The sequence below is a fragment of the Stutzerimonas stutzeri genome, from assembly GCF_024448895.1.
Taxonomy (GTDB): Bacteria; Pseudomonadota; Gammaproteobacteria; order Pseudomonadales; family Pseudomonadaceae; genus Stutzerimonas; species Stutzerimonas stutzeri_Q.
The window spans coordinates 1-42,120 of sequence record NZ_JAMOIC010000029.1 but is presented as its reverse complement, the minus strand read 5'-3'; the positions used below and the strand labels follow the sequence as shown (position 1 = coordinate 42,120).

Sequence of the window (42,120 nt, the reverse complement as noted above, 5' to 3'; positions counted from 1 at the left end):
TCTATCGGGGAACTGACTCGTCAGCCGCCGCCAATGGCGTGAACGACTTCGACATGATCGCCCTCAACGAGAACCGTAGCGACATGCTGGCTGCGCGGTACGATGTCGCGGTTGAGCTCGACAGCCAGCCGACGCCCAGTCAGTTCCAGGCGTTGCAGCAAGTCGGCCACCGACTGACCGTCAGGGAGTTCGTAGCGCTCGCCGTTCAACTGAATGTGCATAGTGATCGCCACCATCGCCAAGGGGCCAGCATTCTAGCCCGATCGAACCCGACCACCAAGGCGCTGAGCGCTGCCATTCATCTCCATTCGATGCGGCTCTAGCGGGTCATCCGCGCAGGTTCCAGGCCGCCAGCAGCAGACAGAGCCAGCCTGCCAGAAACGCAGTGCCGCCGACGGGCGTGATGATGCCGAGCTTACTGATGCCCGTAAGCGTGAGCAGGTACAGACTGCCGGAAAACAGCAGGACGCCAAGCGCGAAAAGGATGCCGGCCGCCGTCAGCAGGCGGCTCGGCGCATGCAGCGCCAGCAGAGCAACACCGATCAACGCCAGCGCATGGATAAGCTGGTAATGCACACCGGTTTGAAATACCGCCAGGTAGTCGGCACCGAGGCGCTGCTTCAGAGCGTGGGCGGCAAAGGCGCCGAGCGCTACGCCCGTAAATCCGAAGAAGGCGGCAAGCATTAGAAAGGGACGAATCATCGGGCGCTTCCGGTCAGGTGGTATGGACGCCGTTATAATGCACGTTCCCCCTGGTTGCGACCACGCCCATGCTCAGAGCTCTGCTGCGCCGATTCATTAAACTGCTGTTATGGCTGACCGCATTGTCCGTGCTGGTGGTGCTGGTATTTCGCTGGGTGCCGCCGCCATTCACCGGGCTGATGGTCGAGCGCAAGATCGAATCCTGGACCAGTGGAGACAGCATCGACCTGCAACGCAGCTGGCGGCCCTGGAAAGAGCTGCCAGATGACCTGAAGATGGCGGTGATTGCGGCGGAGGATCAGAAGTTCGCTGACCATTGGGGCTTCGATGTGGCCGCGATACGCGCAGCTTTCGCACACAACGAGCGCGGTGGGTCGCTGCGCGGTGCAAGCACGCTGAGTCAGCAGGTCGCCAAGAACCTGTTCCTCTGGTCGGGGCGAAGCTGGGTGCGCAAGGGCCTGGAGGTCTGGTTCACCGGCTGGATAGAGCTGCTCTGGCCGAAACAGCGAATCCTCGAGGTCTATCTCAACAGCGTCGAATGGGGTAACGGCATTTTCGGAGCTGAAGCCGCCGCCAGGCACCATTTCGGCATCGGCGCCTCCTATCTTTCAGCGACCCAGGCAAGCCAGCTGGCAGCCGTACTGCCCAATCCACGCGAGTGGAATGCTGGCAGACCCGGTCCACATGTCCGCCAGCGCGCCAGTTGGATTCGCCAGCAGATGCGCCAACTGGGGGGAAGCCATTACCTGAATCGACTGCAGCAAACCGATACGCGCTGATGGCCCATCAGCTCGCTCTTGGCTCGTTGTCCTGACCGGGCCAGCCGACTGAACCGGAGCCTAGGCGCCACAGCAATTCGACCTTTGGAAGGTTCAGGCATCGATCACGGAACAGCGGAACGGCCTGACGGAGCGTTATGGCAGTGCGCCACTGCAGCGAGTAAGCTCAACGCACATCTTGCGAGTGCAGACGGGCAAGGTCTGCAATAAGGGCTGTCCTTCAAGGCGCGTATCAACCTCTTCGTTATTTGCCACCGAACGCACGGCCGACAGTTATGAGCGCAACTGCATCCAACGCATCGTCCGACAAGATGCGGCAAGTCTTTCACTGGCGTAACGGTGCTGCATGGCTGGTGCTGGCGTTCGCGCTGCTGGTACAGCTGGCCCTCCTTGACCATCTCGAACGAAAAGAAGAGCGCGCCGCGCTCAAACAATTCGATTTGCTAGTGCAAACCACGACCGAAGCCATCCACAAGCGCATGACTGACCATGAGCAGATTCTGCTGGGTGCGGCCGGCTTGTTCGAAGCCAGTGAAAGTGTCTCGCGCGCGCAATGGCGTGATTACAACGAACGCCTGCAACTCAGCGAGCGCTATCCGGGAATCCAGGGTGTGGGCTTTGCCAAGGCGGTGTTGCAGACAGAACTCGCAACTCACATTCAATCGGTCCGGGCCGAAGGATTTGCTGACTACGACCTCTATCCGCCAGGCAATCGCGAGCTGTATACGCCCGTCCTCTATCTCGAACCCTTCACTGGACGCAATCTCGCCGCTTTCGGCTATGACATGTTTGCCGAACCCGTCAGGCGTCAGGCCATGCTCACGGCAGCCGAGACCGGAAAGACCCGCATCACGGGAAGAGTGACGCTTCGCCAGGAAACCTTCGGTGAGGTACAGGCGGGCATCCTCATGTACGTGCCCCTGTATCGAGCCGGTGAGCCGCATGCCACGCCAACACAGCGCATACAGGCGCTCGATGGCTTCGTTTACAGCCCTTATCGGGTGGACGATCTGATGCGCGGTATTCTCGGTTCAAGCGAAAACCTCAATCTGCACATCTATGCAGGCGAGGGCGAAACCCCCGAACAGCTGATCTATGGCAGTCGCGATGGCGGAACCCCACAAGAGCCCAAATACAGCCAGGTGGCCAAACTGCAGCTTTATGGACAGACCTGGACGCTGCGCCTCGAAAGCCGGCCGGCCTTCGATCAGTTCTTCCACAGCAATAAAGGCTTGATTGTCGGCTTGGGTACCGGGCTGAGCGCGCTGCTGTTTTTCCTGACCTTGTCTCTTTCGCTCCGGCGCAGTCGCGCAGAGTCGTTAGCGCAGCAGATGACCGAGGATATCCTGGAGAACAAGCGCGCACTTCAGCTCAGCGAGGAACGCTTGAGCCTTGCGCTCAAAGGCAGCAACGACGGGCTGTGGGATCTGAACCTGGACATTGGCAGCTTCTACGCCTCACCGCGTGCATGGCACATGCTCGGCTATCGGCCTGGCGAACTCAGCTCGGATCTGAAGCTCTGGGAGCGGGTCATGGTCGCAGAAGATCTGCCCAAGGCCCGGGCCCAGCTGGCGCGCACCATGTTGTCCGCGGTCGATCACTTCACCACTGAATTACGCCTGCAGCACAAGTGCGGCAAGGTTACGCCGGTACTTGTGCGCGGTTATATCCAGCGTGACCGGAGTGGTCAGCCACTGCGCATCAGCGGGACCAGCATGGACCTGACCGAGCACAAGCGCATCGAACAGATGAAGGACGAATTCGTCTCGACGGTGAGCCATGAATTGCGCACACCGCTGACGTCCATCACCGGCGCCCTGGGCCTCATTACCGCGGGCGCCCTTGGCGAAGCGCCTCCGGCCATCCAGCAAATGCTGGAAATCGCCCACCGCAACAGCTTGCGCCTGGGCTATCTGATCAACGATCTGCTGGATATGGAAAAGATCACGGCAGGCAAGATGACCTTCGACATGCGCGAGCACTCGCTTCGCCGTCTGCTCGAGGAAGCACTGACCAGCAATCAGGCCTTCGCCTCCCATTACGGCGTGAACTGCGTGCTGCGCGAACCGGCCAATGTGAACGTTTGGGTGGACGGGTTGCGGTTGCAGCAGGTGTTGACGAACTTCCTGTCCAACGCCATCAAGTACACGCCCGAAGGCGGTGAAGTGACCCTGCACTGCAGCCGGCCCGACGCAAACCACGTGCGCATCAGCGTCACCGATCAGGGGCCAGGCATACCTGCGACCTTCCAGACCCGAGTGTTCGAGAAATTCGCTCAGGCAGATGCGTCTGACAGCCGCCAGAAAGGCGGCACCGGTTTGGGGCTGGCGATCACCAAGGAGTTCATCGAGCGCATGGGGGGCCGGGTCGGCTTCGATACGGCCGAAGGACAGGGCACCACATTCTGGTGCGAGTTGCCGGTTGTCGAATCAGCGACCTTGACGCCCGATCAAGGCCAGCCCCGTCTGCTTGTAATCGAGGACGAGCCGGATACCGGCCGACTGCTGCACCTGATGCTGCGCGATGCCGGTTATGCCGTTGACCGCGTGCAAAGCCTGCATGCCGCACGAGGCAAGCTTGCCAACACCCGTTACGAAGCCATGACATTGGACATGCACCTGCCCGACGGCAGCGGGCGCGATCTCATCGACGAGGTGCGAAGTGATCCCGCGACCCGAGACTTGCCGATCATTGTCATCTCCGCCGCCAGCCAGTTTGAGCAACATGTTGATGACAGCAACATCACCTGGTTGCATAAACCCATCAGTGCTGCACAGCTGCTAATTGCCCTTACCGATGGCCTGGAAAGTGTCCGGCGCCCGTCCTGAACTCAGTCGGTTGCTCCTAATGCCCCGCCGCAACTCAACACCAACAAAAAAGGCGCTGCAATCGCAGCGCCTTTTCGATACTCCTTAGGACCAGGCTCTCAAGCCAGAATCGATCCCTTGAGCTTGTTCATCGCATTCTTTTCCAGCTGACGTATACGCTCTGCCGATACGCCGTACTTGGCGGCAAGGTCATGCAGAGTGGCTTTGTTGTCGCTTAACCAGCGCTGCTGAAGGATGTCCCGACTACGCTCGTCCAGCGTGCCCAGCGCCTCGTGCAGACTGGTATTGGAGCTATCGCTCCAGTCGGCGTCTTCGAGTTGCCGTGCAGGATCGTAACGATGATCCTCAAGGTAGTGAGCCGGCGACTGGTAGGCACTGTCATCGTCGGCATCTGCCGATGGATCGAATGCCATGTCGTGCCCGGTCAGGCGGCTTTCCATCTCGCGAACTTCGCGGGCTTCAACGCCGAGGCTGTCGGCAACCCGCTCGACTTCGTCATTGTTCAACCAGGCCAGACGCTTCTTCTGGCTGCGCAGATTGAAGAACAGCTTACGCTGCGCCTTGGTAGTAGCCACCTTGACGATGCGCCAGTTGCGCAGAATGAACTCGTGAATCTCAGCCTTGATCCAGTGCACCGCGAAGGACACCAGACGAACACCCATTTCCGGGTTGAACCGCTTGACCGCTTTCATCAGGCCAACGTTGCCTTCCTGAATCAGGTCAGCCTGGGCCAGACCGTAACCGGAGTAGCTGCGAGCGATGTGCACGACGAAGCGCAGATGGGCAAGCACCATCTGGCGAGCAGCCTCAAGGTCTTGCTGATAAAACAGACGCCCGGCCAGATCGCGTTCCTGCTCGACCGTAAGCAGCGGAATGCTGTTGACCGTCTGCACGTAGGCCTCGAGATTGCCTCCCGGGACCAGGGCTTGAACAGGTTGCAGATTTGTAGTCATGCAGATCCTCCAAAATTGAAGCTGCAGAAGTTTAGCACTGCCGCATGAGACTGCAAGCCTGTGGAAAAGTTTCCTTGCAGCCAATAAAGCTCTTTATAAACAGTACCTTAGCGAGGAGCCAGTTCACTTAGATGCCTTGCCACTGCAAGCCATGCACCGATGTAACCCAGCAACACCGCACCAAGCACTAGCGATAGCCCATCATCTGTCGGCACTCCGCCCAAGCCGAAATCGCTGCCATAGAGACCTGCAAGCCCGGTGACCGCCTCGTTCAACCAGCCAATGCCGTAAGCCAGTAGCAACCAGGCGATCAGGCCGGCGCCCAGCCCGTACAACGCCCCCATGTAGAGAAAGGGTCGACGCACATAGCCGTCCGTTCCACCGACCAGCTTCACCACTTCGATTTCGGTGCGCCGGTTCTCGATGTGCAAACGAATGGTATTGCCGATCACCAGCAGCAGCGTCGCGATAAGCAGCAGGCTGAGGCCAAAGACAAAACGATCACCCAGCTTGAGGATGGCTGTGAGTCGCTCGACCCACAGCAGATCAAGCTGAGCTTGCTCTACACCCGGGAGATCGGCCAGGCGCTGGCGCAGGGCTTCCAGATTGTCGCGATCGACTTCGCTGGGCGTCACCAGAATCACGCCGGGCAAGGGGTTTTCCGGCAGTTCGCGGAGCGCTTCACCAAGGCCGGACAGCTGCTGGAACTCTTCCAGCGCCTGTTCACGGCTGATCCAGCTCGCCTCGGATACATCGGGCATTGCCAGGATCTGTTCCTGCAACGCCTGCCCCCGCTGTGCATTGACATCGAGCTGCATGAAAAGGGAAATCTGCGCGGCGCGCTGCCAGGACCCGCCCAGACGCTCGACGTTGTCGAGCAGCAGCGCAAGCCCCATGGGCAGGCTGAGGGCGACCGCCATGACCAAGCAGGTGAAAAAACTGCCAATCGGCTGTTTGATCAGCCTGCCAACGCTATCGACCACGCTGGCACGGTGGCTTTCCAGCCACGCATGAAACAGCGTCTTGAAGTCGGGCTCGTCGCTTCGCGGCTGCTCTGGCTTGTTCCGCACGCCGCCGGCGCGCTCTGCTGGATTCGGGTTCTGCTCGGGCTTACTCATCGGGCGGACTCCCCGTCACCGATCAATCGGCCGCGCTGCAGGGTTAGCATGCGATGGCGCATGCGGGCGATCAGCGCCAAGTCATGGCTGGCAATGAGCACCGTGGTGCCCAGACGATTGATGTCTTCGAATACACCCATGATTTCTGCCGCCAGACGCGGGTCGAGGTTGCCGGTTGGTTCATCGGCGAGCAACAGCGCGGGACGGTGCACCACGGCGCGGGCGATGCCGACGCGCTGCTGCTGCCCGGTGGAAAGGTCGGAAGGATATTGCAGCGCCTTGTCCTTGAGGCTGACTCGCTCCAGGGCGGTCATCACTCGCTGACCGATTTCGCGCTTGTTCAAGCCAAGAATCTGTAGCGGCAACGCCGCGTTGTCGAACACGGTGCGATCGAACAATAGCTGATGGTTCTGGAACACCACGCCGATCTGCCGGCGCAGAAAAGGAATCTGCGCATTACTGATTCGCGAAAGGTCCTGCCCGGCCAGCAGCAATTTGCCGCTGGTAGGTCGCTCCATGGCCAGGAGCAGCCGCAGCAAGGTGCTTTTGCCTGCACCGGAGTGACCGGTGACGAAGAGAAACTCGCCGCGCTGCACGTGGAAGGAAAGCTCGTGCAGCCCGGTGTGACCGTTGGGATAGCGCTTGCCGACCTGCTCGAATCGGATCATGACGAGGCTCCGCCCGCCCCTTTCTCGGCGAACAGCGCATCGACGAACGCATTCGCCTCGAACGCGCGCAGGTCGTCGATGCCCTCACCTACGCCGATATAGCGGATCGGTGTGCCGAACTGCTTGGCCAGCGCGAAGATCACCCCGCCTTTGGCAGTGCCGTCGAGCTTGGTCAGCACCAACCCGGTGAGTTCGACCGACTGGTTGAACTGTTTAGTCTGGTTGATCGCGTTCTGCCCGGTTCCGGCATCAAGTACCAGCAACACCTCATGCGGCGCACTATCGTCTAGCTTGCCCATGACCCGCCGGACCTTCTTCAGCTCTTCCATCAGGTTGTCTTTGGTGTGGAGTCGGCCTGCCGTGTCGGCGATCAGCACGTCGATGCCACGGGCTTTGGCTGCCTGCACCGCATCGAAGATCACCGAGGCGGAATCGGCGCCAGTATGCTGCGCGATCACTGCGATGTTGTTGCGCTCGCCCCAAACCTGCAGCTGCTCGACGGCAGCCGCGCGGAAGGTATCGCCGGCGGCCAGCATCACTTTCTTGCCTTCGAGCTGCAGTTTCTTCGCCAGCTTGCCGATGGTAGTGGTCTTGCCAACGCCGTTGACGCCAACCACAAGAATCACGAATGGGCGCTTGCTGCTGTCTATCACCAGCGGCTGCTCGACCGGCTTGAGCAGGCTGGCCAGCTCTTCCTGCAGCGCCTTGTAAAGAGCGCCGCTGTCGGCCAGCTCCTTGCGAGACACGCGGCGAGCGAGGTTCTGCATGATCGCCGTGGTGGCCTCGACGCCGACATCCGCCGTCAACAGACGCGTCTCCAGCTCATCGAGCAGTTCATCGTCGATGGCCTTCTTGCCCAGGAACAGGCTGGCCATGCCTTCGCCGATGCTGGCACTGGTCTTCGACAGGCCCTGCTTGAGTCGGGCGAAAAAGCCGAGTTTTGCCGGAGCCTCTGGCGCACTGGGCGCAGGCTCCACGGCGATCTCAGCCAAAGCCGGCGCTTCAGGTTCTTCGGTGGGCTGAACGAGTTCCGGTGCGGGCTCCGGTTCAGGCTCGGCATAGAGGGCCGGTGCTAGCTCGGGTTCGGGTTCGGGTTCGGGTTCGGTTGCAGGCTCAGCTGAAACAGACTCGGCGCGCGGAGCCTCTTCGGTTGGCTGAGTGTCGGGAATCAGGGCATCAGGCTCGTCAGCGAACGGCTGGCTGTCTTCCAGCGGCTCGGCAGGCGGTGGCTCGGCTGCCGGGGCCTGCGGCTTTTTGCGCAACCAACCGAACAAGCCTTTCTTTTCGCCAGCCTCGGCCGGCGTCTTCTTATCGTCGTTGGAACCAAACATGGAGAAGATTTTCTCAAGAGGGCGAAACGCCAGCGGCCACGCCGCCAGCCAGACGGGGGCTATCCTAGCACTGCGCAACCGCCTTCGCTAAGCGCGCTCATCCCCGCGTCATGAGCCGGCCGTAAATGGCGCTGCGCCGCTTTGCCCTCACACCGACACCCCAGTACCATGCCCTGCGTGTTCCCGCCTGCCGACGTCGCCGTGGCGGAATTCATCCTTGAACGAGCCCTGAATATGCCCCTGATGCTACGCCGCGCCGCGGCCCTCTTAATCGGCGCTCTGTATTTACCGTTTGTCATTGCGGCCGAGCCACAGCCAACTCACGAATTCGTCCTGGACAACGGCCTCAAGGTCATCGTCCGCGAAGATCACCGCGCCCCGGTCGTGGTGTCGCAGCTCTGGTACAAGGTTGGCTCCAGCTATGAGTCGCCCGGCCAAACCGGGTTATCTCATGCCCTCGAGCACATGATGTTCAAGGGCAGCCGCAAGCTCGACGCGGGTGAAGCCTCCCGCATCCTTCGCGAACTCGGCGCGGAAGAGAATGCCTTTACCAGCGACGATTACACGGCCTATTACCAGGTCTTGGCGCGTGATCGCCTGGCAGTTGCTTTCGAGCTGGAAGCCGATCGTCTCGCCAGCCTCAAGCTCCCGGGCGACGAGTTCGCTCGCGAAATCGAGGTCATCAAGGAGGAGCGCAGGCTTCGTACCGATGACAAGCCGAGCGCCCTCGCCTATGAGCGCTTCAAGGCCATGGCCTACCCGGCCAGCGGTTACCACACCCCGACCATTGGCTGGATGGCCGACCTCGACCGAATGACCATCGAGGAGCTGCGCAGCTGGTATCAGTCCTGGTACACGCCCAACAACGCCACTCTGGTAGTTGTTGGCGATGTCACGCTCGACGAGGTACGCAAACTGGCTGAACGTTATTTCGGCCCGATCAAAAGCCGCGCGGTACCCAGCGCCAAACGGCCGATGGAGCTTGAAGAGCCCGGCGAGCGGCGCCTGAAGCTGCATGTGAAGACCCAGGTTCCGAGCCTGATCATGGCGTTCAACACGCCCAGCCTGGCCACATCGGACAGCCCGCGGCAGATCCACGCCCTGCGCCTGATCAGCGCCCTGCTCGATGGCGGCTACAGCGCCCGTCTGCCGCAGCAACTCGAGCGCGGCGAAGAGCTGGTGACCAGCGCCTCGGCCTGGTACAACGCCTACGCCCGAGGCGACACCCTGTTCGCTCTCAGCGCCGCGCCCAACATGCAGAAAGGCCGGACCCTGGAAGAGGTTGAAACAGGCCTCTGGCAAGAACTGGACAAGCTCAAGCAGACTGCGCCGTCCGAGGAAGAGCTGGAGCGCGTCCGCGCCCAGGTCATTGCAGGCCTGGTGTACGAGCGCGATTCCATCACCCAGCAGGCCACGACCATCGGTCAGCTAGAGACCGTCGGCCTGTCCTGGCGCCTGATGGATGAAGAACTCAGCGCCCTCGAAGCAGTAACCCCGGACGATATTCAGCAAGCCGCTCGAACCTATTTCACGCGCTCGCGAATGAGCGTTGCCCATGTCCTGCCCGAGGAGTCCAGCGATGAGTGATCGCAATCTGTTGCGTTGCGGCCTGCTCGGCCTGGTCATGGCGTCCTGCCTGGGCATCGCCGCCTGTGACGCCGACACCGGCGAGACGGCTACCGCCCTCCCCACGCCCGCCGCTGGCACCGTCGCAACACCCGGCGAGTCCGGACAAGCCATTGCCAATGCAAAGAATGCCGAAGCGGCTCGCCTGGAATCCTTGGCCGAGCTTGGCGATCAGCCGCTGGCCCGACGCGAGCTGGACATCCAGAGTTGGCAGACCGAAGGCGGTGCTCGAGTGCTGTTCGTCGAGGCACGCCAGTTGCCGATGTTCGATCTGCGCCTGACGTTCGCCGCCGGCAGCAGCCAGGACGGTGACGTTCCCGGCGTAGCCATGTTGACCAACGCGATGCTCAACGAAGGTATTGAAGGCAAGGATGTAACGGCCATCGCCCAGGGCTTCGAAGGGCTTGGCGCCGAATTCGGCAACGGCTCCTATCGCGATATGGCGGTCGCCAGCCTGCGCAGCCTGAGCGAGCAGGACAAGCGCGACCAAGCCCTGGAGCTGTTCAGCCAGGTGGTTGGCCAGCCGACCTTCCCGGAAGATGCACTGCAGCGCATCAAGAATCAGGTGCTCGCGGGCTTCGAATTCCAGAAGCAGAATCCGGGAAAGCTGGCCAGTCTTGAACTGTTCGAGCACCTTTACCAGGATCACCCTTACGCGCACCCCAGCGAAGGCACCGCCGACACCATCCCTGGCATCGGCGTCGCCCAGCTACGCGACTTTCATGGCAAGGCATATACCGCTGGCAATGCGGTGATCGCCCTGGTTGGTGATCTCGACCGCGCGCAGGCCGAGGCGATTGCAGAACGGGTCTCCAGCGCATTGCCGCAGGGTGCCGCGCTGTCCGCGCCGCCTGCACCGGGTGCGCCCACGGCGGGCCAGCAACATATCGAATTCCCGTCCAACCAGACCCACCTGATGCTGGCGCAACTGGGCATCCCGCGGGGTGACCCGGATTATGCCGCGCTCTACCTGGGCAACCAGATTCTGGGGGGCGGTGGCTTCGGCACACGCTTGATGGAAGAAGTACGGGAAAAGCGTGGGCTCACCTACGGCATTTATTCCGGCTTCAGCCCGATGCAGACCAATGGTCCGTTCATGATCAACCTGCAGACCCGCGCCGACCTCTCCGAAGCGACGCTGGCGCTGGTTCAACAATTGGTCAGCGAGTTCTTGGAAAAAGGCCCGACCCAGGCCGAGCTGGATCGCAGCAAGCGCGAGATCGCCGGCAGCTTCCCGCTCTCGACCGCCAGCAATTCCGACATTGTCGGGCAGCTAGGCAGCATTGGCTTCTACAACCTGCCGCTGACCTACCTCGAAGATTTCATGCAACAGGTCCAGGCGCAGTCGGTCGAACAGGTCAAGGAGGCGATGAACAAGCACCTCAGCGCTGACGGATTCGTGATCGTCACTGCCGGTCCGAAAGTCGAGCAGAAACTCTTGCCGCCGCCGAGCGAGAAGCCTCTAGAGCAACCCAGCAGCGTTCCGGAGCATTGATGGCCAACCCTCCTATCAGACCTTCCTCCAACAATCACGGTGGCCAGGGCCAGCTACGCATCATTGGTGGTGAATGGCGCAGCCGGCGATTCGATTTCCCGGATGCCGAAGGTCTGCGGCCGACGCCTGATCGGGTGCGGGAAACGCTGTTCAACTGGCTCGCACCCTATATGTCCGGCGCCAGAGTGTTCGACCCCTATACCGGCAGCGGTGCGCTGTATCTCGAAGCCCTTTCACGGGGCGCGAGCATGGCCTTGGCGCTGGATGTGAATGCCAATGCCATCGCCAGCCTGCGTAAGCATCTCGACACGCTCAAGTGCGGGCAGGGCCAACTGCTGCAGAGCGATGCGCTGCGCTATCTGGAAACCCAATCGCCAACAGCATTCGACTTGGTCTTTCTCGATCCCCCGTTCAACAAGAACCTGCTGCAACCGACTTGCGAGCTTCTTGAGACAAAGGGCTGGCTGGCCAAGCACGCCTGGATCTACACCGAGAGCGAAACGGTGCCCTCGGGCCTTGGCCTGCCGGGCAACTGGCGCCTGCATCGCGAGAAGCAGGCTGGAAAAGTGCACTATGCCTTGTGGGAGCGCAGCGCTGAGGCGTAGGCCCCGGCGGCGTGCGGATTGAAAACGCCCGCCGGGCCACAGACCGCCGAAGCAAGTAATCAATGGGGCCGTCCAGTGTCCGTCACCCTTCCCGACCCGCTTGTTGAAGCCTCCAGCCGAGATCCATTCGTGCCGGCCCGGTGGCTGCCAGGCGGCCATCTGCAAACGCTCTGGAATCCGTTTCTCAGAAGAGCACTCAAGCTCGACCGTCGTCGGGAGCGCCTATGGCTGGCCGATGGCGACTTCATCGACCTCGACTGGCACGGCCCGCACGAACCCCGGACGCCGTTGGTTCTGGTCCTGCATGGTCTTACCGGCTCGTCCAGCTCGCATTATGTGCTGGGCCTGCAGAATCAGTTGGCAGCACGCAACTGGGCGAGCGTCGCGATCAATTGGCGTGGCTGCTCCGGCGAGCCGAATCTACTCCCCCGCGCCTATCACTCAGGCGCCAGCGACGACCTGACGGAAGTGATCGCCCATCTGCAGAGCGCCCGGCCGTTGGCTCCGCTCTATGCGGTGGGCTACTCGCTGGGTGGCAATGTATTGCTCAAATATCTCGGCGAAACCGGCGAGGCGGCTCCGTTGCAGCGAGCGGTGGCGGTGTCGGTGCCGTACCGGCTAGACCAATGCGCGGACCGCATTGGCCTCGGGTTTTCACGGGTTTATCAAGCGCACTTCATGCGTGAGATGGTGGCCTACGTTAAGGACAAACAACGCCTGTTTACCCAGCAGGGCGCCGGCGAACATCTGTCGGCGCTCCAGCGCCTCGGCTCGCTGGAGGGCATGCGCACCTTTTGGGATTTCGATGGCCGCTTCACCGCTCCACTGCATGGCTACGCCGACGCTAGTGACTATTACCGTCGCGCATCGAGCTGCTACTTCCTGCCTGATATCCGCATTCCGACCCTGCTCATCCAGGCCGAAGACGACCCCTTCGTGTTCCGCCACAGCGTCCCCGAGCTCGACGAGCTGTCGGCAACCACGACGCTGGAACTGCACCGCACCGGCGGCCATGTTGGCTTCGTCGAAGGCTCGCCCGTACGACCGCGCTACTACCTGGAGCGGCGGATACCAGGGTGGTTGGTGGAGCCGGCAATCTGAGGGTCGAGTCGGCTCAACGCCCCAGCATGAACGTCTCGTACTCAAGATCTTCCAGCGAGTTGGCGAGTCGAACCAACCCAAGCAGTACGCAGGCCAATACCGACAGCGTGAAACCATAGCCAAAGAAACTTGGCCCCATCTGCTGGCTGACGACGGTCAGTACAGCGTTCAGCAATACGAAGATCAGGCAAAGCTCCAGGACGATCCGGCGCTTGTCCAAGTAGAAGAACACGTTGAGCAACGCCATGAACACCACCTGAATGCTGACGCCGATCAGATCGACGTAGAACAGCGGCAGGTAGTAAGCGGATATGCCCAGCCACGACAGCAGCTGCGGCGCGATGAGAAAAAGCAACACAACGGTCAGCCCCTGAACCTTGCATATTTCCAGCAGCCCCTGGCGTACCGCCAGGATCATCTGCTGCTTGAGCTGACCGATATGCTGCAGGGTCTCGCCGCCGCGTATGGCCGAGTAAACACGGTCATACCACTCGGCGAAGTCCGTTTCGATTCGCACCAGAAACACCGCCATTCCGGGAATGATGGCCAGGTAAGCGAGAAAGATGGGCAGGTCGTAAAGCATCGAAGCCCGCAGAGGACCGATAACCTGGCTGGACGTGCTTGGGTTGAACCAGAACACGATCTTGTCGATCCAGATTCCCAGGTTGTAGCAGAGCCCGGTCACCAGCAGGCTGAGGAACACCTGTTTACGCTTGAAGAAGTCGAACGCCACCAGTTGCCTGGCCGGGTACTCGCGCAAGATGTCGAACAAAAACATGAAGAACAGGCTGGCATGCCCGATCAGCAGGCTCAGCAGCAGCCCTTCAAGTTTCAGAAAGCGCAGCAGGAATGAACACAGGACCATGAGCGAATAGCCTGCCGCCATGACCAGCAGGATGCGGTTGTAGGCTTTCATGCCGGACAGAAAAATGATGGTGAGCCACAGGTTACAGAGCACCACGAAGTTCGCCAGCATCAGCAGACGGTAGAGAAATGGCTGGTCGAACAGCAGCCAGAGCAGGACAAAGCCCAGCACACCAGACGAAACGGTGGTGACCAGGAGTATCCCGATCAGGTTCGGCAGGATCACCTCCTGCTTTTTTTCGAACAAACGATCCGAAATGAAGCGGGTGAAGAACAACTGCGCCCCGCCGGTGACGATCAGTGAGGAGGCCATCAGATAGGTCACGCTTACCAGGAACTGTCGTATCAAAAACTCAGGTACGACGACGCCCAGGCTCATCACCCCGATCAACATCACACTGATGATCGACAGGACCCACGGGCCGGAGCTGATCAGACCGGCATATACATAGGCTCTCAGCGTGGCCGTGTAGGAATCACGCGAGAGGATCTTGCGCAGCTCGAAGCCAATCCCGGCCATGTCAGATTTCTCCCTTGGCGTTGCGATAGAGCGTGCGATAGCGGTCGAGCATGATCGCTTCGGTGTAGTAACGGTTGACTCGCTGCAGACCTACCGCCTGAGCCGCTCGCCAGCGCTCCGGGCTACTCAACAAGCTGACGATCGCGCGTGAAGTGGCCTGCGGATCGGCAATCGCGACGACCTCGCCCGCGCAGCCCAATGGCGGCTCTTCGTCGGGCGCACCTTCGATCAACTCACGACATGAGCCTACGTCGCTGGTCACCACGGGCGTGCCGGCTGCCCATGCCTCGAGAATCACCAGGGGCTGCGCCTCGCTGATCGAGGTAAGTACCATCAGGCCGAGATTGGGCAGCAGCTCATGAATTTGACGGAAGCCCAGAAACTTCACCTTGCCCTCGAGCCCCAGACTGATCACCAGGCTGCGACACTCAGCGGCATAGGCACGATCCTCTTCCTCGGGTCCCACTATCCATCCTTCCGCATCAGGAATTGCGCTGACCACACCCCGCATGGCGCGGATGAAGGTCTTCACGTCCTTGATCGGTACAACGCGACCAACCAGACCGACTACCGGCGCAATGCCCGCCGGCCGGCGCTGTAGAGCGTCGCCCCAGGCAGCCATCGCGATCCCATTGGGTATCACTTGAGTCTTCTCCGGGTCGGCGCCATCGGCTATCTGCCGTTGGCGGTTGCCGTCGTACAGAGAAATAATCGTATTGGCTGCGCGATAGGTGAGCAGCCCGATACGCTCGAAGAAGCGGATCCAGAGCTTGCGGATGTAGCTGAACTCGGTATCCAGGCCGGTGCGCAAAGCCTCGTCCGACCCCTCGGATATCCAGCTCGCCTGCGCCAGGTCTATCTTGCGCTCCTTGGTATAGATGCCGTGCTCGCTGAGCATATAGGGGCATTGCCAGCGCTTCTGCAGGATTGCGCCGAGCAAGCCGGCATAGCCGGTCGAGATTGAATGCAGCGCTCTGGCCCGTGGTAGTCGCGCTGCCGCCTGGGCGAGCATGACCAACGGCGCATGCATGGTGCGCAGCGTCCAGAAGTAATTGATGAACGAAGGATCGCTGCAATGTTGGGTATAGCCATCGGTAATCGCTTCCCAGCTGGACCGGCTATGCAGTACGTCTTCGAGACTGAGCCGCCCCGATGCAAGAAGCTCGAGGATTGCCTCGCCCTGCGCGACGCTGGGGTCGTCGGGATGATGCAGGAATTGATGCATCTGCCGCATGCTGTCGCGCGAACCGCGGCTCCGGGCAACCTCCACAGCATCACCGGGGCGCCACGCACACTCCAGAAAATGCTCTTCGATGTGCACCACGTTTGGGGGAATCTTGTACTGGCGCTCGCCGTAAGCCTCTCGCTGGCCGCCGATGAAGAACACCGAAAAGGTGAACTCTGGTAGCCCGAGGATCAGCTGATTGACCCAGCTGGAGACGCCTCCGCGCACATAGGGCCATGTGCCCTCGAGCAACAGGCAGACATCAGCAACGGGGATTTCTGAATTGGGCTCGGTCACAACCAATACTTCGCGAGGGCAGCAAATGGGGGGCGTTGAAGGACAGGCTCGGGCAGCTCGGACAGCTGCCGGGCGACCTCCTCATAACGACCTTCGTTAAAGGCCGTTTCGGCACGGTATGGAGCCAGGGTCGGCCTGCTGACACCAGCCGCCTCGGCATGGTCAAAATGGATCTTCGCGGCATCCAGTCGCCCTTGCTCCAGGGCGATCCGGCCGGCCAGAACATGCGCGTAGGGATTAGTGACGTCATCGAGTGTTCGTTCCGCATGCTCCCGCGCCTGGTCAAGCACATGCTCGAGCACACTGCCCTGTGCCAGCCCGAGATAAGCGAGCTCCCAGTACCAACGCGCCAGCGCATCATGCAGTGCGGCCTTGTGTGCCCCGTCTGCGGTGGCAAGCTGTTGCAGCGACGTCTCGATGCGAAGGTTGATCTCGCTTTCCTGCTTGTCGAGCATCGAATACGCGAGCAACCGTACATCATCAGCCGGATCGCGCAGCGCCACCTTGAGGATGGGGATTGCCTCCCGTGCGGGCATACGGCGAGTGGCGAACAGAGCGGTCAACCGCTTTTCGGTATCAGGGGCGTGGCGCAGCACATCCTGCAGGCCACCGTCGTTAAACATCAGCTCCTTGCCGCGCACCTGAGGGCGGAATGGCAGCTCGGGAAGCGCCATGGAGTCCCAGCTCAGCTCCTTGTGTCGACGAGGCAGATAGAGCGCCGGAAATAGCGCGGCAGCGACGCCGACGGCCCCCAGTCCGGGTACGAAAAAAGCCAGACTGAAAATAAACAGAGGGCTCCACGGCAGGGGAAACTTGTAACGTCGCGGCAACAGCAGCCAGATACCGCCGGCGAGCAGGGCGCTGCTCAGAGCATGTGCCCCCAGGTAAAGCGAAGTCGCCTGGGCGACGCTTAACTGCTCTTGAAAGGCTGCCCAGCTGCCAACCTCGAACAGCAGAGCGCCGCTAAACAGCCACTTGCTGATCATTCAGGGCGCACTCGCTGTAGAGGAAATGGTGTATCGATTCGTGGCCCCTTGCGGTGCCGATGTCATGCGCAAGCACCCTTACCTGCAAGCTTTCCAGCGTTTCATCGGCGCCGAAGCGCTCGGCGAGCAATATGTTGAGGCGGAACAGATAGCCCTGCGCGCCCTCGGCCGAAGTCAGCGGCAGAAGTACCAGAACACAGGTATTGCCGCGTTGATTCACTGCTCTGAGCTGCAGGTCCAGTCCGCGCCGGCTGTCTTCTATCAGGCGCAGCAGTTTTTCGCTGTAGGGCGATGCGTTGACTTCCAGCATGAACAGGCTGGCGTCGAGGCCATGAAACTGGGCATCGCTCAACGAGCGCTTCAGGTTCTGGCTGAATACCTGGCTGTCCATGTCCTGCAGCTGCAGTGTCTGGGGATCACTCAGAATGAGGTCGGCTATATGTCCGGCAAGGATCGAAAGCAATCCGAACACCCGATCATTGAACGAGAAGAAAGGCATCTGCTCGACTGCAAGTATGGCCAGAATGCGCCCGTCGGTATCAATAAGCGGGACGCAGAGCTGGTAACGAGAGTGCTCTCTGTGCTCCCCGCGCTCGAGCAACTCCTCGCGAATACTGACCAATTCCCCGCGCTTCAGGCACATACGCAGCAGCAGGTCGTTCTGATCCATCGGTGCTGTGTCACCCACCACGCTCAAGGGGGCAGTTACGGCGACACCTTCCTTCACGCGATAGAGCCCTGCCGACCTGAACGAGCCGTACTGCGTAAGCAGGCTTAGCACCGGATCGGCCAGTTTGGCGAGCGGGTCGTCTCCCCGAGGCAAGCTGCGCAACTGGTTACGCAGACCAACGAGCGAGCTGCGCAGGCTCTGATCATTACCCGCAATCCGCTGCTCCAGCCGGTCATGGGAAATACGCAGGATGTAATGCGCCCGAGTGAACTCGTCGAGCCTCAGCTGCCGATAGTCGTTAGCCAGATCCAGGCGCTCGAGCCGCCGCTCCCATATATCGCGAAACTCACCTACCAGCATGCCGCTGACCAGCACACCGACGATGAAGGAGGCTGGCATTTCCGCGTATAGCCCGTCGCCGAACCTGTGGTAGGCAATCAGCGCGAGGATCAGCAACACTGCGCTGACGAGTCCGCGCATGAAGCCGTAGCGCATGCCGAGCAGCAAGGGCGCGAGTACCGGCCAGGGAAACGAGTTTTCAACCATCAGCGGATCGCCAGGCATCAACCAATAGCCAATGCCGATGGCCAAGCCGGTGATGAGCCAGGTTTCTAACCACGAAACGGCGGTGCTGGCGCGAGGGGCCAGCGTGAAGTCCTTATGTGCCGAGCCGAGTGCCATTATTCGAGACGCAACGCGCCGGCCAGCTCACGCAGAACCTTCTGCCCGGTGCCAGCAAGACTTTCCCGGGACCAGCCGGCACGCGCGCCACTCTTGCTCCAGACGACGCGGCCACTGGCAAGCTCGATCACTTGCAGACTCACGCCAACCGCGGGCTCGCCATCCAGGCCACTCTTGTACTGCCACTCCTCGACGCTGCCACTGATGACGTAATCGAGACGCTCGGCTTTTGCCCAAGCAAGCGCCTTGGCCAGCCGCTCCCGATCATCAAGCATGGGCAGATCCGATTGCGCCACCACCGGATAGTGACGTGGCTGGAGGCCGCGCTCGGCCAGCACGCTAAGGAGAATCTGCTCGGCACGCTCACCCGCCTGTGGCGCCTGAGAATAATTGACTACCGGTACCAATCCCCACGCGGCTGCGCGCGGTAACACGGGTGCGTTTTGCTCGGTAAAGGTGGTGCAGCCGCCAATTAAAAAGACCATGGCCAGCACTACCAGGCTACGAATGGATGACATCTTTGCTTCTCCCTGTGATTGCCGCATCAGCGCCCGAATCGAGCGCTGTAAGTCATGCCCAAAGTCCCACCTGGTTCGCCATCACCATTCTTCGGTGCGGACTGATAGCCAAAGGTGAATGCCAGTTCATCGTCGCCGAGCACCTGCATGCCGACGCCGGTGTTGATGGCGTAGTTGGTTTGCTGTTCGGTCCACTGCCAACCGGCCAGCACATCGAAGATCCAGCTGAACTGCGCGGTGCTGCGATTCATTGCGCCCGGAAAACCGCGGCGCCAGGTGCTACCGATATAGGCCTGACCGAAGCGGTCCTGTAGTAAGTCGGCCGCAGGCGCGCTGACTGAACGCAGCTCGTCGTTCGACGTGCCATATTTTGCATAGCTGAGTCCGCTGCGAAGCGTCCATGTCGGGCCCTCGAAGAAAACGGCATGGCTCAGCTCAAGGCTGACTTGCTGGCCGCTGCCAACCGATTCACCACTCAAAGTGCTGAAACGTTGCTGAGCGAGCGACCAGCTGATCTGGTCGCGAGCGCTGATGGAATGAATGCCGCTGACGCCCAGCGAATCGCGTCGTCCCATGGCTCGCAGCAGGCCGCTCTCTTCGGCCTGACGATGCCATCCCATCTGAAATTCCAGGGTATCGCCACTGTTGAGCTGAAGAGTGCGGGTGATACCCAACCCGGTACGATCACCCTCGTCGTGGCGGCTGGTGTCCACCTCCAAGCCAAGTGACCCATCGTCCAAGGCCCGGGTCAGTCGCAATTCTGCTGAGCGCTCGATACCTGGCCGTAAATCCTCCGCATCGCGGGTCAATTCTCCAGGCTGGGCAGTAAGCGCGCTGCCGGAATAACGGTTGCGGCCAAGCGACAGCTGCGCGTGCCAATCATGGTCAAGTTGCCCCGCGATCTCCGCGGTTTGCCCCTGCAGCTTGAGGGACCCGAAGTCCTGTTGGCGCATGCCTATCCGAACGCCCTGAGGATTGCGCTCCTGCAGTGCCAGCGTCTGCCGGCGCAATTGCTGCTGCACTGCAACCGGCTGCTCGGCCGAGAGCGCCTGCAGACCTTCCGCCAAGGCAAGGCCTGTAGCGCCCAGGCGCTGCAAAGCCTCGACACGCTGCGCAGGATCCAACCCGCCCTCAGCAAGCAGACGCTCCAGAGTCTGGCGGTTTTGCTCTTGCAACGCCTGTTGCAGTTCGGCATAGCGACTGATTCGCAGGCCTTTGCTACGAGCCCAAGCCAACCATTGCTCCTTGAGCGCACCCTGGTTGGTCGCGTCGAGTTGCTCGCTGAACTGGTCGAACCAAAACTGCAACAAGGGCTGTGAGCCATCGCTCCAGCGCAGCGCCAGCTCACCGGCGGCCATGCGTGCGCCCCCTGAAGTCAGTAGCCGCAGGTAGGTTTGATACAACGCCAGGTCGGCTCCGGCCACAGGCATTTCGAAATTACGCAGCACATGACGTCGCAGACGCAGTGCACGATCCGCATAGCCGGCGCTGTCCAGCGCATCGGCATATGCCGCCTGCACCAGCAAGTCGTCTGAGTCCTTTCGCAAGTAAAGGTCGAACCATCGCAACACCTGATCGTTGCGATTGAGCATCAGGTTTGCGCTTGCAAAGGGTAGCCACAGCCCGCTCTGCTTGCGAGCCAATGGCTCCCATTGCCGCAGAAGCGGCGCCAGCGCGTCACGCTGAGCATGATCGATGTAGTGCCAGAGCAACTGCTCGCGGAACGTCCCTGTATGGGGGAAAAGTGACACGGCCTGAAGGTAGATCTGCTCGGTTTCGGCACGGTCGCCATTACGAGCGGCTATGAATGCGCGAGCACTCCAGATAGCTGCAATTTTTTCAGCGTCAGGCAGTTCGAGGCCTTCGTTGACCAACGCTTCAAGCCGGTTCGCATCCTCCAGCTCCATGGCCAACTGCAGGGCGCGAGTGAGATTCGACGGCGTGCGGTTGCGTTCCCAACTGGCGATCATCACATCAAGTGCCAGAGTCGGTTCATTACGCTCATAGAGTGCAATGAGTCGCTCTTCGGATGTGTTGTTCGGAACCACTCCCAGATCGGCCAGCCTGCGATAGGCGTCGAGCGTGTCTGAGTCTCGCTCCAGCTCCCACGCTAGCTCGGCTCGCAGAAGCCAGTACGCTTGGTCGGACACCGAGTCGAGCTCCACGCCCTCGAGCACGCGCCATGCAGCTTGGGGGTCGAACAGCTCCCAATGGTCCAGGGCCCACTCGACCCGCTGATCGATCGTAAGACCGAAGCGACGATCGATCTGTGCCCACAGCTCGACCAATGCAACCTGCTGATGGGTTTGCTCGAGGATCTGCTGCAGGCGCAGCCAGCCGAGCTGATGCCCGGGCCAGACTCGCAGATAGTCACGCAGCCAGCGCTCGGCCTGCTCGGGCGTGCCGCGCGCGTTATGGCTGTAGACGAGCGCATCCAACTCGGTGTCGGACAACTGCCGAAGCTTTCCTGCGCCGGATAGCAAACCAATGGTGTTATCGAAATCGAACAGCTGCGACGCGAGGCGCCAGGCATGTTCACGAACCGCAGGCTCATCGCGTAACTGAACCAGGCGCAACCAGAAGCCAAGCGCTTCATTCGTCCGGCCTGTCCACTCGCCCAGTTTGCCCATGAGTTCCAGATTACCGGCATCCAACGGGCCAAGCGCTGACAGGTCCTGTCCCGCCGCCCACGCCTGTTCCAGCTGCCCCGCAGCGAGCCGCAGTTGCAAGTCTGCATTTACGGCGGACGCATCGTCCGGCTTCAACCTGCGCCAACGGGCGACCGTCTCCATCGCCAGATCGTAGCGATGACTGCCGATCCCGGCGCGCGCGGCCATGCCAAACAGATCTCCGTCAGCAGCGCTCATCAGATCGAGATTGCGCTGAATCAGCTCCGCTGCCTGCTCGCTCTGATCCGCCGCAAGCATCGCGGAGAAGGCCTTGGCCAAATATTCGCGACGTTCGACGGGAGACTCGGTACTGGCCAGTAGATCGGTAAAGATGCGTGCAGCAGCCAGCGTTTCCCCTGCTCCCAGGTGGGCCTGCGCCGACTCGATCAGCCAGTGCTCGCGCTGAGCTTCATCTCGAATCGCCAGATCGCCATAGGCGTGTGCCGCCAAAGCAGGATCACCAAGCGCCAGGGCATAACGAGCGAGACGCGAAAGCTGCTCGATAGAGATACTTGCGCGTTCTACGGCGTTTAGCTGATCGCGGAGGGCATTGAGCGCAGGAGGGGGTATGCCTTCAGGCGCAGCCTGAGCCTCGAGCACCGCCAGCTCGGCTAGAAAGAAGCGCACGCTGTCAGATTCAGGTTCGCCCAGTTTGAATACATGCGAGCGTGCCCGCGCGAGGTCACCCAGCTCGACGAGCTGCTCGATGAGTTTGAAGCGCAGACTCGTGTCATCAGGGTGCGCTTCGAGCAAAAGCTCGGCGTAACTGATGGAAACGGCATCGGGCTGTTTCTCACTCGGCATGAATACGTCTTCGCCGGTATAGGTCAACACCAGCAGAGCGCCGATGAGCGCCACCACCAGTAGCAGGGCCCAGGGGCTGAGCAGGCGAGTAGGCTCAGTGACAGAGGAGTTGCGCATCTATCACTCGATTCCCTGGCAGATCGAACCGCCACAATCCATCCGCTTTCACGGCCTGATGACGCTTGCCGGCAACGTCTAGTGAACAACGGCCTGCCGCACGTACCGCGAAACGCAGGGGCATTTCGCCGGCGAACGACACCTTCACCCTGTGCTCATCGACATAATCCCAGCGCAGCAACGGCAGGTTTGCCTGCTCCAGCGCTGGACGTGGATCACGCTCGGTCCGTAGCGCCAGTACCGCGACCGGTGAGCTCAGATGCACGTAACGACCCTGGGGCAGATCCCGAACGCCCGCGACCCCTACTGATTGTCCAAGATCCGGCCAGCCGAGCGCCGGGTCCAGTCGCAGCGTACGCAGGCCGTCCAGACCGCGAACCTGCCAGCGTCCATCGGCCAGCCGAGCCAGACTTGCTTGGTGCAAGCCATGCATACGGGTGATGTATTGGCTCATCCATAGGGAGATCGGCTGTTCAGCCAGCATCGACTCGTAGATCTCCGTTATGACCCTAATCGAGGCCTGCTTGGTCGCCGAATAGAAGTGGTAATACAGGTGCAGACCACGCAACCGGCGGGGCGCATCCGTGAGCGCGAAGGTGTCCAGCACCTCCCGAAAGCCGTAGTACGGTCCCTGCCACAGGTTGGTGTAGAGGTTCTCGTTGATAATCGGCGCGTAGTACTGAATGCCGCCCGCAGTGGGCCTGATGAGCGGCGATAAACCGGTGAGCGACGGACGCGCATGGGTCAATATCGTTGTGCCGCCGTTTACGTTCGCCAGCCCGGCGTCATAGGCCAGCTTGATGGTCGCGGCATCTGGCAGGGCGTCGCCCGTCCAGAAGATCATCTTGACCGGCTTCGATGGACTGGTGAGGCGCTCGTTTATATACGCGGTGGATCCAATGACCTCCCGCTCGAAGTCGAGCCTGTCGTAGCCTGGAATGACCATCGACAGCCCGTAATCGGCATTAAAACCTTCGCGCTGCTGAGCCCGCTCAGGCTGCCAGAAAAAAGGATGACTGAAACTGTGAGTCGCCACCTCGACCCTGGCGTCCGCGAATATCTCCCGTGCGATCGGCTCAAGCTCACGGGCGAGATGCGGATAGCGTCCCTTGGGGCCTATCTCACCCTCGATGACCGATACGGAAGTGAGCAACGGATAAGGCTTGATGAACGTTTTATGCACCTCACTCCCTGCATAAGGAGACCCGGTCACTTCCGCTCTTGAAAGGAAGCCATCGCCGTCGATATGCACCGTCGCGACACGCCGGCCGTTCTCTGTGGTGGCATCCGGCCGCGGAATGGCCGGCAACCTCAGGGCACGCTGGAGGAAGGCGAACGGGTCGAGAATCCAGCGCTGACTGTCCGGCCCTTCTTCGATGATGTAAGGGTTGAGCGCAATGCCGCCCGTCGCACCTGTGGCAATAGGGACATAGCGACGTTCTTCGCTGTCGATAAGGGCAAGGGCGGGGGTCGCGCTGCCATTGATGACATTGAGCGGGACCAGATCACGCAAGCGAATCACCACCGGCGCCTCGAAATCGCCTACCAGATCCTTGTCCTGACTGGCGATCCCGACCTCCCGCTTGGCTTGCTGGCGAACCCGCTGCAGCCCCATTCGAGTCAGCAGACTCTGATCTGAGACCGGCAGGCCCGCCATAATTGCCAACGGAACGGACTCATCGATACGTGCCGAAAGCCATTGATCGAATTTGACTGAGTCAACCGGCGGCCCGCTGGTCATCCAGGTCACTACACCCGCGTACAGCCCACCAAGCGGACCATCCGGAAGCTGGTCTGCCGCAAGATAGTCGGTGCGATACCCCAGGTACTCGAGCAGTCCGCCCAGAAACATGTGACCGCGATTGGTGGACAGGGGCCCCTCGCGCGGGTCATAGACGACAGCAATACGGCGCGGTTGAACCTCAACGTTACTCACGCCCAGGTAATTCAGATCGGGCATCGTCACGAAGGGCAGAAAGCCTTCCGACTGCAGCCGACGAGCCAATTCACGCGCCTCGGCGCGGCGATCAGCTGGCAGGTAGTCGATGGCTATCAGCGGTACGCCTTTGGCCCGCAACGGGTCGAGGTGCAGGTTCAGCCAGTCGCGATCCTCCTGCGGCACCTTCCGATAACGCGCCCCGCTGGCATCCCACCCTGAGTGGATTGATTCGACAGCCACGGCGGATGCCACTCCCGGCAGCTCTGGCAGTACCTCAAAACCACGGTTGAATATCAGCTTCATAGCGGGCTGCTGCCGCTTCAGCTCGGCGAGAAAATCACGCAGAGCGATACGTTGCGCTTCTCGCTCTGCCTCTGGAAGCAACTGAAAACTGTCCAGGGTGTCGAGAAACAGACCGGCATATCCCTGCTCCGCAAGCGCCTCGGCACGTCGTAGCAGATGCGTTCTCCAGGCACTGGAAGAGAGCAGCATTACCTGGCTGTTCCAGGCGTGGTTGCGTACGTCGCTGGCACCCGAGGCTACGTCGGCGTCAGACGCCTCGAGGTTGCCGTCATATTCGCCGACAGAAAGATAAGCGAAGGGCTCGCTGCCCTGTTCGCGAAGGAAAGCCACATCCTTGGGCTCCAGGTGTGCGGATTCCAGAACGGTCCATTCGAATTGTGCGAGTTCGGCGAGCGGGGGGTTGGCGGCATACCAAAACGCTACGCTGCCGGGGTTTGTGGTGTCAGCCTGGACGACTGGAACAGGTGCGAGCACGCCGCAGAGTGCTAAAAGCGCCGCGCAAATCAGTCGCCCACAAAACGTCGTGTATCCGTAAAAAACAGCCGCCAGGGTTGTTCGGTAATCTCGCGCTTGAGCAACCCACATGAATTCCACCAGACAGAACGGCTGTTACAGGTGGTATTAATCCATATGCCATTACTCGATACAAGCATAATGCCATCATTGGCGATGGGTGGTTGACCCTCAGCAAAGCAGGCGTCAATAAAACGTCTTTTCACTCGTTTTCGAACACTGATAACTGCCACTCAAGCCAGTCGCTCGCGTAGCTCGATAAACCCTGATCGCGCAGATTCGCTGACGAACCCCTCTTCAAGTGCAAGCAACTGGAAAATACCGCGGCGCAGCATCTCTCGATCGAGCTCGTTGTCGGGTTTGGTCAGGACAGTGCAGAGAAACTGCACCCACGACGTCATGATGATCCAGGCGTTGACTGCGAGCGCTTCCACCTGAGGCGGCGTCATCACGAGAATGCCGGCGTCGACGAAGCCCTGGTAAATGCGCTGCGCACTGTGCAGATGTCTTCTGGCAAAGAGGCGATAACGGTCTGCCAGCTCACGGTCGTTGCTCAGCAGATGCTCCAAATCGCGGTACAGAAAGCGGTATTCCCACATCGCCGAAAACAGCGATTCAAAATAGCGCGTCTTGTCTTCGATGGTTACGGGCCGGCCTTCGGGAAGCTGCAGAAACCCATCGACTTGCGCTTCATAACGACCAAAAAGCTCAGCGATGATCATCTGCTTGTTACGGAAGTGGTAATAAAGGTTGCCCGGCGAAATTTCCAGGTACGCAGCGATGTGGTTAGTGGTCACGCTGCGCTCGCCCTTGTCGTTAAACAGTTCGAGGCTAGCCTGAAGGATGCGTTGGCGGGTTTTTGATTTGGAAGACATTGCAGGGAAGGCTTTTCCATCGAGCTGGACCTGAAAGCAAAGGTAACCCGACACCACCGGCAGTGCACTCGATTGACAGATTAGAGTAGTTGCTCTAATAAGCATGCAACGTCCGTTCTACCGGAGCCGCGCCCCATGCTTAGCGATGTTGCGTATCTGAATCAGCTCAGCACAGAGGCTGATCGTTTGTTGTCGCTGTTCGAGCGACAGCGCATGGCGTTTCATGCCAATCCCAGCCCCAACGGCGAGGATCGCCAGCAATGGCTGGAGGCGCTGCACGATGTCCTGGCCAGCAATCAACAATCCTTGATCGACGCCATCAGCGCCGATTTCGGCAACCGCTCAGCGGACGAAACACGGTTGGCGGAAATCATGCCCAGCCTGCACGGCATTCACTATGCAAAGCGTCGCCTTCAGCGCTGGATGAAACCCTCTCGGCGCCGGGTGGGTCTGGCATTTCAGCCGGCCAGCGCGAAGGTCGAGTATCAGCCGCTTGGGGTGGTCGGCATCATCGTGCCGTGGAACTACCCCCTGTATCTGGCGGTAGGCCCCATGATAGGTGCGCTGGCAGCTGGCAATCGGGTGATGCTGAAAATGAGCGAATCCACACCCGCAACAGGGCGGCTGCTCAAGGATCTGCTGGCGGAGATCTTCCCGGAGGATCAGGTCGCCGTGGTTCTGGGCGACGTCGATACCGGTATCGCCTTCTCGCAGCTGCCTTTCGATCACCTTCTGTTTACGGGCAGCACCAGTGTCGGACGGCAGGTTATGCGAGCGGCGGCGGAGCATCTGACGCCGGTCACCCTGGAGCTGGGCGGCAAATCACCGGCTATCGTCTCGGCCACCGTACCGCTTGCCGATGCCGTTGAACGCATCGCCTTCGGCAAGACGCTGAATGCCGGGCAAACCTGTGTCGCACCGGATTATGTATTGGTGCCGAGGCCGCGCCTCGACGACTTCGTGACGGCTTACCGTGCCGCCGTGCAGCGCTTTTTCCCGCAGCTGGTGGACAACCCGGATTACACCTCCATCGTCAACGCGCGCCAGCATGCACGCCTCCAAGGCTATCTGGACGATGCCGAGGCCAAGGGCGCGCGCCTCGTCCCCCTGTTCGAGACTGGTCAGGACCGGCGCATGCCGCACTACCTGCTGCTCGACACCACCGACGACATGCTGGTCATGCAGGACGAGATATTTGGCCCCCTTCTGCCCATCGTGCCCTACGACGAACTCGACGAGGCGCTCGCCTACGTCAATGCACGCCCTCGTCCGCTGGCGCTTTATTACTTCGGCTACAACAAGGCCGAGCAACGACAGGTGCTGCGACACACCCATTCCGGCGGCGTCTGCCTTAACGACACCCTACTTCACGTCGCCCAGGACGACCTGCCCTTCGGCGGCGTCGGTCCCTCTGGGATGGGGCACTACCACGGCCACGAAGGCTTCCTGACCTTCAGCAAAGCCAAGGGCGTGTTCATCAAGCAGCGGTTCAATGCAGCCCGGATGATTTACCCGCCTTACGGCAAGGCGCTGCAGCGCATGATCTACAAGCTCTTCGTACGCTGAAGCGCGCGGTCGCTTACAACAATGAACCCTACCAATCTCGCCTTTTCCCGCCGTAGCTGGAAAATCTGTCGATCCATGACGGCTCGCTATTTCCCACCAGCATAGGCGTGAACCCATAGCTATCAATTTACGGCCTCGCCGCGAAACTCTCCAGTCAACTGATCGAACGACTGAAAAATGCGTGAACGGCTTCGTTATGCCGGCATCCGGCGGTCATCCGCTTTGATGCTTTACGCTGCCGTTACCGAGCCGCTACCATCCACCCCCCACGCATGCGTCAGGACGCCGCGATGAATCGAGTGTTGTATCCGGGCACTTTCGACCCGATCACCATGGGCCATACCGATTTGGTCGAACGCGCTTCACGTCTGTTCGACGAGGTGATTATTGCGGTCGCTGCCAGTCCCAACAAGAATCCGTTGTTTCCGCTGGAACAACGTGTGGCCCTGGCCCAGGAAGTCACCGCTCACTTGCCGAACGTCAAGGTGCTTGGCTTCTCCACACTGCTGGCGCACTTCGTCACCGAGCAGAAAGCCAACGTCCTGCTACGTGGCCTGCGCGCCGTGTCCGACTTCGAGTACGAGTTCCAGTTGGCGAACATGAATCGGCAGCTTGCACCCGATGTAGAGAGTCTGTTCCTGACACCTTCAGAGAAGTTTTCCTACATTTCATCGACCCTGGTTCGCGAAATCGCGCGTCTTGGTGGCGATGTCACCAAGTTCGTTCATCCCTCCGTCATGAAAGCGCTGACCGAGCGCTACGCCTCGCGCTAAAGCGGCCTAGCTTCAGGCGCGACGGAGAGATGCCGACACATGGGCCATCGCCGCGCGTGCACCGGGCGAGCCGATGCGGCAAAATTGCCGCGTCGTTTATACCTGCGCTGCGGTTAATGCCGCAGCTGGAGTTAGCTGGATGTCCCTGATAATCACCGATGACTGCATCAACTGCGACGTGTGCGAGCCCGAGTGCCCGAACAGCGCTATTTCCCAAGGCGAGGAAATCTACGTCATCGATCCCAATCTCTGCACTGAGTGCGTCGGCCACTATGACGAACCGCAGTGTCAGCAGGTTTGCCCGGTGGACTGCATCCCGCTCGACGAAAGCAACGTCGAGAGCAAGGACGAGTTGATGCAGAAGTACATGATCATCACCGGCAAGGCTTGACCCCTCCCGACCTCGGCTTGAAGCCGAGGTCAGCTTCAGCTGCGCGAGACTGGCGCCGCCTTTTCTTCGATGTCTCAACACGCACAAACACAGCTGCACGGCCGTGGCCCGCGTGCGCATGAACGAAATGTGAAGCCCTGGCCGGAAACGACACGGCCCCGCACGCGATGAAGCGGCGAGGCCGTGACGGCGGAACGAGTGACTATCCGACCTAGTGAAGCTGAACCGCGGAATCAGTCCTGGCGGTTGTAACCGACGCGGGTGCAACCCAGGCAACGGGCAAAGGCGGCAGCGCCTGGCTCGACGACCAGTGCTTGACCGGTTTCCTTGATGCCGCCACCCATAGCGCTGAACGGCAAGCTGACGACGAACAGGCCGGCACCAATAGCGGTCGCTGCGATGAGCAACGGCCGGGCAATCAGCAGATCGCCGACGATGGAAAAGGCTTTGGGGGCTTCTACGGTGTACATGGGATCGCCGCTGGCGTTCTGCTGTACCGATTGCGCCTGCACAGGCATCGTCAGCAGACCTGTGGTCAGGGCCAAGACAACAGCAGTGGAGCGAAACAGATTCATGGTGTGGTCCTTCAGCTGGGCGAAGCGAGGCAGATGATTGTGGTGAGGGTCACTATAGCAGTGGCCGCCGATTGTTGATCGTGAACACCGTCAATGCCTGCGCAGTGCATGGCAGATCGTTTCGTCATCGCTGACAGCGTCCGCAATAGACGCTGGCTCGCTGGCCCAGCCGAATCTCGCGCAAAGTCGAGCCACAACATTTGCACAGATCCCCGCCTCGACCGTAGACGAACAACTCCTGCTGGAAGTAACCCGGCTTGCCGTCGCCACCGACGAAGTCGCGCAGCGTGGTACCGCCGCGCTCGATGGCGTAGGCCAGTATCCGTTTGATCTCGACGGCCAACTTCATATAACGCGCTCGCGATACCGCACCGGCGGCGCGACGAGGGTCGATCCCGGCAGCGAACAGCGCCTCGCTCGCGTAAATATTGCCAACGCCCACGACCACCGCGTTATCCATGATGAAGGGTTTGACCGCCATGCTGCGTCCCCGCGACATCTGGTAAAGCCGCTCACCGTCGAACGCATCGCCTAGCGGCTCCGGGCCGAGGCTGGCGAGCAGCACGTGGCTCAACGGATCATCGCTCCAGAGCAGCGCGCCGAAGCGACGCGGGTCCGTGTAGCGCAGCGCCATGCCGGACTCGAGCACGATGTCGACATGCTCGTGCTTGCCCACCGGCAAATCCGGCGGCACCAGCCGCAGACTGCCGGACATTCCGAGGTGCGCGATCAGGGTGCCGACCTCGGCCTTGATCAGCAGGTACTTGGCGCGCCGCTCAACCGACTCGATACGCTGGCCGGACAGCCGCACGTCAAGGTCATCTGGAATCGGCCAGCGCAACCGGCGCTCGCGCACGATGACCTGGCTAACACGCTGGCCGACAAGGTGCGGGGCAATGCCGCGACGGGTGGTTTCGACTTCTGGAAGTTCGGGCATACAGGCAGATCGGTAGTGGACCGGGAGGCGACCTTAGCAGTTAACGCGAGGCCGGGTCAGCCGACACCCAGCTCCCGGATGATGTCGCGCTGGCATTCGAAATCGTATTCCGAGAGGCCAACGTATTCCAGTACCAGCTGCGCCACGGCAGCCCATTCGTGGTCCTCCGGCTGCTCGCCCAGTACGCGATGGCAGGCGCAGATGTGCTCGGCCATCTTCAGAATCGCAAGCAGCGTCTTGACCTGCGGATCGCTCCACTCATCGTTGAACAGGGCCAGCGCGTTGTGGTGATTGGCGATGGCCTCACACAGCGTCTGCGGCAGCTTCCACGAGCGCGCGACAAAATAACCCACGACGGAATGGTTGGTGTTGAGCACCCAGTTTTCAATGTCAGTGATGCGCGTCTCGACCCCGACGCTGGCATAGGCCTCTTCCAGCACTGTCATGTATCCGGGGAAGCGAGTCAGCATCAGCGGAATGCCGCAGTTGTGAAACAGACCGAGCGTGTAGGCCTCGTCCGGTGCTGGATGCCCAATGCGCTTGGCCAGAGCCAGGCAGGTGCCGGCTACGTCCTGCGCGGAATCCCAGAAGCGGTTGAGCGTGACGATGGCCGCATCGGTCAGCTCGCCGCGGATCGATTGTGCATTGATCAGGTTGATCACCGAACGGCAGCCCAGCAGGTTGACGGCTTGCTGGATCGAGGCGATGCGATTGGCGAGGCCGAAGAACGGTGAGTTGACCGTCTTCAGCAAGGCACCTGAGAGGCCGGGATCCTGACTGATCAACCGAGCGATGGCGCGCAGGTCAGGATCAGGCATGACCTGCTCCATCTGTAGATCGACCATGATCTGCGGCTGCGGAGGAACGCTGATCCCCTGCAGCACGCTGCGGATCTGCTCGTCGGTGAGTTCGATGGACATGGAGGCAGCCCGGCCTGGCGGATAGCACAAGGCCACTAAGAAAAGAGTGCGAACTTTGGCCGAGTTCATGGTCGGATTTCAAGTAGATAACTTTGCAATCCGACGAGGAGGAAACGAAATGGCCGATTCCCTGAAAGGCAAACGTGTAGCGATCCTGGTAACCGAAGGTTTCGAGCAGGTCGAGCTGACCGGCCCGAAGGAAGCGCTGGAAAAAGCCGGCGCGGTCGCCGAGATCATCTCATCCTCGAACGGTGAAGTGACCGGCTGGAACCACATCACTCCGGACACCAAGTTCCATGTCGACAACACCTTCGAAAGCATCAAAATGAGTGACTACGATGCCGTGGTGCTGCCCGGCGGCGTGGTGAACTCCGACACCATTCGTACCGATGAAAAAGCGCAGCAGCTGGTGCGCGAAGCAGCCCAGGCCAACAAGCCGATAGCGGTCATTTGCCATGGTGGATGGCTGTTGATTTCAGCCAAGCTCGTGCAAGGCAAGCGGATGACAAGCTACCCATCGCTCACCGACGATCTGAAAAACGCCGGCGCCAATTGGGTCGACGAACAGGTGGTGGTCGATGGCAATCTGATCAGCAGCCGCAACCCGGACGATATCCCGGCCTTTAGCCAGGCCCTGGTCAAAGCCCTCGCAGCCTGACGGAAAGCTGGTGGCCGAACGTAGGGTGGATCGCGCTTCATCGATCCACCGAAACACGGATTCGGAGCTCGTTGAGGCTGAGGGTGCAACCAATCGCCGGCGACCCTCTGCACAGGAACCCGTTCCAACGCCCTTCCGTCCAGCCTCGGCCATCGCCCAGAGCTCAACCAGCCAGCGCTTTTGTCCGCCCGCTCCCCTATAATCCCGCCCTTTTCCCGGAGCCCTCCCGATGAGCCTGCCCAGCCTGCGCCTCAAAGCCAACGCCGATCGCCGCCTGCGCGCCGGCCATCTGTGGGTCTACAGCAACGAAGTGGATACCGCCGCCACGCCGCTCAGCGGTTTTGCTGCCGGTGATCAGGCGATCCTCGAAGCGGCTGGCGGCAAACCGCTGGGCATTGTCGGCGTCTCCCCAAACAACCTGATCTGCGCGCGCTTACTGTCCCGCGACCTCAAGCACAGTCTGGACAAATCACTGCTGGTGCACCGTATTCAGGTCGCCCTGTCGCTGCGCGATCGTCTGTTCGATCAACCCTGCTATCGCCTGATCTATGGTGACTCGGACCTTTTGCCGGGGCTCGTGGTGGACCGCTTCCATGATCATCTGGTGGTGCAGCTGGCTTCGGCCACCATGGAGCGCAACAAGGATGCCGTGCTTGAAGCGCTGGTTCAGGTGCTCAAGCCGCGCGGCGTGCTATGGAAAAACGACTCCAGCGCCCGCGATGCCGAAGGTCTCGAGCGGTACGTCGATACTGCGTTCGGCGTGGTCCCGGAATGGGTTGCGCTGGAAGAGAACGGCGTGAAATTCGAAGCCCCGGTTCTGCAGGGCCAGAAGACCGGCTGGTTCTATGACCACCGCATGAACCGCGCGCGTCTGGCGCCCTATGTGAAGGGCAAGCGCGTGCTGGACCTGTTCAGCTACATCGGCGGCTGGGGTGTACAGGCCGCGGCCTTCGGTGCCAGCGAGGTGTTCTGCGTCGACGCTTCAGCCTTCGCCCTGGACGGCGTCGAGCGCAATGCCGCGCTCAATGGCGTAGCGGAGAAGATGACCTGTGTCGAGGGCGATGCCTTCGAAGCGATGAAGGAGCTGAAGAACGCCGAGGAGCGCTTCGACGTGGTCATCACCGACCCGCCCGCCTTCATCAAGCGCAAGAAGGACATCAAGAACGGCGAAGCCGCTTACCGTCGTCTGAACGAAGCCGCCATGCGCCTACTGAACAAGGACGGCATCCTGATCAGCGCCAGCTGCTCGATGCACCTGGAGGAAGACAACCTGCAGAACATCCTGCTCGGCAGCGCGCGTCATCTGGATCGCAACATTCAGCTGCTTGAGCGCGGCGGCCAGGGCCCGGACCACCCGGTGCATCCTGCGATCCCGGAAACGCGCTACATCAAGAGCATCACCTGCCGCATCCTGCCTAACAGCTGATCAGCGTCGACTAACCGAAGCCCTCGCACCAATGACGCGTGCGGGGCTTCGTCGGGCGTTACTCGATGCCCTTGCGTTGCTCTGTCCACAAGACGCTGGTGCACAACCCGCAGAAGCGACCATAGAAGGTGCTGCGCGCCGTTTCGTCTTCCATCAGGTGATAGCGGAACCAGGCGGTCGACGGGCCGCGGTAGGCGCCACCGTCACCGACAGGCTCGAAGTGGCTGACATAGCGCCGCTCCCCCCAGAACACCGGCACGTTAGTTCGCGTGTAGACCGGCTGCGCGTTCAGGTAGGGAAACGCGATGGTGTCGGCTCCGCCTGACATCAGAAACATCGGCCCCTTCTGGTTCCGCTGGGACGCCGGGTTGTGGCCCAGGCCGATGGTGTAAGGCTGAATCGGCGCAGTTGCGCTTACGCGATCATCCTGCCCGGCCATGATAGAACCGCCGCCACCCTGGGAATGCCCAGACGTGCCGACCCTGCCCGTATTGAGCACGCCTACATAGGTGCCGAAGGTGCGATTACTCTCCTGAACCAGGTAGTCGAGGCAGGCCAGCATGTCCCGTCCGGTGCCGGCATTGGACGTTTCTGCCGCCGCAACGACGAAGCCATGGCTGGCCCAGTGCGACAACAGCCCCGAATACGCGGTCGGCCCAGTCCCGGTTCCGTTACCCCATAGAATCACCGGATGTCGGACGCCGTTCTGCCCCAGGTTACTGGGACGATAAACGCGGCAGTTGGGGCCTTCGCTGCGACTGGTCGTGGCGTAGGGGCCGGAGCGGTCGAAGTTGGACACGCCTGGAAATGGCGTGCCGGGCGTATCCGGCAGTGGTGCAGCCATGGCAAATCCGCAAATCGCCAAGCTCAGCGCAGCGGCAATGCCGCCGAGTTTGATGTCCAGCATGTGCATTCCTCTTGTTGTTCTGATTATGTGTATGGACGTTCGCGCCAGCCCGCCATGCGAGGCGAGCGCACTGCACCTCCTATATCCCCGACCGTCAACGACGCGGGTGGCCAGTCGGCCCGAATCAACCCTAGCCAGCTGAAACCACCGCGCCACTGGAAGCGCCCTTGCAGCGGACGAACGGCCGCGCTTCGCTCCACCTGAATAATTCATCATTAGCTTCGGTGTTGATGCGCCTGACTCAACGTAGGATGAGCACCAGTAATCGTGCCGTTTGGCTCGCCAGAGGGAACGGGCGTAGAATTGGCACATTCCTCGCCACCATCCCCCGGCGGGCCATGAGCCCAGGCCGCCCGAGCGATACCCCGCCTCGAGCCGGCCCCTCCGCACGCACGGTCACCTGCCGTTGCACGCGGCACAGGTGACGCTCACCATAAGCACTATTCGAACCGCTGATTAGCCGCAGGAACCGTCATGCCCGATTACCGCTCGAAAACCTCCACGCACGGCCGCAACATGGCCGGCGCCCGCGCGCTGTGGCGTGCCACCGGCATGAAGGACGAAGACTTCAAGAAGCCGATCATCGCCATTTCCAACTCTTTCACCCAGTTCGTGCCCGGCCACGTGCACCTGAAAGACTTGGGCCAGCTGGTCGCCCGCGAGATCGAAAAGGCCGGCGGCGTCGCCAAGGAATTCAACACCATTGCGGTCGATGACGGCATCGCCATGGGCCACGATGGCATGCTCTATTCGCTGCCTTCGCGCGAGATCATCGCCGACTCGGTCGAATACATGGTCAACGCGCATTGCGCCGATGCCATCGTCTGCATCTCCAACTGCGACAAGATCACCCCCGGCATGCTAATGGCCGCCCTGCGCCTGAACATCCCTGTGGTGTTCGTTTCCGGTGGCCCGATGGAAGCCGGCAAGACCAAGCTGGCCAGCCACGGCCTGGACCTGGTCGACGCCATGGTCATCGCTGCCGATGAAAGCGCCTCGGACGAGAAGGTCGCCGAATACGAGCGCAGCGCCTGCCCGACTTGTGGCAGCTGCTCCGGCATGTTCACTGCCAACTCAATGAACTGCCTGGCCGAAGCCCTTGGCCTCGCCCTGCCCGGCAACGGTTCGACCCTCGCTACGCACAGCGACCGCGAGCAGCTGTTCCTGCGGGCTGGCCGCACCATCGTAGAGCTCTGCCAGCGCTATTACGGCGAGGGCGACGAATCCGTTCTGCCGCGCAATATCGCCAGCCGCCGCGCCTTCGAAAATGCCATGACCCTGGATATCGCCATGGGCGGCTCGACCAACACCATCCTGCACCTGCTGGCTGCGGCTCAGGAAGCCGAGGTCGATTTCGACCTGCGCGCCATTGATGCCCTGTCACGCAAGGTGCCGCAGCTGTGCAAGGTTGCGCCGAACATCCAGAAGTACCACATGGAAGACGTGCACCGCGCCGGCGGTATCTTCTCCATTCTGGGTGAGCTGGCCCGTGGCGGCCTGCTGCACACCGACGTGCCCACCGTGCACAGCCGGACGCTTGCGGAAGGCATCGCCCAATGGGACATCACCCAGACCCAGGACGAAGCGGTACACACCTTCTTCAAGGCCGGCCCGGCCGGTATCCCGACGCAGACGGCGTTTAGCCAGTCGACCCGTTGGGACACCCTGGACCTGGACCGCGCCGAAGGCTGCATCCGCAGCGTCGAGCATGCCTATTCCCAGGAAGGCGGCCTGGCCGTGCTCTACGGCAACATCGCGCTCGATGGCTGTGTGGTGAAAACCGCGGGCGTGGACGAATCCATCCACGTGTTTGAAGGCACCGCCAAGATCTTCGAAAGCCAGGACAGCGCTGTTAAGGGCATCCTCAATGACGAAGTGAAGGCCGGCGACATCGTCATCATTCGCTACGAAGGCCCGAAAGGCGGCCCGGGCATGCAGGAAATGCTCTATCCAACCTCATACCTGAAATCCAAGGGCCTGGGCAAGGACTGCGCGCTGCTCACCGACGGCCGCTTCTCCGGCGGCACCTCGGGCCTGTCCATCGGCCATGCCTCGCCTGAAGCCGCCGCCGGCGGCGCCATCGGCCTGGTGCGCGACGGCGACAAGGTAGTGATCGACATCCCCAACCGCAGCATTCAGCTGCAGGTCAGCGATGAAGAACTGTCCCACCGCCGCATCGAGCAGGACAAGAAAGGCTGGAAACCCGCCGCCCCACGCCCGCGCAAGGTGACCACTGCGCTCAAGGCCTACGCCCTGCTCGCAACCAGCGCCGACAAAGGCGCAGTGCGCAACAAGGCAATGCTGGACGGCTGATCGTTCGGTTTATTGCGGCAAAGAAAGCCCGACCACCGCGTCGGGCTTTTTCATGGCTCGCCGATGGCCGGTTCCAGGCGGACGCCATCGATCTCGATCGCATTGAATCGGGGCGCGACCAACTCGAACTCACTGCGCTGCAAAATCTCGCTGAGCACGTCGCTGTCCGGGAGCACACCTACAGTGACGCGTAGCTGACCAATCCTGCCCCAGCTCCCCGCAGCAGCCTGCCCGAACACCGGCACCACCCAGGGCTCGGCGCGAAGTAGCAGCACCTCGGATTGGCCGTCCCGGTCCAGATCAACAGCGAACAATCGGCACTTGTCTACGCACCCCTGATAATTGACCGCACGCGCCAGTGATCCGTCGTCATCCGCCACTGGTTCCCCAATCCAGGGCACTGGCGGCGCAGCAGCCACTTCCTGCTCCCTCCTCCAGGCCCAGTAGTGCTCCGCGCCATCCAGTCGCTGCAGATCGCCCTGCAGTCGCATGCGCAGCGCGTCGTCCTCCCAAGGCTCGCCCAGCGCTTCACGCAACGCTTGCAGATATCGCCGCCCCGGTTCGCCAAGTTGAAAGCGCAGCGCACCGAGATCGGTTCGTTCGGCTGGTAGCGTGGCATTGATCAGCCGCTGGTACTGATTCGCGGCGCTAAGTTGCAGCGGGCTCAGCATCGGTACATGCATCAACACCAGCACAAATGCGGCGAACAGCGCCAGCGGCGGGTTGCTCTGCCGAAGCCCGCTCAGCCAGGCGGGATCACGCCGGAGCACCGCCCTCACCAGTGCAAGGCCATGGACCAGCGCGACCAGCGCCAGGAGCGCGGCCAATACGCGATCCGGCGTCAGTCCGTATTGGTCGATACGCAGCCACAGCGCATGCATCGCGAGCCCCGCCAGCAGCGGCAGGCACAGCGAGCTGGCGTCGGCCAGCAGCCGCAAGGGGCGTGGGTAATGGGACGCCTGCAGGCCGTCCTGCACGACCCCATTGAGCAATGCGATATGTGCGAACACCAGCGCCAGCAGGATCGGCGTGGCGTGGCGTGTCGCCCAGAGCGGGGTCAGGCCAGTGAACGGCAGGAAGACCACGAACAGCAGCAGGATCACCACCGTCAACGGCAGCAGAAAACGACACATCGCCTGCAGCACGTTGCGCAATGCATCGATGACCTGGCCACGTTTCTGCCCAATGCCAAGCCCGGCAGCAATTACGGTAGCGCTGGCAACCCAGATGAAGCCGGACGAATTGAAGAACCGTTTGAACTGATCGACCCCGAGCATGCTGAACAGGCCCGACCAGAGCCAGATCAGCAGCCAGAAAACCCCAAGCATCACGGACGCCATGAACAGCAGCAGCCCGTTGTTCCAGGCGTTCCGATAAAGCGCGCTGTAGTCGAAGCGCCAGCGATGAGCAGAGTCCCGCGCCTGGATAAACGGCGTGAGGATGTAGGCGAGCGCCAGCTGGCTCCACAGCAGCAGCGTGCCGGTCGTTTCATCGAAGTAATACCAGCGGGGCTGATCGAACTGAGCCCCAAGCCACGCCGCCAACACGGCGGGCAACAGAACAGCAGGCAGCAGCAGCTTCCAGCGCTCAGCCTCGCGCAGTTGGCCCCAGAGCATCTGCAGCTGCCAGCCACCGACCACGACGAGGACGATCAGCGCGGAAAACAGAGTGCGCCAGAGCGACCCGTGCGGCCAGCTTTCACTGGCCAGCCATAGCGTCAGTCCTTGCAGGAGCCCCAACGACATGAAGACCGCCAGGGTTCGCTGTTCAATTACTTTTTGCATGATGTCCTTCAGTTGTCGTTGCTAGCCGTTTGGCAGCAAGGCGGCGCCGAGTGAATCTCCAGGAGGCCGAGTATGTGAGCCGCCCCAAGGCACCGCAACGCAAGGCCCGCCGGGCTGTGACTGGATCGGTGGTTGCGTTTCAGATGTGCCGGCACCGTCTCGCCGCCTACGCTTACAGCCAATCGCTGATCATTGAATGGATGGCCGCCTCGCCAGCCGACCGGTTCAGCTGTGCCCCATCGGCGGCGGCGCGTAGAATCGCGCTCTTTTTTTATGGAGCATGCCATGAGCGCGCTGAAATCCTCCCCTGATGAGCTTCGTAACGACCTGGTCTACGCACTCGACGACCGGCCCCGCCCCTGGATCGCTTTTCTCGCCGCGCTGCAGCATCTGCTGGCCATCATCGTGCCGATCGTCACGCCGGGATTGCTGATCTGCCAGGCCATCGGGGTATCGCCACGGGACACCAACATCATCGTCTCCATGTCGTTGGTGATTTCCGGGATCGCCACCTTCGTTCAGTGCAAGCGCTTCGGCCCGCTCGGCGCAGGGCTGCTAATCGTGCAGGGCACCAGCTTCAACTTCGTTGGCCCGCTGATTGCCGGCGGTGTGTTGATGGTCAAGCAGGGCACGCCGGTTGAAGGCGTGATGGCGGCAATCTTCGGCGTGGTGATTGCCGGATCCTTTATCGAAATGGGCGTCTCTCGCGTGCTGCCGTTCATCAAGCGCCTGATTACACCGCTGGTGACCGGCATCGTGGTGCTGATGATCGGCCTGACGCTGATCAAGGTCGGGCTGATCAGCATGGGCGGCGGCTACGCAGCCATGGGCGACGGGACTTTTGCCAGCCGCGAAAACCTGCTGTTGTCCGGCGTGGTGCTGGGCGCCATCGTCGTGCTGAACCGCCTGCCGGTGCAGTGGATGCGCAGCTGCGCCATCATCATCGCGCTGGCCATCGGTTATGCGCTCTCGGCCTGGCTGGGGCGCTTGAGTTTCACCGGGATGCACGAAGCCGAGCTGTTCGAGATCCCAATGCCGTTGCACTTTGGCCTCGGCTTCTCCTGGAGTCTGTTCATTCCCATGGTGGTGATCTATCTGGTCACCTCGCTCGAAGCCATTGGCGATATCACCGCCACCAGCAAGCTTTCACGCCAACCGGTGGAAGGCCCGGTGTGGATGCAGCGCATCAAGGGCGGCGTGCTGGTCAACGGCGCCAACTCGCTGCTGGCAGGCTTCTTCAACACCTTCCCAAGCTCGGTATTCGCGCAGAACAACGGCATCATCCAGCTCACCGGCATTGCGAGCCGCTACGTCGGCATGTGGATCGCGGTCATGCTGGTGATTCTCGGGCTTTTCCCGGCGGTTGCCGGCGTGCTGCAAGCGGTGCCCGAGCCAGTGCTTGGCGGCGCCGCAATTGTGATGTTCGGTGCGGTGGCGGCTGCGGGCATCAACATCCTCGCGGGCATCAAGCTGGACCGCCGCGCGCTGCTGATCATCTCCGTCTCGCTGGCGCTGGGCCTGGGCTTTTCTCAGGTGCCGGAGTTCCTTGCCAATCTGCCGGTAGCGCTGCGCAACGTGCTGGAGTCGGGCGTAGCCACCGGCGGCATTTGTGCCCTGGTGATGAACTGGTTCCTGCCCGAGTCGCCTGCCAGCGCGGAGCAGGACGCGGCCTGATTAACCGGCGCGAGGGCATTGGGTTAAGCGCCGGCAGACCTCATCGGCGATCGCCAGGGCCGCGGTAAGCCCTGGCGATTCGATGCCGAACAGATTCACCAGCCCCGCGACGCCATGGTCGGCAGGGCCGTCGATGCGAAAGTCCGCAGCCTGCTCGCCGGGGCCGCTGATTTTCGGGCGAATGCCGGTGTATGCCGGTTGCAACGCACCATCGGGCAATCCCGGCCAGTAACGGCGGATTGCGGCATAAAAACCGTCCGCGCGGCTCTCATCCATCGTGTAATCCACACCGTCAACCCACTCTACGTCCGGGCCGAAACGCGCCTGACCACCGAGGTCCAGCGTCAGGTGCACGCCCAACCCACCGGGCTCCGGGAGCGGATAGACCAGATGGCGGAATGGCGTCGCGGTTGCCAAGCTGAAATAGCTGCCCTTAGCGAAATAGCGCGCCGGCACCCTGTCGGCAGACAGCCCTGTGGTACGGGCGGCAATCGCCGGTGCGGCATGCCCGGCACAGTTGATCAGCGTCGTGGCGAGCAGTGTCATCGGCTCAGCGCCGCCGACTTCCACCTTCAAGCCGTTGCCCAGTACCTCGACTGCCTCGACCGGTGCATGCAATGCCAACAGCGCGCCTGCGGCCTCGGCATCGCCTTGCAGCGCCAGCATCAAGGCATGGCTGTCGACGATGCCAGTGCTGGGCGAGAGCAGGCCAGCCACGGCATTGAGCTGCGGCTCCAGCGCCTTCACTTCATCCTCATCAAGCCGCTGCAGATCATCGACGCCGTTAGCGATGGCATGAGTCTGCAGCGCGTCGAGCCCTGCCAACTGGGATGCGTCGGTGGCGACGATCAGCTTGCCGCAGCGTTGGTAAGGGACGCCGTGACTGTCGCAGAACGCATAGAGCGCATCGCGCCCGGCCACACACAGCCGCGCTTTCAACGAGCCCTGCGGATAATAGATGCCGGCATGAATGACCTCGCTGTTACGCGAACTGGTGCCCGTGCCGATGGCTGACTCGGCCTCCAGTATCAACACCTCGCGTCCGGCCTGGGCCAGTGCCCGCGCGACCGCAAGCCCCACCACACCGGCGCCGATGACTACGCAATCGACCTGCTCCATTCCCGTTCCCCTGCAATTAGGCGAGCGTCAGACTGCCGCAAGATCGAACCGCGGCCAAGCCTCGCTTGCCCAACACCCATACACTCATCAAAACGGGAGCCACCATGCGCATTGGCGTCATATCCGACACCCACGGTTTGCTGCGCCCTGAAGCCATCGCTGCGCTGCAGGGTTGCGAGCGCATCATCCACGCCGGCGACATCGGCAAACCCGAGGTGCTGGACGGGTTGCGCAGACTGGCGCCGCTCGACGCGATTCGGGGCAATGTCGACAGCGGCGACTGGGCTGCGGCGATCCCCGAAACGCTCGACCTGCAGATCGGCGGGCTGCGCGTCTACGTCACCCATGACATCAAGACGATGGGGTTCGAATCGGCCGCAGAGCACGTCGACGTAGTGATCGCCGGACACTCGCATCAGCCGAAGATCGAACAGGCGGACGGCGTGCTCTACCTCAACCCGGGTAGCGCCGGCCGCCGCCGATTCAAGCTGCCGATCAGCCTGGCGTTGCTGGATATCGAAGACGGCCAGCCACGCGCGCAACTGGTCACGCTGGGTTAGGCCAAGGAAACGCGAGCTTAGGGGGATCCATCGGGCGGCACGGCGAGTGGCCCAACCACTGCGGGCGAACAAGTTCGCCCCTACAGGATTGCCCTGTAGTGCGGGCCGGCCCGCACTACCCGCACCACCCGCACGACACAGCGCTGCCGGATTGGGCACAGAGCCTGGGCATGGTGAGATAACCTGTAGGGGCGAATTCATTCGCCCAACGGGTCCAGCACGTAGGATGGGTTGAGCCTGCGATACCCATCGATCCTGGCCGCACACTCTTGATGGGTTTCGCTTCGCTCAACACCATCCTACGGCGACAGGACTAGCTCACGCCCATGT

34 protein-coding genes and 1 pseudogene are annotated in these 42,120 nt (G+C 61.3%); 15 read left to right on the top strand and 20 right to left on the bottom strand.

Translation table 11 applies throughout. The features are described from left to right. Positions 1-20: 20 nt before the first annotated feature. Positions 21-221: a sulfur carrier protein ThiS gene (gene thiS / locus NA619_RS22565; RefSeq protein WP_255964027.1), complete on the bottom strand. Its 201-nt coding sequence runs from the start codon at positions 219-221 to the stop codon at positions 21-23. Positions 222-327: 106 nt separating this feature from the next. After that, a complete protein-coding gene (locus NA619_RS22560; protein WP_255964026.1) occupies positions 328-702 on the bottom strand; it encodes a DUF423 domain-containing protein in 375 nt (124 codons plus the stop codon). Between the two features lie 68 nt (positions 703-770). Between NA619_RS22560 and mtgA the strand changes: the two genes are divergently transcribed. Both mtgA and NA619_RS22550 read left to right on the top strand, forming a co-directional pair. Then, positions 771-1,481, top strand: coding sequence for a monofunctional biosynthetic peptidoglycan transglycosylase (mtgA, locus tag NA619_RS22555; protein ID WP_255964025.1), 711 nt, complete (start codon positions 771-773; stop codon positions 1,479-1,481). Positions 1,482-1,756: 275 nt separating this feature from the next. Beyond that, the gene (locus NA619_RS22550) at positions 1,757-4,309 is read left to right on the top strand and encodes a hybrid sensor histidine kinase/response regulator (protein WP_255964024.1); all 2,553 of its coding nucleotides are present in this window, start codon (positions 1,757-1,759) and stop codon (positions 4,307-4,309) included. 98 nt (positions 4,310-4,407) lie between these two features. Here the strand turns inward: NA619_RS22550 and rpoH are convergent, their stop codons facing one another. The 4 genes from rpoH to ftsY all read right to left on the bottom strand — a co-directional run bounded on the left by rpoH (position 4,408) and on the right by ftsY (position 8,379). Next, positions 4,408-5,262: an RNA polymerase sigma factor RpoH gene (gene rpoH / locus NA619_RS22545; RefSeq protein WP_255964023.1), complete on the bottom strand. Its 855-nt coding sequence runs from the start codon at positions 5,260-5,262 to the stop codon at positions 4,408-4,410. A gap of 107 nt (positions 5,263-5,369) precedes the next feature. Then, the gene (ftsX, locus tag NA619_RS22540; protein WP_255964022.1) at positions 5,370-6,380 is read right to left on the bottom strand and encodes a permease-like cell division protein FtsX; all 1,011 of its coding nucleotides are present in this window, start codon (positions 6,378-6,380) and stop codon (positions 5,370-5,372) included. Then, positions 6,377-7,048 carry a cell division ATP-binding protein FtsE gene (ftsE, locus tag NA619_RS22535; protein WP_122163455.1) on the bottom strand — a complete coding sequence of 224 codons (672 nt, stop codon included), beginning with the start codon at positions 7,046-7,048 and terminating at the stop codon, positions 6,377-6,379. The genes ftsX and ftsE overlap by 4 nt, the downstream gene beginning before the upstream one ends. After that, positions 7,045-8,379 carry a signal recognition particle-docking protein FtsY gene (gene ftsY / locus NA619_RS22530; RefSeq protein WP_255964021.1) on the bottom strand — a complete coding sequence of 445 codons (1,335 nt, stop codon included), beginning with the start codon at positions 8,377-8,379 and terminating at the stop codon, positions 7,045-7,047. The genes ftsE and ftsY overlap by 4 nt, the downstream gene beginning before the upstream one ends. 234 nt (positions 8,380-8,613) lie before the next feature. On the opposite strand from ftsY, the gene NA619_RS22525 reads away from it, so the two are divergent. The 4 genes from NA619_RS22525 (at position 8,614) to NA619_RS22510 (ending at position 13,206) form a co-directional block, all read left to right on the top strand. Continuing rightward, entirely contained in the window at positions 8,614-9,966 is a 1,353-nt protein-coding gene (locus NA619_RS22525) for a M16 family metallopeptidase (protein ID WP_255964019.1), read from the top strand. After that, entirely contained in the window at positions 9,959-11,500 is a 1,542-nt protein-coding gene (locus NA619_RS22520; RefSeq protein WP_255964018.1) for a M16 family metallopeptidase, read from the top strand. The genes NA619_RS22525 and NA619_RS22520 overlap by 8 nt, the downstream gene beginning before the upstream one ends. Beyond that, a complete protein-coding gene (gene rsmD / locus NA619_RS22515) occupies positions 11,500-12,105 on the top strand; it encodes a 16S rRNA (guanine(966)-N(2))-methyltransferase RsmD (RefSeq protein WP_255964016.1) in 606 nt (201 codons plus the stop codon). Before NA619_RS22520 ends, rsmD begins: the two co-directional genes overlap by 1 nt. Before the next feature lie 75 nt (positions 12,106-12,180). Continuing rightward, positions 12,181-13,206 carry a hydrolase gene (locus NA619_RS22510; protein WP_255964014.1) on the top strand — a complete coding sequence of 342 codons (1,026 nt, stop codon included), beginning with the start codon at positions 12,181-12,183 and terminating at the stop codon, positions 13,204-13,206. A 13-nt stretch (positions 13,207-13,219) separates the two neighbouring features. On the opposite strand, the gene pelG is transcribed toward NA619_RS22510, so the two are convergent. From pelG to NA619_RS22470, 8 genes are all read right to left on the bottom strand, one after another. Further along, entirely contained in the window at positions 13,220-14,590 is a 1,371-nt protein-coding gene (gene pelG, locus NA619_RS22505) for an exopolysaccharide Pel transporter PelG (protein ID WP_255964013.1), read from the bottom strand. A gap of 1 nt (position 14,591) precedes the next feature. Then, on the bottom strand, positions 14,592-16,112 hold the full coding sequence (gene pelF / locus NA619_RS22500) for a GT4 family glycosyltransferase PelF (RefSeq protein ID WP_255964012.1): 1,521 nt from the start codon (positions 16,110-16,112) through the stop codon (positions 14,592-14,594). Then, positions 16,109-17,098: a HEAT repeat domain-containing protein gene (locus NA619_RS22495; protein ID WP_255964011.1), complete on the bottom strand. Its 990-nt coding sequence runs from the start codon at positions 17,096-17,098 to the stop codon at positions 16,109-16,111. The genes pelF and NA619_RS22495 overlap by 4 nt, the downstream gene beginning before the upstream one ends. Further along, positions 17,076-18,449 carry a PelD GGDEF domain-containing protein gene (locus NA619_RS22490; RefSeq protein WP_255964010.1) on the bottom strand — a complete coding sequence of 458 codons (1,374 nt, stop codon included), beginning with the start codon at positions 18,447-18,449 and terminating at the stop codon, positions 17,076-17,078. Before NA619_RS22490 ends, NA619_RS22495 begins: the two co-directional genes overlap by 23 nt. Then, positions 18,449-18,967, bottom strand: a complete 519-nt coding sequence (locus NA619_RS22485) for a penicillin-binding protein activator LpoB (protein ID WP_255964009.1) — start codon at positions 18,965-18,967, stop codon at positions 18,449-18,451. The genes NA619_RS22490 and NA619_RS22485 overlap by 1 nt, the downstream gene beginning before the upstream one ends. Before the next feature lie 26 nt (positions 18,968-18,993). Next, positions 18,994-22,557, bottom strand: coding sequence for a tetratricopeptide repeat protein (locus tag NA619_RS22480; protein ID WP_255964008.1), 3,564 nt, complete (start codon positions 22,555-22,557; stop codon positions 18,994-18,996). Beyond that, the gene (locus tag NA619_RS22475; RefSeq protein WP_423836862.1) at positions 22,535-25,384 is read right to left on the bottom strand and encodes an endo alpha-1,4 polygalactosaminidase; all 2,850 of its coding nucleotides are present in this window, start codon (positions 25,382-25,384) and stop codon (positions 22,535-22,537) included. Before NA619_RS22475 ends, NA619_RS22480 begins: the two co-directional genes overlap by 23 nt. A 161-nt stretch (positions 25,385-25,545) precedes the next feature. Continuing rightward, the gene (locus NA619_RS22470; protein ID WP_255964006.1) at positions 25,546-26,187 is read right to left on the bottom strand and encodes a TetR/AcrR family transcriptional regulator; all 642 of its coding nucleotides are present in this window, start codon (positions 26,185-26,187) and stop codon (positions 25,546-25,548) included. Positions 26,188-26,322: 135 nt separating this feature from the next. Between NA619_RS22470 and NA619_RS22465 the strand changes: the two genes are divergently transcribed. The 4 genes and pseudogenes from NA619_RS22465 to NA619_RS22450 all read left to right on the top strand — a co-directional run bounded on the left by NA619_RS22465 (position 26,323) and on the right by NA619_RS22450 (position 28,917). Further along, positions 26,323-27,753 carry a coniferyl aldehyde dehydrogenase gene (locus NA619_RS22465; RefSeq protein ID WP_255964005.1) on the top strand — a complete coding sequence of 477 codons (1,431 nt, stop codon included), beginning with the start codon at positions 26,323-26,325 and terminating at the stop codon, positions 27,751-27,753. Positions 27,754-27,809: 56 nt separating this feature from the next. Next, positions 27,810-27,938 (top strand): annotated as a pseudogene (locus tag NA619_RS22460) (GMC oxidoreductase); the annotation flags it as partial. A 105-nt stretch (positions 27,939-28,043) separates the two neighbouring features. Beyond that, positions 28,044-28,526: a pantetheine-phosphate adenylyltransferase gene (coaD, locus tag NA619_RS22455; RefSeq protein WP_255964004.1), complete on the top strand. Its 483-nt coding sequence runs from the start codon at positions 28,044-28,046 to the stop codon at positions 28,524-28,526. A gap of 139 nt (positions 28,527-28,665) precedes the next feature. Continuing rightward, entirely contained in the window at positions 28,666-28,917 is a 252-nt protein-coding gene (locus NA619_RS22450) for a YfhL family 4Fe-4S dicluster ferredoxin (protein ID WP_045423623.1), read from the top strand. A gap of 233 nt (positions 28,918-29,150) precedes the next feature. Here the strand turns inward: NA619_RS22450 and NA619_RS22445 are convergent, their stop codons facing one another. The 3 genes from NA619_RS22445 to NA619_RS22435 form a co-directional block, all read right to left on the bottom strand. Further along, entirely contained in the window at positions 29,151-29,492 is a 342-nt protein-coding gene (locus tag NA619_RS22445) for a multidrug transporter (RefSeq protein WP_255964003.1), read from the bottom strand. Positions 29,493-29,616: 124 nt separating this feature from the next. After that, positions 29,617-30,429: a bifunctional DNA-formamidopyrimidine glycosylase/DNA-(apurinic or apyrimidinic site) lyase gene (mutM, locus tag NA619_RS22440; protein WP_255964002.1), complete on the bottom strand. Its 813-nt coding sequence runs from the start codon at positions 30,427-30,429 to the stop codon at positions 29,617-29,619. A 56-nt stretch (positions 30,430-30,485) separates the two neighbouring features. Beyond that, a complete protein-coding gene (locus tag NA619_RS22435) occupies positions 30,486-31,349 on the bottom strand; it encodes an HDOD domain-containing protein (protein ID WP_255964001.1) in 864 nt (287 codons plus the stop codon). Positions 31,350-31,467: 118 nt separating this feature from the next. On the opposite strand from NA619_RS22435, the gene NA619_RS22430 reads away from it, so the two are divergent. After that, positions 31,468-32,007 carry a type 1 glutamine amidotransferase domain-containing protein gene (locus NA619_RS22430; RefSeq protein WP_255964028.1) on the top strand — a complete coding sequence of 180 codons (540 nt, stop codon included), beginning with the start codon at positions 31,468-31,470 and terminating at the stop codon, positions 32,005-32,007. Between the two features lie 229 nt (positions 32,008-32,236). Then, positions 32,237-33,433: a class I SAM-dependent rRNA methyltransferase gene (locus tag NA619_RS22425; protein ID WP_064480851.1), complete on the top strand. Its 1,197-nt coding sequence runs from the start codon at positions 32,237-32,239 to the stop codon at positions 33,431-33,433. Positions 33,434-33,491: 58 nt separating this feature from the next. Here the strand turns inward: NA619_RS22425 and NA619_RS22420 are convergent, their stop codons facing one another. Next, positions 33,492-34,340, bottom strand: coding sequence for an alpha/beta hydrolase (locus NA619_RS22420; RefSeq protein ID WP_255964000.1), 849 nt, complete (start codon positions 34,338-34,340; stop codon positions 33,492-33,494). A 474-nt stretch (positions 34,341-34,814) separates the two neighbouring features. Here NA619_RS22420 and ilvD point away from each other — a divergent pair, with 474 nt between their 5' ends. Beyond that, the gene (gene ilvD, locus NA619_RS22415) at positions 34,815-36,653 is read left to right on the top strand and encodes a dihydroxy-acid dehydratase (RefSeq protein ID WP_255963999.1); all 1,839 of its coding nucleotides are present in this window, start codon (positions 34,815-34,817) and stop codon (positions 36,651-36,653) included. Positions 36,654-36,703: 50 nt separating this feature from the next. Here ilvD and NA619_RS22410 read toward each other — a convergent pair whose 3' ends face one another. Beyond that, positions 36,704-38,437 carry a DUF4153 domain-containing protein gene (locus NA619_RS22410; RefSeq protein ID WP_255963998.1) on the bottom strand — a complete coding sequence of 578 codons (1,734 nt, stop codon included), beginning with the start codon at positions 38,435-38,437 and terminating at the stop codon, positions 36,704-36,706. A 285-nt stretch (positions 38,438-38,722) separates the two neighbouring features. Between NA619_RS22410 and NA619_RS22405 the strand changes: the two genes are divergently transcribed. After that, positions 38,723-40,111, top strand: coding sequence for a uracil-xanthine permease family protein (locus NA619_RS22405; protein ID WP_255963997.1), 1,389 nt, complete (start codon positions 38,723-38,725; stop codon positions 40,109-40,111). Here the strand turns inward: NA619_RS22405 and NA619_RS22400 are convergent, their stop codons facing one another. After that, complete coding sequence (locus tag NA619_RS22400) at positions 40,112-41,230, bottom strand: NAD(P)/FAD-dependent oxidoreductase (protein ID WP_255963996.1); 1,119 nt, start codon at positions 41,228-41,230, stop codon at positions 40,112-40,114. Positions 41,231-41,334: 104 nt separating this feature from the next. On the opposite strand from NA619_RS22400, the gene NA619_RS22395 reads away from it, so the two are divergent. Further along, a complete protein-coding gene (locus NA619_RS22395) occupies positions 41,335-41,790 on the top strand; it encodes a metallophosphoesterase family protein (protein ID WP_255963995.1) in 456 nt (151 codons plus the stop codon). The last annotated feature ends 330 nt before the right edge of the window (positions 41,791-42,120 follow it).

Excerpts from the sequence above, each read along its gene's own strand:
- thiS (WP_255964027.1), bottom strand. The coding sequence starts at position 221 with ATGCACATTCAGTTGAACGGCGAGCGCTACGAACTCCCTGACGGTCAG.
- NA619_RS22560 (WP_255964026.1), bottom strand. The coding sequence starts at position 702 with ATGATTCGTCCCTTTCTAATGCTTGCCGCCTTCTTCGGATTTACGGGC.
- mtgA (WP_255964025.1), top strand. The coding sequence starts at position 771 with ATGCTCAGAGCTCTGCTGCGCCGATTCATTAAACTGCTGTTATGGCTG.
- NA619_RS22550 (WP_255964024.1), top strand. The coding sequence starts at position 1,757 with ATGAGCGCAACTGCATCCAACGCATCGTCCGACAAGATGCGGCAAGTC.
- rpoH (WP_255964023.1), bottom strand. The coding sequence starts at position 5,262 with ATGACTACAAATCTGCAACCTGTTCAAGCCCTGGTCCCGGGAGGCAAT.
- ftsX (WP_255964022.1), bottom strand. The coding sequence starts at position 6,380 with ATGAGTAAGCCCGAGCAGAACCCGAATCCAGCAGAGCGCGCCGGCGGC.
- ftsE (WP_122163455.1), bottom strand. The coding sequence starts at position 7,048 with ATGATCCGATTCGAGCAGGTCGGCAAGCGCTATCCCAACGGTCACACC.
- ftsY (WP_255964021.1), bottom strand. The coding sequence starts at position 8,379 with ATGTTTGGTTCCAACGACGATAAGAAGACGCCGGCCGAGGCTGGCGAA.
- NA619_RS22525 (WP_255964019.1), top strand. The coding sequence starts at position 8,614 with ATGCCCCTGATGCTACGCCGCGCCGCGGCCCTCTTAATCGGCGCTCTG.
- NA619_RS22520 (WP_255964018.1), top strand. The coding sequence starts at position 9,959 with ATGAGTGATCGCAATCTGTTGCGTTGCGGCCTGCTCGGCCTGGTCATG.
- rsmD (WP_255964016.1), top strand. The coding sequence starts at position 11,500 with ATGGCCAACCCTCCTATCAGACCTTCCTCCAACAATCACGGTGGCCAG.
- pelG (WP_255964013.1), bottom strand. The coding sequence starts at position 14,590 with ATGGCCGGGATTGGCTTCGAGCTGCGCAAGATCCTCTCGCGTGATTCC.
- NA619_RS22495 (WP_255964011.1), bottom strand. The coding sequence starts at position 17,098 with ATGATCAGCAAGTGGCTGTTTAGCGGCGCTCTGCTGTTCGAGGTTGGC.
- NA619_RS22490 (WP_255964010.1), bottom strand. The coding sequence starts at position 18,449 with ATGGCACTCGGCTCGGCACATAAGGACTTCACGCTGGCCCCTCGCGCC.
- NA619_RS22485 (WP_255964009.1), bottom strand. The coding sequence starts at position 18,967 with ATGTCATCCATTCGTAGCCTGGTAGTGCTGGCCATGGTCTTTTTAATT.
- NA619_RS22480 (WP_255964008.1), bottom strand. The coding sequence starts at position 22,557 with ATGCGCAACTCCTCTGTCACTGAGCCTACTCGCCTGCTCAGCCCCTGG.
- NA619_RS22475 (WP_423836862.1), bottom strand. The coding sequence starts at position 25,384 with ATGTGGGTTGCTCAAGCGCGAGATTACCGAACAACCCTGGCGGCTGTT.
- NA619_RS22470 (WP_255964006.1), bottom strand. The coding sequence starts at position 26,187 with ATGTCTTCCAAATCAAAAACCCGCCAACGCATCCTTCAGGCTAGCCTC.
- NA619_RS22465 (WP_255964005.1), top strand. The coding sequence starts at position 26,323 with ATGCTTAGCGATGTTGCGTATCTGAATCAGCTCAGCACAGAGGCTGAT.
- coaD (WP_255964004.1), top strand. The coding sequence starts at position 28,044 with ATGAATCGAGTGTTGTATCCGGGCACTTTCGACCCGATCACCATGGGC.
- NA619_RS22450 (WP_045423623.1), top strand. The coding sequence starts at position 28,666 with ATGTCCCTGATAATCACCGATGACTGCATCAACTGCGACGTGTGCGAG.
- NA619_RS22445 (WP_255964003.1), bottom strand. The coding sequence starts at position 29,492 with ATGAATCTGTTTCGCTCCACTGCTGTTGTCTTGGCCCTGACCACAGGT.
- mutM (WP_255964002.1), bottom strand. The coding sequence starts at position 30,429 with ATGCCCGAACTTCCAGAAGTCGAAACCACCCGTCGCGGCATTGCCCCG.
- NA619_RS22435 (WP_255964001.1), bottom strand. The coding sequence starts at position 31,349 with ATGTCCATCGAACTCACCGACGAGCAGATCCGCAGCGTGCTGCAGGGG.
- NA619_RS22430 (WP_255964028.1), top strand. The coding sequence starts at position 31,468 with ATGGCCGATTCCCTGAAAGGCAAACGTGTAGCGATCCTGGTAACCGAA.
- NA619_RS22425 (WP_064480851.1), top strand. The coding sequence starts at position 32,237 with ATGAGCCTGCCCAGCCTGCGCCTCAAAGCCAACGCCGATCGCCGCCTG.
- NA619_RS22420 (WP_255964000.1), bottom strand. The coding sequence starts at position 34,340 with ATGCTGGACATCAAACTCGGCGGCATTGCCGCTGCGCTGAGCTTGGCG.
- ilvD (WP_255963999.1), top strand. The coding sequence starts at position 34,815 with ATGCCCGATTACCGCTCGAAAACCTCCACGCACGGCCGCAACATGGCC.
- NA619_RS22410 (WP_255963998.1), bottom strand. The coding sequence starts at position 38,437 with ATGCAAAAAGTAATTGAACAGCGAACCCTGGCGGTCTTCATGTCGTTG.
- NA619_RS22405 (WP_255963997.1), top strand. The coding sequence starts at position 38,723 with ATGAGCGCGCTGAAATCCTCCCCTGATGAGCTTCGTAACGACCTGGTC.
- NA619_RS22400 (WP_255963996.1), bottom strand. The coding sequence starts at position 41,230 with ATGGAGCAGGTCGATTGCGTAGTCATCGGCGCCGGTGTGGTGGGGCTT.
- NA619_RS22395 (WP_255963995.1), top strand. The coding sequence starts at position 41,335 with ATGCGCATTGGCGTCATATCCGACACCCACGGTTTGCTGCGCCCTGAA.